General features: G+C 68.3%; 37 protein-coding genes and 1 pseudogene. 13 read left to right on the top strand and 25 right to left on the bottom strand.

Annotation, left to right across the window (positions count from 1 at the left end):
- From VGD93_RS02685 to VGD93_RS02675, 3 genes and pseudogenes are all read left to right on the top strand, one after another.
- Window positions 1-378: pseudogene (locus VGD93_RS02685) on the top strand (acetyl-CoA C-acetyltransferase); the annotation flags it as partial.
- Window positions 371-2,311, top strand: a complete 1,941-nt coding sequence (locus VGD93_RS02680; RefSeq protein WP_395008922.1) for an acetoacetate--CoA ligase — start codon at window positions 371-373, stop codon at window positions 2,309-2,311. The pseudogene VGD93_RS02685 and the gene VGD93_RS02680, both read left to right, overlap by 8 nt.
- Before the next feature lie 85 nt (window positions 2,312-2,396).
- Window positions 2,397-2,933 carry a hypothetical protein gene (locus tag VGD93_RS02675; RefSeq protein WP_395008920.1) on the top strand — a complete coding sequence of 179 codons (537 nt, stop codon included), beginning with the start codon at window positions 2,397-2,399 and terminating at the stop codon, window positions 2,931-2,933.
- 2 nt (window positions 2,934-2,935) lie between these two features.
- On the opposite strand, the gene VGD93_RS02670 is transcribed toward VGD93_RS02675, so the two are convergent.
- From VGD93_RS02670 to VGD93_RS02660, 3 genes are all read right to left on the bottom strand, one after another.
- On the bottom strand, window positions 2,936-4,366 hold the full coding sequence (locus VGD93_RS02670) for an RtcB family protein (protein WP_395008918.1): 1,431 nt from the start codon (window positions 4,364-4,366) through the stop codon (window positions 2,936-2,938).
- 10 nt (window positions 4,367-4,376) lie between these two features.
- Window positions 4,377-4,799, bottom strand: coding sequence for an archease (locus tag VGD93_RS02665; RefSeq protein ID WP_395008916.1), 423 nt, complete (start codon window positions 4,797-4,799; stop codon window positions 4,377-4,379).
- A 64-nt stretch (window positions 4,800-4,863) separates the two neighbouring features.
- Complete coding sequence (locus VGD93_RS02660; protein ID WP_395008914.1) at window positions 4,864-5,451, bottom strand: Hsp20/alpha crystallin family protein; 588 nt, start codon at window positions 5,449-5,451, stop codon at window positions 4,864-4,866.
- Between the two features lie 318 nt (window positions 5,452-5,769).
- On the opposite strand from VGD93_RS02660, the gene VGD93_RS02655 reads away from it, so the two are divergent.
- The 4 genes from VGD93_RS02655 (at window position 5,770) to VGD93_RS02640 (ending at window position 9,413) form a co-directional block, all read left to right on the top strand.
- Window positions 5,770-7,413: an electron transfer flavoprotein-ubiquinone oxidoreductase gene (locus VGD93_RS02655; RefSeq protein WP_395008912.1), complete on the top strand. Its 1,644-nt coding sequence runs from the start codon at window positions 5,770-5,772 to the stop codon at window positions 7,411-7,413.
- A gap of 45 nt (window positions 7,414-7,458) precedes the next feature.
- On the top strand, window positions 7,459-7,986 hold the full coding sequence (locus VGD93_RS02650; RefSeq protein ID WP_395008910.1) for a gamma carbonic anhydrase family protein: 528 nt from the start codon (window positions 7,459-7,461) through the stop codon (window positions 7,984-7,986).
- Between the two features lie 201 nt (window positions 7,987-8,187).
- Window positions 8,188-8,640, top strand: coding sequence for a pseudoazurin (locus VGD93_RS02645; protein ID WP_395008908.1), 453 nt, complete (start codon window positions 8,188-8,190; stop codon window positions 8,638-8,640).
- A 65-nt stretch (window positions 8,641-8,705) separates the two neighbouring features.
- Entirely contained in the window at window positions 8,706-9,413 is a 708-nt protein-coding gene (locus VGD93_RS02640) for an NnrU family protein (protein ID WP_395008906.1), read from the top strand.
- 16 nt (window positions 9,414-9,429) lie between these two features.
- Here the strand turns inward: VGD93_RS02640 and VGD93_RS02635 are convergent, their stop codons facing one another.
- The gene (locus VGD93_RS02635; protein WP_395008904.1) at window positions 9,430-10,008 is read right to left on the bottom strand and encodes a UbiX family flavin prenyltransferase; all 579 of its coding nucleotides are present in this window, start codon (window positions 10,006-10,008) and stop codon (window positions 9,430-9,432) included.
- Window positions 10,005-11,501 carry a UbiD family decarboxylase gene (locus VGD93_RS02630; protein WP_395008903.1) on the bottom strand — a complete coding sequence of 499 codons (1,497 nt, stop codon included), beginning with the start codon at window positions 11,499-11,501 and terminating at the stop codon, window positions 10,005-10,007. The genes VGD93_RS02635 and VGD93_RS02630 overlap by 4 nt, the downstream gene beginning before the upstream one ends.
- Window positions 11,502-11,582: 81 nt before the next feature.
- On the opposite strand from VGD93_RS02630, the gene ubiT reads away from it, so the two are divergent.
- From ubiT to ubiV, 3 genes are read left to right on the top strand one after another with little or no spacing between them, the layout of a single operon-like run.
- Window positions 11,583-12,116, top strand: a complete 534-nt coding sequence (ubiT, locus tag VGD93_RS02625; RefSeq protein ID WP_395008901.1) for a ubiquinone anaerobic biosynthesis accessory factor UbiT — start codon at window positions 11,583-11,585, stop codon at window positions 12,114-12,116.
- Window positions 12,107-13,078 carry a ubiquinone anaerobic biosynthesis protein UbiU gene (ubiU, locus tag VGD93_RS02620; RefSeq protein WP_395008899.1) on the top strand — a complete coding sequence of 324 codons (972 nt, stop codon included), beginning with the start codon at window positions 12,107-12,109 and terminating at the stop codon, window positions 13,076-13,078. Before ubiT ends, ubiU begins: the two co-directional genes overlap by 10 nt.
- A gap of 3 nt (window positions 13,079-13,081) precedes the next feature.
- On the top strand, window positions 13,082-13,984 hold the full coding sequence (gene ubiV, locus VGD93_RS02615) for a ubiquinone anaerobic biosynthesis protein UbiV (RefSeq protein ID WP_395008897.1): 903 nt from the start codon (window positions 13,082-13,084) through the stop codon (window positions 13,982-13,984).
- A 33-nt stretch (window positions 13,985-14,017) separates the two neighbouring features.
- On the opposite strand, the gene VGD93_RS02610 is transcribed toward ubiV, so the two are convergent.
- Genes VGD93_RS02610 through VGD93_RS02585 form a run of 6 tightly spaced genes read right to left on the bottom strand, consistent with a single transcriptional unit; the run spans window position 14,018 to window position 24,346 of the window.
- Complete coding sequence (locus VGD93_RS02610; RefSeq protein ID WP_395008895.1) at window positions 14,018-14,896, bottom strand: peptidylprolyl isomerase; 879 nt, start codon at window positions 14,894-14,896, stop codon at window positions 14,018-14,020.
- 9 nt (window positions 14,897-14,905) lie between these two features.
- On the bottom strand, window positions 14,906-15,601 hold the full coding sequence (gene narI, locus VGD93_RS02605; RefSeq protein ID WP_395008893.1) for a respiratory nitrate reductase subunit gamma: 696 nt from the start codon (window positions 15,599-15,601) through the stop codon (window positions 14,906-14,908).
- Between the two features lies 1 nt (window position 15,602).
- Window positions 15,603-16,316, bottom strand: coding sequence for a nitrate reductase molybdenum cofactor assembly chaperone (narJ, locus tag VGD93_RS02600; protein ID WP_395008891.1), 714 nt, complete (start codon window positions 16,314-16,316; stop codon window positions 15,603-15,605).
- A gap of 4 nt (window positions 16,317-16,320) precedes the next feature.
- Window positions 16,321-17,856, bottom strand: a complete 1,536-nt coding sequence (gene narH, locus VGD93_RS02595) for a nitrate reductase subunit beta (RefSeq protein WP_395008889.1) — start codon at window positions 17,854-17,856, stop codon at window positions 16,321-16,323.
- The gene (locus VGD93_RS02590; RefSeq protein WP_395008887.1) at window positions 17,853-21,593 is read right to left on the bottom strand and encodes a nitrate reductase subunit alpha; all 3,741 of its coding nucleotides are present in this window, start codon (window positions 21,591-21,593) and stop codon (window positions 17,853-17,855) included. The genes narH and VGD93_RS02590 overlap by 4 nt, the downstream gene beginning before the upstream one ends.
- Window positions 21,593-24,346 (bottom strand): nitrate/nitrite transporter, encoded by a 2,754-nt coding sequence (locus VGD93_RS02585; RefSeq protein ID WP_395008885.1) that lies wholly within the window; start codon window positions 24,344-24,346, stop codon window positions 21,593-21,595. Before VGD93_RS02585 ends, VGD93_RS02590 begins: the two co-directional genes overlap by 1 nt.
- A gap of 235 nt (window positions 24,347-24,581) precedes the next feature.
- On the opposite strand from VGD93_RS02585, the gene VGD93_RS02580 reads away from it, so the two are divergent.
- Entirely contained in the window at window positions 24,582-25,280 is a 699-nt protein-coding gene (locus VGD93_RS02580) for a cyclic nucleotide-binding domain-containing protein (RefSeq protein WP_395008883.1), read from the top strand.
- 39 nt (window positions 25,281-25,319) lie between these two features.
- On the opposite strand, the gene VGD93_RS02575 is transcribed toward VGD93_RS02580, so the two are convergent.
- The 12 genes from VGD93_RS02575 to VGD93_RS02520 form a co-directional block, all read right to left on the bottom strand.
- Complete coding sequence (locus VGD93_RS02575) at window positions 25,320-26,591, bottom strand: O-acetylhomoserine aminocarboxypropyltransferase/cysteine synthase family protein (protein WP_395008881.1); 1,272 nt, start codon at window positions 26,589-26,591, stop codon at window positions 25,320-25,322.
- A gap of 227 nt (window positions 26,592-26,818) precedes the next feature.
- Entirely contained in the window at window positions 26,819-27,826 is a 1,008-nt protein-coding gene (locus tag VGD93_RS02570; protein ID WP_395008879.1) for an Ldh family oxidoreductase, read from the bottom strand.
- The gene (locus VGD93_RS02565) at window positions 27,823-28,857 is read right to left on the bottom strand and encodes a trans-3-hydroxy-L-proline dehydratase (protein WP_395008877.1); all 1,035 of its coding nucleotides are present in this window, start codon (window positions 28,855-28,857) and stop codon (window positions 27,823-27,825) included. Before VGD93_RS02565 ends, VGD93_RS02570 begins: the two co-directional genes overlap by 4 nt.
- 145 nt (window positions 28,858-29,002) lie before the next feature.
- Entirely contained in the window at window positions 29,003-30,106 is a 1,104-nt protein-coding gene (locus VGD93_RS02560) for a cis-3-hydroxy-L-proline dehydratase (protein WP_395008875.1), read from the bottom strand.
- Between the two features lie 12 nt (window positions 30,107-30,118).
- Window positions 30,119-31,120: a 4-hydroxyproline epimerase gene (locus VGD93_RS02555; RefSeq protein WP_395008926.1), complete on the bottom strand. Its 1,002-nt coding sequence runs from the start codon at window positions 31,118-31,120 to the stop codon at window positions 30,119-30,121.
- A gap of 24 nt (window positions 31,121-31,144) precedes the next feature.
- Entirely contained in the window at window positions 31,145-32,395 is a 1,251-nt protein-coding gene (locus VGD93_RS02550; protein WP_395008874.1) for an NAD(P)/FAD-dependent oxidoreductase, read from the bottom strand.
- 11 nt (window positions 32,396-32,406) lie between these two features.
- Complete coding sequence (locus VGD93_RS02545) at window positions 32,407-33,306, bottom strand: dihydrodipicolinate synthase family protein (RefSeq protein WP_395008872.1); 900 nt, start codon at window positions 33,304-33,306, stop codon at window positions 32,407-32,409.
- A gap of 27 nt (window positions 33,307-33,333) precedes the next feature.
- Window positions 33,334-34,038, bottom strand: a complete 705-nt coding sequence (locus tag VGD93_RS02540) for an ABC transporter ATP-binding protein (RefSeq protein WP_395008924.1) — start codon at window positions 34,036-34,038, stop codon at window positions 33,334-33,336.
- Window positions 34,039-34,045: 7 nt separating this feature from the next.
- Window positions 34,046-34,831, bottom strand: coding sequence for an ABC transporter ATP-binding protein (locus VGD93_RS02535; protein ID WP_395008871.1), 786 nt, complete (start codon window positions 34,829-34,831; stop codon window positions 34,046-34,048).
- Complete coding sequence (locus VGD93_RS02530; protein ID WP_395008869.1) at window positions 34,828-35,805, bottom strand: branched-chain amino acid ABC transporter permease; 978 nt, start codon at window positions 35,803-35,805, stop codon at window positions 34,828-34,830. The genes VGD93_RS02535 and VGD93_RS02530 overlap by 4 nt, the downstream gene beginning before the upstream one ends.
- Window positions 35,806-36,720, bottom strand: coding sequence for a branched-chain amino acid ABC transporter permease (locus tag VGD93_RS02525; RefSeq protein ID WP_395008867.1), 915 nt, complete (start codon window positions 36,718-36,720; stop codon window positions 35,806-35,808).
- A gap of 77 nt (window positions 36,721-36,797) precedes the next feature.
- On the bottom strand, window positions 36,798-37,913 hold the full coding sequence (locus tag VGD93_RS02520) for a branched-chain amino acid ABC transporter substrate-binding protein (protein WP_395008865.1): 1,116 nt from the start codon (window positions 37,911-37,913) through the stop codon (window positions 36,798-36,800).
- A gap of 417 nt (window positions 37,914-38,330) precedes the next feature.
- On the opposite strand from VGD93_RS02520, the gene VGD93_RS02515 reads away from it, so the two are divergent.
- Complete coding sequence (locus tag VGD93_RS02515) at window positions 38,331-39,047, top strand: GntR family transcriptional regulator (protein ID WP_395008863.1); 717 nt, start codon at window positions 38,331-38,333, stop codon at window positions 39,045-39,047.
- A 7-nt stretch (window positions 39,048-39,054) separates the two neighbouring features.
- Here VGD93_RS02515 and VGD93_RS02510 read toward each other — a convergent pair whose 3' ends face one another.
- Together VGD93_RS02510 and VGD93_RS02505 are read right to left on the bottom strand one after the other, a co-directional pair.
- On the bottom strand, window positions 39,055-39,660 hold the full coding sequence (locus tag VGD93_RS02510) for a class I SAM-dependent methyltransferase (RefSeq protein ID WP_395008861.1): 606 nt from the start codon (window positions 39,658-39,660) through the stop codon (window positions 39,055-39,057).
- Between the two features lie 17 nt (window positions 39,661-39,677).
- Window positions 39,678-39,983, bottom strand: coding sequence for an ArsR/SmtB family transcription factor (locus VGD93_RS02505; RefSeq protein WP_395008859.1), 306 nt, complete (start codon window positions 39,981-39,983; stop codon window positions 39,678-39,680).
- Window positions 39,984-40,097: 114 nt separating this feature from the next.
- Between VGD93_RS02505 and VGD93_RS02500 the strand changes: the two genes are divergently transcribed.
- Window positions 40,098-40,732 (top strand): SulP family inorganic anion transporter (locus VGD93_RS02500; protein WP_395008857.1); only part of this gene is annotated, 635 nt, incomplete at its 3' end.

Genomic DNA, 40,732 nt, shown 5'->3' with positions numbered 1-40,732 from the left:
GGCATGGCGCCGCTGGGGCGCATCGTGGCCTGGGCGCATGCCGGGGTCGACCCGCAGGTGATGGGGCTCGGCCCGATCCCGGCCAGCCGCAAGGCGCTGGAGCGCGCCGGCTGGGCGCTCGGCGACGTCGACCTGTGGGAGATCAACGAGGCGTTCGCGGCGCAGAGCCTGGCGGTGGTCTCCGAACTGGGCATCGATCCCGCCCGGGTCAACGTCAACGGCGGCGCCATCGCGCTCGGCCACCCGATCGGTGCTTCGGGCGCCCGCGTGCTGGTGACGCTGCTGCACGAAATGCGCAGGCGGGGCGCGCGGCGCGGTCTCGCGACGCTGTGCATCGGGGGCGGCATGGGCATTGCCATGGCGGTGGAAAATGCCTGAGGACACGGCCATCGGCGAGATCCTGTGGCGTCCCGAGCCGTCGCGGGTGGCGGCAACGAACATGGCCCGCTTCGCGCGCGCGGCCGGATTCGATACCGCCGACCACGCCGGCCTGCACGCCTGGTCGGTCCGGGAACCGGAGGCGTTCCACCAGCTTCTGTGGGACTTCCTCGAGATCATCGGCGACAAGGGAGCGGTTGCGGTCCGGCTCGCCGCCGAGCTGCGCGACGTCCGCTTCTTCCCGGAAGCGGCGCTCAACTACGCCGAAAACCTCCTCGTTGCACCCGACGAGCGGCCGGCGATCATTGCCCATCGCGACGACGGCACGCGACGGGCAGTGACGCGGCGCGAACTGTACGATCTCGTCTCGCGCCTCGTGCAGGCGCTGCGCGCCGAAGGCGTGGGGCCGGGCGACCGCATTGCCGGCATCGTCACCAACGACATCGAATCCATCGCCTTCTACCTGGCCTCGGCGGCGATCGGCGCCGTCTGGGGGTCGTGTTCGCCTGACTTCGGCCCGGCGGGGGCCAGCGACCGGCTGAGCCAGATCGAGCCCAGGCTGCTGGTGGCCGTGCCCGGCTACGGCTATGCCGGCAAGGACATCGACATCACCGCCAGCATCAATGCGGTGGCGCAGGCGCCCTCCGTCAGGCGGATCGTCTTGAGCGGGGCGCCGCGCGGGGACTATGCGAAGCCGGCCGCGACGCTGGAGGACTGGCTCGCCCCGTACGCGCCGCAGCCGATCGCCTTCCACCGGCAGGGGTTCGACGCGCCGATGGTCATCCTGTTCTCCTCGGGCACCACCGGCAAGCCCAAGTGCATCGTGCACAGTGCCGGGGGCTTGTTGCTGCAGCACAAGAAGGAGGAGGTGCTGCATTGCGACCTCAAGGAAAACGACCGGCTGTTCTACTACACCACCTGCGGCTGGATGATGTGGAACTGGCTGATCACGGGGCTCGCGGCCAGGGCGACGCTGGTCACCTATGACGGCAATCCGGCCTATCCCGCGCCGGCGCGCCTCCCCGACCTAATCGATGCCGAAAGCATCACCATCTTCGGTACTTCCGCCAAGTACATCGACTCCTGCCACAAGGCCGGGCTGGCTCCGGCGAAAACGCATTCACTCACCAGCCTCAAGACGGTGCTGTCCACCGGCTCGCCATTGCTGCCGCCGAGCTTCGACTACGTCTATGCCGACTGGAAGGCCGACGTTCACCTCGCCTCGATCTCGGGCGGCACCGACATCTGCGGCTGCTTCCTTGGCGGCAACCCGACGCTGCCGGTGCGGCGCGGCGAGTTGCAGGGCCCCATGCTCGGCATGGACATGGCCGCCTTCGGCGCCGACGGCACGCCCCTCATCGGCAAGCCGGGCGAACTGGTGTGCCGCAACGCGCATGTGTCGATGCCCGTCGGCTTCTGGGGCGACGCCGACGGCAGCCGCTACCGCGCGGCCTATTTCGAGCGCTTCCCCAATGTCTGGGCGCACGGCGATTTTGCCGAGGAGCGGCCATCGGGCGGCTTCGTCATCCACGGCCGCTCGGACACGACGCTCAACCCGGGCGGCGTGCGCATCGGCACGGCCGAGATCTACCGGCAGGTCGAGACCATTCCCGAAGTGCTGGAGGCCGTGGCCGTCGGCCAGGACTGGCAGGGCGACCAGCGCGTCATCCTGTTCGTGCGACTGCGCGACGGGGCGGCGCTGACCGACGACCTGCAGGCGACCATCCGGGCCCGCATCCGGGCGGGAGCGACGCCGCGGCACGTGCCGGCGCGGATCATTGCGGTCCCGGAAATCCCGCGCACCCGTTCGGGCAAGATCTCCGAAGTCGCGGTGCGCGATACCATCCACGGCCGCCCGCTCGGCAATGACACGGCGCTCGCCAACCCCGAATGCCTCGCCGCCTACCGCGACCTCGGGCAGCTGGCGCAGTAGGGTATCGCCGAGTCCTGTGCCCCTGTTCAGGGCGCAGGATTTCCCGTAGGCTCAGTGCCTTCCGGACCGCCGGAGTGCGCCAGCCATGACCCTGTTCGGACATCTGCTGCGCCTTGCCGCGCCTTCAGCCCTGCTGTTGCTGCTGGCGGCGTTACCCGCTGCCCTTCCGGTCCGGGCGGGGGAAGCGGAAATCGCGTTCCTGCAGGGCTATGTCGGCAACTGGCGGGGCAGCGGCACGGTCACCGGCGGCGCCGAGCCCGAGGCCTTCACCTGCCGGATGCAGCTCACCCAAGGCAACCAGGGCAAGGTCAACTATGCCGGGCGCTGCTCGCTTGTCGGCCTCAATTTGTCGGTCGCCGGCACCATTGCCTATTTCGATGCAAAGGCCCGCTACGAAGCGGCGATGACCTCCAATGCCGGGTTCAGCGGCCTTGCCATCGGCCGGGCCGGGGGCGGTGGCGTGGTCTTCGACCTGCGTGAACGCAATGTCGACGAGGAGGGTAGGGACATGACCATCACCAGCCAGGTGTCGCTGCGCGGCGAGACGGTGACGGTCGCCTTCGACGTCGTTTTCAACGAGACGGGTGAACGCCTGCGGGCGACGGTGCCGTTCCAACGCTAGCGTCATCCCTTGATACAGACGAGCGGCCGCAGGCGGGCGACGCGTCGGGCGAGGCCGGCGCGCTCGGCCGCCAGCACCACGGCGGCGACGTCCTTGTAGGCGCCGGGTGCTTCCTCGGCGACGCCTCGGCTCGAGGGGCTGCGGATCAGGATGCCGCGGGCGGCCAGGTCGTCGACGATCTGGCGCCCGCTCCACTGCCTGAGGGCGGCGTGGCGCGACATGGCGCGGCCGGCGCCGTGGCAGGCCGAGGAAAAGGCCTTCGCCTCGCTCGTCGCCTCACCGGCCAACACGTACGAGCCCGTGCCCATGGAGCCGCCGATGAGCACGGGCTGGCCGGTCGGCCGCAGCGCCTCGGGCAGGTCCGCGTGGCCGGGGCCGAGGGCGCGCGTCGCGCCCTTGCGGTGTACGAACAGGTCGCGCTCGCGGCCGTCGACCCGGTGGCGCTCGAGCTTGCAGGTGTTGTGCGAGACATCGAACAGCAGCTCAAGGTCGGCGTCGGGGAAGAAGTGTCCGAACACCCGACGGCTGTAGTGGCCGAGGATCTCGCGGTTGGCGAGCGCGCAGTTGATGCCGGCGCGCATGGCCCCGAGGTACCGCTGCCCGAGTTCGGAAGCGAGCGGCGCGCAGGCCAGTTCGCGGTCGGGCAGCGCCAGGCCGTGGGCCGGCGCCGCGGCCGCCATGTCCTTGAGGAATTCGCTGCCGATCTGGTGGCCGAGCCCGCGCGAGCCGCAGTGGATGGTGACGACGACGTCGTCCGTTTCGAGGCCGTACGCGGTCGCGGCGGCACCATCGAAGATCTCGGCGACCGCCTGCACCTCGAGGTAGTGATTGCCGGAGCCGAGCGTGCCCATCTCGCGCCGCTGCCGCTCCTTGGCGCGCGCCGAGACGAGGTCGGGACGAGCGCCGGCCATGCGGCCGCGCTCCTCGATGCGCTCGAGGTCGCGCGCCTCGCCCCAACCGCGGGCGATGGCCCACTCGGCACCGCCCGCGAGCATGGCGTCCATCTCGCGCTCGTCGAGCACGATGGCGCCGTGGCTGCCGACGCCGGCCGGAATCTGCTGCGCGAGGGAATCGGCGAGCCGGTGCTGCACCGGCACGATATCGGCGACCTTGAGCCCGGTCAGCAGGGTGCGCACGCCGCACGAGATGTCGAAGCCGACGCCGCCGGCGGAGACCACCCCGCCGGCCTCCGGGTCGAAGGCGGCGACGCCGCCGATGGGGAATCCGTAGCCCCAATGGGCATCGGGCATCGCATAGGACGCCCTGACGATGCCGGGCAGCGTGGCGACGTTGGCGGCCTGCTGGCCGACCTTGTCGTCCATCGCCCGGATGAGGTCTGCGTCGGCGTAGATGACGGCGGGGACGCGCATGGCGCCCGTCGGCTCGAGCTGCCAGGTGACGTCGTCGAGGCGGGTGAAGCGGGCGAGGTCCATGACAGCCTCCTCACACGTCGATGACGCAGCGGGCCGACCAGCCGCTACCGGGGCGCTCGCCGACCTCGAGTTCGGTCAGCGTCGCGCCCTTGGGCTCGCAGGCCGGCGCATGCCGGGCGACGTCGACCGGCTCGCCCCACATGCGGCCCGTGAGGGCGAGGCCGTCGATCGTGACGCTGAACCGGCAGAACAGCATCTTGCGCACGCTCATTTCGTAGATGACGGCGTCGAGCCAGTCGACGAACAGCAGCCCCAGGTCGTTGCGCCGGCAGGCCACGTCGACCGGCGTCGCGGCGGCCACCGGCGCGTCGGTGACGATGGCGGTGAGCGCCAGCGCCGCCTGCTCGAAGGCTTCGGCGGCCGTGCGGCCGCGCCCCCAGACGCCGATATCGGCGTCGTGCTGGAAATGCGTCCAGCCGAGCTGCGTAGTCATGGTCGTCCTCCGGCCCTGCCGGCGACGACGCGCCCCGCCGCCGTGCGGCAGGTCGCGCCCGGCGTCAGCCGCCCTTGACCTTGATCTTCTTTTCCGGCTGCTGCGCAGCGGCGGTCTTGGGCAGGGTCACGGTGAGCACGCCGTTGCGGAAGGACGCGTCGATCCTGCCCTCGTCGACGCCGGCCGGCATGGCAAAGGCGCGCTGGAACGAGCCGAAGCGGCGTTCCTGCACGTAGTAGTCCTTCGCCTTTTCTTCCTTCTGCTCCTGTTTCTCGCCCTTGATGACGATGCTGCCGTTGCGCACGAAGACGTCGATGTCGCTTTCGCTGGGACCGGGCAACTCCGCGGTGATCTCGTAGGCCTTGTCCTTCTCGGCGATATCGACGGCCGGCGCTCCCCAGGCGAACTGGCGCCGGAAGGCCGGCTCGAGCCCCCGGGCCGCAGAGCGCGCCGGGCGCAGCCAGCCGCTGCGGCCGAAATCCTCGAACAGGCGGTCCACTTCGCGGCGGAGGTCGTCAAACACGTGCCAGCCGCCCTGGGCCGGCGCCGGGGCGGCGGTGGCGGGCGCCGCCTGCTTCTTGCCGGCGGCAGGAGCAGCGGGCGCCGGGGCGGCATCCTTGCCGGAGGTGGTCTTGACAGTCGATTTGGCCATGATGGGTCTCCAACGATGTCGAAAGAGTGTCTCTTCGTAGGCGCAACGGCGGGCCGGCCATTTGACGTCGGTCAAGCCCGCTGGCGCCGCGCCCCGCCGCCGCTTTCTCCGAGGTTCCCGGGATCGCTGCTCCGCCGCGTCCGCGAATGTCTGCCCCGTGAAGAAGCGCCCGGCACACGCAGCCGGCGGGGCCACATCCGCCAATGGTACCGTTGACGGCGGCGCCGGCATGGGCCATGCACGCACTCCGAAGCGGGCTCTGTTGGGGGAGGCCGCGGCCGCGCAGGCCATCCGGCCTTGGCTGACAGGGACAGTTGCATGACCGAACGCGAGCACATGGATTTCGACGTCGTCGTGGTGGGAGCGGGTCCGGCCGGCCTCGCGGCGGCGATCCGTCTCAAGCAGATCGACCCCGGCCTCTCCATCGTGGTGGTGGAGAAGGCGGCCGAAGTCGGGGGGCACATCCTGTCGGGGGCGGTCATCGACCCGATCGCTCTCGATCAACTGGCGCCGGAATGGCGCAGCGAATGCTCCGAGGCCAGGGTCCCGGTCAGCGAGGACAAGTTTCTCTTCCTGACCAGGAACACGGCCGTGCCGCTGCCCGCGGCGTTGCTGCCGAAGCTGATGAGCAATCACGGCAATTTCGTCGTGTCGCTGGCCAATGTCGTGCGCTGGCTGGGGCAGAAGGCCGAGGCGCTCGGGGTCGAGATCTATCCCGGCTTCGCCGCGGCGGAACTGGTCGTTGACGACGCCGGCGTGGTGCGCGGCATTGCCACCGGCGACATGGGGGTGGGCCGCGACGGCACGCCGGGCCCGGACTATCAGCCGGGCATGGAACTGCGCGGCCGCTACACCCTGCTGGCCGAGGGCACGCGCGGTTCGCTGAGCAAGCAGGCGATCGCCCGCTTCGGGCTGGCCGAGGGCCGCGAGCCGCAGAAATACGGCATCGGCTTCAAGGAGATCTGGCAGGTCGAGCCGTCGAAGCACAAGCCCGGCCTGGTGCAACACAGTTTCGGCTGGCCGCTGTCGAATGCCGTGGGTGGCGGCTCGTTCCTCTACCACCAGGCGGACAACCAGGTGGTCGTGGGCTTCGTCGTCCACCTCAACTACAAGAATCCCTATCTGTCGCCGTTCGAGGAGTTCCAGCGCTTCAAGACGCATCCGGCGATCACCGGGACTTTCGAGGGAGCCAAGCGCATCGCCTATGGCAGCCGCGCCATTTCCGAGGGCGGCTGGCAGTCGGTGCCCAGGCTGTGCTTCCCGGGCGGGGTGCTGGTGGGAGATGCCGCCGGGTTCATGAACGTGCCGCGCATCAAGGGCAGCCACAACGCCATGCTGTCGGGGCTGCTCGCCGCCGACCACCTGGCCGCGGCGCTCACCGAGGAGCGCGCCGGCGACGAAGTCACGAATTACGACGCCGCGTGGCGCGAGAGCGCCATCGGCAAGGACCTCTATCCGGTGCGCAACGTCAAGCCGCTGTGGTCGGCGCTCGGCACGCTCGGCGGCATCATGCTGGGCGGCATGGACATGTGGCTGCAGCAGTTGTTCAGATGGTCGCCCTTCGGCACGCTCAAGCACGGCAAGCCCGACCATGAGGCCCTGGAGCCGGCGGCCGGGCACCGGCCCATCGCCTACCCCAAGCCGGATGGCAAGCTGACTTTCGACCGGCTGTCGTCGGTGTTCCTGTCCGGCACCAACCACAAGGAGGACCAGCCGGTCCATCTCAAGGTTGCCGATCCGCTGCTGCAGCTGAGGAGCGAGCACGACGTCTATGCCGGCCCGTCCACGCGCTATTGCCCGGCCGGGGTGTACGAATGGATCGAGGGGCCGGATGGTCCCCGTTTCCAGATCAACGCGCAGAACTGCGTGCACTGCAAGACCTGCGACATCAAGGACCCCAACCAGAACATCACCTGGACCACGCCCGAGGGCGGCGGCGGGCCCAACTACGCCAACATGTGAGGCCGCGACGCGGCCGGTGAATGCCTGACAGGGGAGTCGAACCGCATGAGCGCGCAGATCCTGACCATTCGCGGGATGACCCCGAGCATCGCCCCCGACTGCTTCATTGCGCCCGGGGCGACGGTGATCGGCGACGTCACCATCGGGGCGGGCAGTTCGGTGTGGTTCGGGTGCGTGCTGCGCGGCGACGTCAATTCGATCCGCGTCGGGCGCAACACCAACATCCAGGACGGCAGCATCGTGCATGTCAGCAGTTCCCCGCCCTTCGCCGTCGACATCGGCGACAACGTCCTGATCGGGCACATGGCCATGATCCATGGCTGCACCATCGGCGACGGCGCCTTCATCGGCATGCAGGCGATGGTGCTCGACGGCGCCGTGATCGAGGCCGGGGCGCTGCTCGCGGCGGGGAGCTTGGTGCCGCCGGGCAAGCGCGTCACCGCCGGGCAGATCTGGGCCGGACGCCCGGCCCAGCCGGTCCGCCCCCTCAACGACAAGGACCGGCGCATGATGGCGCGGGGGGCGACGCACTACGCCGAACTGGCGCGCGAATACGCGACCGCCGCCCTGTGACGGGCGCGGTTCGCCGTGGGGCGGGACAAGCGGGGTAAGACCAGGGGGCGGCCTGCAGCGGGCCCGGCAGCGCCCTGGTGGCGATCACGGAATCATCCATCGACCGGGAGTTTGCGCGGCAGCAAAGAACCTGCCGGCCGATCGTGGAAACCACTGACCCGGGACATTCCTCCCTCCCTTGTCCCAGAACTGGAGAACAAGATGCACATGATCGAGAAACTCGCGGCCGCCACTGCCCTGGTGCTTTTTGCCGCTGCACCGGCCGTCGCGGCCAACTTCGAAGTCCATATGCTCAACAAGGGCGCCGATGGCGAAACCATGGTGTTCGAGCCGGCCCTCACCAAGGTCGCGGTCGGCGACACGGTCACCTTCATCCCCACCGACAAGGGCCACAACGCCGAAACCATCAAGGACATGATCCCCGAGGGTGCCGAGGCGTTCAAGGGCGGCGTCGGCAAGGAGGTCGCGGTGACCTTTACCGTGCCGGGCGCCTATGGCATCAAGTGCGCGCCGCATTTGGCCATGGGCATGGTGGCGCTGGTCGTCGTCGGCGACGAGCCGGCCGCCAATCTGGAGGCGGTGAAGGCGCTCAAGCAGCCCAAGAAGGCGCATGAACGCTTCGAAGCCGCCTTCGCCGAGTACGAGGCGCAGTAGCGTCCGCCGGCCGGCCGGGCCGATCGGCCCGGCCCCGTGCGGCAACGCTTGCCGGAGGAGGGCGCATGCCGACCGATCCACTCGGAGGCTGGGGGGAACTGACGGCCGCGCTCCTCGTGTTCCTCCTCAGCCACGTGATCCCCTCGCGGCCCGCAGTGCGGGCGCGCCTGGTGGCACTCGCCGGGCAGCGCGTCTATCTCGTCACCTACAGCTTGCTGTCGCTGCTCGTCCTCGCCTGGCTGATCGTGGCGAGCGCCAACGCGCCATTCGTCGAATTGTGGCCGTTCGAGGAGTGGCAGCGGCTGGTCCCGCAGGTGGGCATGCTGGTGGCGTCGCTGCTTCTCGTCTTCGGCCTTTCGAGCCCCAATCCGGCTTCGCTCGGGCGGGGCAAGGGGGCCACTTTCGATCCGTCCCATCCCGGCATTGTCGGGGTGGTGCGCCACCCGGTGCTGTGGGCGGCGCTGATCTGGTCGGTGAGCCACCTGTTTCCCAACGGCGACGTGGCGCATGTCATCCTGTTCGGGCTGTTCGCCGCCTTTGCAGCGGCGGGCATGCTGGCGCTCGACCGCCGCGCCGCCCGGCGGCTGGGCGAGGCGCAGTGGCGGGCGCTGGCCGTCTCCACCTCCAACATTCCGTTCGCGAGGCTGCAGCGGGGCTGGTGGCGGCAGTTCGGCACGGCCGACGCGGTGCGGCTCGGCGGCGGCATCCTGCTCTACGCCGCGCTGCTGTTCGGGCATCCCTATTTCACCGGGGTGACCGCGCTGTCGCCCTGAGCGCGGCGGCGGCAATTCAGGGGGGCAGGCCGCCCCAGCTTTCGGGGCTGACGCCGAGATCGTTGCCGAGATGGTCGATGGCGCGCCGGGCGATGGCGTCGACCATGGCCTCGATGCTCTCCGGCCGCCGGTAGAAAGCCGGGACCGGCGGAGCGACGATGGCGCCCATCTCCGTCACCGCGACCATGGCCCGCAGATGCCCCAAATGCAGCGGCGTTTCGCGCGCCAGCAGCACCAGCCGCCGCCGCTCCTTGAGGTGCACGTCGGCGGCGCGCACCAGCAGGGTGTCCGACTGGCTGTAGGCAATGGCCGAGAGCGTCCGCATCGAGCACGGCGCGACGATCATGCCGACGGTGCGGAAGGAGCCGCTGGCGATGGTGGCGCCGATGGCGTCGATCGGGTGCACGACCGTGGCCAGCGCGCGGACATGCGCGAGCGCGCCGGGGCCGGCCTCGTGAGCGATGGTCCGCTCGGCAGCGCTCGAGATGACCAGGTGCGTCTCGACGCCGGCGACGCCGGCGAGCACCTCGAGGATGCGGATGCCGAGACCGGCCCCGGACGCTCCGGACATGCCGATGACGATGCGCTGGGTCATGGGGCCGCTCCGCCGAGGCCGATCTCAGCCCACATGGCGTCGACACGGGCTACCACCTCGGCCGACATGGCCAGCTTCCGGCCCCATTCGCGCCCCGTCTCGGCGCCGATCTTGGTGGTTGCGTCGAGCCCGAGCTTGCCGCCGAGGCCGGGGGCGGGCGAGGCGAAGTCGAGATAGTCGATGGGGGTGTTGTCGACGACCAGCAGGTCGCGCGCGGCATCGAAGCGCGTCGACACCGCCCACATGACGTCGCTCCAGTTGCGCACGTCGATGTCGGGATCAACGACGATGATGAGCTTGGTCATCGAGAATTGCGGCAGCACCGACCACAGCCCCATCATCACCCGCCGCGCCTGCCCGGGGTAGCGCTTGTCGATGGATACCACCATGGCGCGGTAGGAGCACGCCTCCGGCGGCAGATACAGATCGCGGATCTCGGGGAACTGGCGCCGGACGATGGGCACGAACAGGCCGGTCATGGTCTCGCCGAGGACCGACGGCTCGTCGGGCGGCCGGCCGGTGAAGGTCGAGACATAGACCGGGTCGGCGCGGCTGGTCAGGGCGTCGAGCTGGACGACCGGGAAAGGCTCGACCGAATTGTAGTAGCCGGTGTGATCGCCATACGGCCCCTCGTCCGCCTGCTCGGTGCAGGAGACGCGCCCCTCGAGCACGAATTCGGCGTCTGCCGGCACCGGCAGGTCGGAGGTGACGGCGCGGGCGACGCGCGTCTTGCGGCCGCGCAGCACGCCGGCAAAGGCGAGCTCGCTCATGCCGTCGGGCAGCGGCATGACGGCGGCGAGCATGGTGGCCGGGTCGGCGCCGATGGCGACGGCCACGGGCATGTCCGCGGCGCCGGAGCGCTGCCACTGCCGGAAGTGCCGGGCCCCGCCGCGGTTTTCCAGCCAGCGCACCAGCAGCCGGTCGCGGCCGAGCACCTGCATGCGGTAGACGCCGACATTGACGTCGGTGGGATCGTCCGGGGCGCGGGTGATCACCAGCGGCCAGGTGACCAGCGGCGCCGGCTCACCGGGCCAGCACCACTGGATCGGCAACTGCGCGAGATCGATCTCGGCGCCGCGGCGGACGATATGCTGCGCCGGGGGGCGGGCCTGTTTCTGGGTACCCATGGCGAGGGCGGCGCGCAGCGTCGGCCATTGCCGCATGGCGTCTTTCAGGCCGGAGGGCGCCTGGGGCTGGCGCAGGAAGGCCAGCATCTCGCCCAGTTCCCCAAGCCCGTCAGTCTCGAGGCCGAGGCCGAGGGCGATGCGCTCGCTCGTGCCGAACAGGTTGGCGACGACCGGGGTGGACAAGGCGCGCCCTGCTTCGTCGACCGGGTGCTCGAACAGCAGCGCCGGCCCGGCCGCGGCGATGACGCGGCGGTGGATCTCGGTCATCTCGTGCAGCAGCGACACCGGGCGGGCGATGCGATGCAGCAGGCCACGCGCCTCGAGGCGGGCCAGGAAGCTGCGCAGGTCGGCGTCCGGTGCGGTCATTGCCTTGAGACATCTGCCAGAAATGCGCGTCTGTCCTTGCGCTGGGTCAAACTGCGGCGCGTGGCGAAGCGCTAGACTGATATGGCAACCGTTGAGGCCGGCGCGCTCATGCTCCTTCCCAGTTCCATCCAGACCCTGCTCCGGCCGGTGCCGCTCGCGCTCGGGGAGCGCGTGGCGCAGCAGGCGCTCGCCAGCGTGTTGCGCCGACATCCCGACCTGTTCGAGCGGCTCGGCGAGCATGCCGGCAAGACTATCGTCTTTGCCGCTTCCGACCTGCCCTTCGAGTTCGCCGTCAATCCCAGGCACGGCACGGTGCGCGCGGCGCGGCCGGGCGGCATCGCCAGAAGCGACGCCCGCATTGCCGGGCCGCTGGTGCTGCTGCTGGCGCTGGCGGAAGGTCGGCTCGACGGCGACGCCGAGTTCTTCGGCCGCCAGATTTCGATCGACGGTGACATGGAGGCGGTGCTTGCCCTGCGCAACGCCGTCGAGAACTCGGCCATCGATTTCACCAAGGACCTGGCGCCGGCGCGCGGGCCGCTCAGGCGGCCGGTGGAAGCGGTGCTCGGCAAGGTCCGCTCGCTGCTGCTCGATAGCAAGGATCCGCAATGGAACTGATCTGCCCCGCCGGTACGCCGGCCGCTTTCCGCGATGCCATCGAAGTCGGCGCCGACGCGGTCTATTGCGGTTTCCGCGACGAGACCAACGCCCGCAACTTCCCCGGCCTCAACTTCAGCCGCGCCGAACTCGAAACGTCGATTGCCTTCGCCCGGCAGCGCAAGGTGAAGACGCTGGTCGCCATCAACACCTTCATGCGGGCCGGCGACGAGGCGCTGTGGGAGTCGGCCGTCGACGACGCCGCCGCATTGGGCGCCGACGCCGTCATCCTCGCCGATCTCGGGCTGATCGCCTATGCCGCCGAGAAGCACCCCGGCCTGCGCCTGCACCTGTCGGTACAGGCCGGCGCGGCCAATGCCGACCACGTCAACTTCCTGGTCGACGCCTTCGGCATCAAGCGCGCCGTGCTGCCGCGGGTGCTGACCATCGCCGAGGTCGCGGCGCTGACCAGGCAGGCACGATGCGAGACCGAGGTGTTCGTCTTCGGCGGGCTGTGCGTCATGGAGGAAGGGCGCTGCTCGCTCTCGTCCTATGCAACCGGCAAGTCGCCCAACATGCACGGCGTGTGCTCGCCCGCGAGCCATGTGCGCTACCGCAAGGACGGCCCCGAGATGGTGTCGGAACTGGGCGAGTTCACCATCAACCGCTTCCCCGAGACGGAGGCGGCCGGCTATCCCACCATCTGCAAGGGCCGCTTCGTCGCCGAGGGCGAGGACGGCTACATCTTCGAGGATCCGGTGAGCCTCGATGCCATGGCACATCTCGATGCGCTTCAGGAGGCGGGCGTCGCCGCGCTCAAGATCGAGGGCCGGCAGCGCGGGCGCTCCTACGTCGCCAAGGTGGTGTCCGAAATCCGCCGGCAACTCGACGCGGCCGGGCCCGTTGTCGCGGGAGACGCGCTGCGGCGCATGAGCGAGGGGCAACGCACGACCCAGGGCTCCTACGACAAGCGCTGGAGGTAGACGATGACGCAGGCGAGGCTGGGCCTGACGCTGGGGCCCGTGCTGTTCCTCTGGGACGAGGCGCGCTGGCGCGATTTCTATTTTCGCATGGCCGACGAAGGCGAGGTCGATACCGTCGTCCTGGGCGAGGTCGTGTGCTCCAAGCGCGACCATTTCCACCTCGCCTCCATGCCCGAAATCATCGACCGGCTTACCGCCGCCGGCAAGACGGTGCGGCTGGCGACGCTCGGGCTGGTGACGCTCGAGCGCGAGCGCAAGTCGGTGCGCAAGCTTGCCGAGCAGGAAGATTACGAGGTGGAGGTCGGCGAACTCTCCGCCGTCGCCGCGCTGGCCGGCAAGCCGCACGCCGTCGGCCCGCTGGTCAACGTCTACAACGCCGCCACCGCCAAGGTGCTGGCGGGCAAGGGGGCGACCTCCATCTGCTTGCCGCCGGAACTGCCGGTGTCGTCCATCCAGACCATCGTGCGCGGCACGCCGGGCATGGCGTTCGAAGTCTTCGCCTTCGGGCGCGTGCCGCTGGCCATCTCGGCTCGCTGCGCCCACGCGCGGATCAAGGGCCTCACCAAGGACAACTGCCAGTTCGTGTGCGGCAGCGACCCCGACGGCCTGCCGGTAGACACGCTCGACGACCAGCAGTTCCTCGCCCTCAACGGTGTGCAGACGATGTCGAGCACCTGCCTGTCGCTGCTCGGCGACGTGGCCTCGCTGCGGGCGGCGGGCGTGGATTCGCTCAGGCTCTCCCCGCAGGTGTGCGACATGGTCGAGGTGGCCCGGCTGTTCCGCGCCGCCGCCGACGGCGCGATCGGGCCGATCGAGGCGATGGCCCGGCTCGGCCGGGCCTATCCGGACATGCGGTTCTCGAACGGCTTCTTCCACGGCGTCGCCGGCCACGAATTCGTGGCGTGAGGCGCGGGGCGCGGCGGGCCGGCCCCGCCGCCCTCAGGCCGCCGGTTCGAGGTCGATGCCGGTGATTACCGCGTCGTTCATGAGGATGGAGATGAACTGCGCCACGGCGCGGCTCCAGCTCTGCGCCTCGAGATAGGCGGCGATGCGGTCGTGCACCATGTCGAAGGGCAATTGCCTGCCCTCGATGCGGCGCTCGAGTTCGATGACGTGGTAGCCGAACTGCGTCGGCACCGGCACCGGCCAGAGCTGGCCGGGCATCATCTGGTTGAGCACCGTCTCGAACTCGGGGACGGTCGAGCCCCGGGTCAGCTGCCCGAGATTGCCGCCCTGCTCGCGCGAGGGACAGGCCGAGAAGGTGTGCGCCATGTCGGCGAACTTCGACCGGTCCGCCGTCAGTTCGAAGATCAGCGCCGCGGCCTGCTCCCTGGCCTTGGCGCGCGCCGCCGTGTCCGCCACCGGGGCGGCGAGCAGGATGTGGCGCGCCTCGAAGATGCGGCCGGTGGTAAAGCGGGCGCGGTTCTTCTCGTAGTAGCGGCGGCAGGCCGGGGCGTCGGCCCTGGGGGTCGTGACCTCCTGCTCGAGCAGCTGGCGGATCATGGCGTCGTCGTCGGTCTCGCGGCGGCCGCGGTCATCGGACTGTGGCTGTGGCGCGATGCCGCTGGCGCGCGCCTCCGACAGCAGCAATTCGCGGATCACCAGCGCCCGGGCGGCGGCGCGGAAAGCCTCCGACGGCGAACCGGCCGGATGCTGCTGCGCCTCGGCGCTGATCGCAGCGTGCGAGATCTCGACGCCGTTGACCGAGAGGGGCGGCCGCTGCGGCCGTGGCGGCGGCGGCACCTTCACCTTGTCGGGGGGCAGGGCGGCGTTGGCGGCTTCGGCCTTGGCGCCGTATTCGATGGGTGAAGTCGACATGGCGTGTCCCTACTCGGCCGGCTTCTTGGTGCGCACGATCTGGTAGCCCGGCCGCCACAGATAGCGGACCGGCACGCTCAGCATGTGCACGAGGCGGGTGAACGGGAAGATGAGGAACAGCGTCAGGCCCAGGGTGATGTGCAGCTTGAACACCAGGTCGGCGTCGGCGACGTAGCTGGCGGCGGCGGGATCGAACGTGAAGATGCCCTGGGCCCAGCTCATGAGCGCGACCATCTCGCTGCCGTCGAGGTGCCGGAGGGAGACGGTGATGGAGTAGAGGCCGAGCGCCAGCTGCAGCCAGAGCAGCACGATGACGAGGTTGTCGGAGAAGCTCGACGACTGCCGGATGCGCGCGTCGAAGAAGCGCCGGTGGATGAGCAGCGTCGCCCCGATGATGGCGAGGATGCCGGCGCCGCCGCCCAGCAGGATGGCGATCCATTGCTTGGCGGTGTGCGAGACCCCGAGCGCGTCCCAGACGACCAGCGGGGTGAGCAGGCCGACGAGGTGGCCGCCGAAGATCGTCAGCACGCCGACGTGGAACAGCACCGAGCCCCACACGAGCTGGCGCCGGCGCAGCAGCTGGCTCGATCCCGAGCGCCAGCCATAGGGCTCGCGGTCGTAGCGGATGACGGAGCCCACGGCGAGGACGGCGAGGGCGATGTAGGGATAGATGCCGAACAGCAAGGTGTTGAAGAAATCGGCCATTCTAGAGGTCTCCACCGAGTTCGGGTTGGGGCGCCGGGCGCTTGTGCGCCCTGAGCTGGGTGCGCAGCCGGTCGGGGCCGCAGGCGTCGTTGCCGGCGCCGCCGCCGAAGGTCACCGCCTCTTCTTCCCAGATGGCATCGAGCGCCTTGAGGTCGGTCGGGTCGTCTTCGGGCAGCTCCAGCAGCTCGTCCAGCGTCTGCCTGTCCGCCTTCGTGCCGGCGATTGCCTCGAGCACGAGGAAGGCGTTGGCATAGATGCTGCCCTTCTTCTGCAGCCGGGTGCGCAGGGCGGACAGGATGTGCAGCGTCTGGCCCAGCAGGTTGTGCACCTCCTCGGCCGACTGCGTGGACAGGTACTCGAGGAACAGCGGCAGGTAGTCCGGCATCTCATGCGCGGCGATGTCGAAGCCTTGGCCTTCGTACATGACGGCGAGGTCGACCATGGCCTGGCCACGATCGCGGCTCTCGCCGTGGACGTGCTCGAACAAATGCAGCGACAATGTGCGGGTGCGGTCGAAGAGCAGCACGTAGCGCTCCTCGGCGTCATACAGGTCGCGGCCGCACAAGTCCTCGACCAGCGCCAGGAGCAGCGCCTTCTCCTTCCTGCCGGTCAGCGGGTCGGCGGCAATGGCCGCCTGCAGCTCATCCCGCGCCGCCTGCAGTTCGGCGCTCGGGTAGGAGAGCAGCAGCGAGACGATCTTCAGCGCATTGGCCATCGGCTCAGCCTTTCATCAGTTCGACGGGGGTCTGCACAGTGCGCGTCCGCTTCGAGCCGAACAGGTCGGCGGTGGAGGTGCCGCCCGAGCAGCCGTTGCCGAAGGTGAAGCCGCAGGAGCCGCGCTCGTCATAGGCGTCCTCGCCGACTTCGCGGTGGCTGGTCGGAATGACGAAGCGGTCCTCGTAGTTGGCGATGGCCATCAGCTGGTACATGTCCTCGATGGCCTGCGCGGTGAGGCCCACGCGCGTCGCCATGGCCTCGTCGATGACGCCGTCCACGGTCTTGGCGCGCATGTAGCCGCGCATTGCCAGCATGCGCTCGAGGGCGAGCACGACGGGCTCTTCCTTGCCGGCGGTGAGCAGGTTGGCGAGGTAGCGCACCGGGATGCGCAGCGAGCGCACGTCGGGCATGTTGTCGGCATCGACGCCGATCTTGCCGGCGGCGGCGGCCGCCTGCAGCGGCGACAGCGGCGGCACGTACCAGACCATGGGCAGGGTGCGGTATTCCGGATGCAGCGGGAACGCCACCTTCCAGTCCACCGCCATCTTGTAGACGGGCGAACGCCTTGCACCCTCGAGCCAGGCTTCGGGCACGCCGTCCTTGCGCGCCTGCTCGATCACCGCCGGGTCATTGGGATCGAGGAATACCGAGAGCTGGGCCTCGTACAGGTCCTGCTCGTTGGGCGTCGCCGCCGCCTCGGCGATGCGGTCGGCGTCGTACAGCAGCACGCCGAGATAGCGGATGCGTCCGACGCAGGTCTCCGAGCACACTGTCGGCTGGCCGGCCTCGATGCGCGGATAGCAGAAGGTGCATTTCTCGGATTTGCCGGAGGACCAGTTGTAGTAGATCTTCTTGTACGGGCAGCCCGACACGCACATGCGCCAGCCGCGGCACTTCTCCTGGTCGATGAGGACGATGCCGTCTTCCTCGCGCTTGTAGATGGCACCCGACGGGCAGGCCGCGACGCAGGTCGGGTTGAGGCAGTGCTCGCACAGGCGCGGCAGGTACATCATGAAGGTGTTTTCGAACTGGCCGTAGATCTCGGTCTCGACGCCTTCGAAATTGTAGTCCCTGGAGCGCTTGGAGAACTCGCCGCCCAGGATCTCCTCCCAGTTCGGGCCCCACTCGATCTTTTCCATGCGCTCGCCCGATACGCGCGAGCGCGGCCGGGCAGTGGGGAAGGCCTCGACCTCGCCCGCCGACTGCAGATGGTCGTAGTCGAAGTCGAACGGCTCGTAATAGTCGTCGATCTCGGGCAGGTCCGGGTTGGCGAAGATGTTGGCCAGCACGCGCCACTTGGCGCCGATCCGGGGCTCGATCCGACCGTTCGCCTTGCGGACCCAGCCGCCGTTCCACTTCTTCTGGTTTTCCCATTCCTTGGGGTAGCCGACACCGGGCTTGGTCTCGACATTGTTGAACCAGGCGTATTCGACGCCCTCACGGTTGGTCCAGACGTTCTTGCAGGTGACCGAACAGGTGTGGCAGCCGATGCACTTGTCGAGGTTCAGCACCATGCCGATTTGCGCGCGTATCTTCATTCTGCTGATTCCATCTTGTCGCTGTAGGGCCGCTCGAGCCAGTCGATCTTGTCGACCTTGCGGACGATGACGAACTCGTCGCGGTTGGAACCCACGGTGCCGTAGTAGTTGAAGCCGTAGGCCAGTTGCACGTAGCCGCCGATCATGTGCGTCGGCTTGACGACGGCGCGGGTCACCGAGTTGTGGATGCCGCCGCGCTTGCCGGTCACCTCCGAGCCGGGGGTGTTCACGATCTTTTCCTGCGCGTGGTACATGAAGAGGGTTCCCTCCTTCATGCGCTGCGAGACGACGGCGCGGGCAACCAGCGCGCCGTTGGTGTTGTAGGCCTCGACCCAGTCGTTATCGACGATACCGGCCTTGGCGGCGTCGACCTCCGACATCCACACCACCGGCCCGCCGCGGTTGAGCGTCAGCATCAGCAGATTGTCGGAATAGGTGGAGTGGATGCCCCATTTCTGGTGCGGGGTGATGAAGTTGAGCACCACCTGCTTGTGCCCGTTGGGCTTGGCATCGATCATCGGCTTGACGCTCTTGGTATCGATGGGCGGCCGGTACAGGCACAGCGCCTCGCCGAAGGCGCGCATCCACAGATGGTCCTGGTAGAGCTGCTGGCGGCCCGACAGCGTGCGCCACGGGATCAGTTCGTGCACGTTGGTGTAGCCGGCGTTGTAGCAGACCTTCTCGCTTTCGAGGCCGGACCAGGTGGGCGAGGAGATGATCTTGCGCGGCTGGGCGACGATGTCGCGGAAGCGGATCTTCTCGTCTTCCTTGGGGATGGCCAGGTGCGCGTGCTCGCGGCCGGTGACCTTGCCGAGCGCCTCCCAGGCCTTAACCGCGACCTCGCCGTTGGTCTCCGGCGCCAGCATCAGCACCACCTCGGTGGCGTCGATGTCGGTGTCGATGCGCGGCATGCCCCTGGTCGGTCCCTCCTCGGTGACGACGCCGTTGAGCTTGCCGAGCGCCTCGACCTCGTGTCCGGTCTCCCAGGCGATGCCCTTGCCGCCGTTGCCGGCCTTGGCCATCAGCGGACCGAGCGCGGTGAAGCGCTTGTAGAGGTTGGGATAGTCGCGCTCCACCACCACCACGTTGGGCATGGTCTTACCCGGGATGGCGGGGGTGTCGCCGCTCTTCCAGTCCTTGACGTCGAAGGGCTGGGCGAGTTCGCCGGCGGTGTCGTGCAGGATGGGCACCAGCACGGTGTCCTTCTCGACGCCGAGCGCCTCCGGCGCCACCGCCGAGAAGGCCTTGGCCAGCCCCTTGAAGATCTCCCAGTCGCTGCGCGACTCCCAGGCCGGGTCGGCGGCGCTGCCGAGCGGATGGATGAAGGGATGCATGTCGGAGGTGTTGAGGTCGTTCTTCTCGTACCAGGTGGCGGTGGGCAGGACGATGTCGGAATAGACGCAGGTGGTCGACATGCGGAAGTCGAGGGTGACCAACAGGTCGAGCTTGCCCTCCGGCGCCTCGTCGTGCCAGACGGCCTCCTTCGAACGCTGCCGCCCCTCCTCGCCGAGATCCTTGCCCTGCACACCGTGCGTGGTGCCGAGCAGGTGCTTGAGGAAATACTCGTGCCCCTTGCCGGACGAGCCCAGGATGTTGGAGCGCCACACGAACATGTTGCGCGGCCAGTTGGCCGGGTTGTCGGGGTCCTCGCAGCTGAGCTTCAGGTCGCCCGACTGCAGCGCCTGGGCGACGTAGTCCCTGGGCTCCTGGCCGGCCTTGGCCGCCGCCGCGGCGATACCGAGCGGGTTGGCCTGCCGTTGCGGGGCCGAGGGCAGCCAGCCCATGCGCTCGGCGCGGATGTTGTAGTCGAGCAGCGTCGCGTCCCAGTCGCCCTTGGGGGCGGTGGGCGACAGGATCTCGCTGACGTTGAGCGTCTCGTAGCGCCACTGGTCGGTGTGGGCGTAGAAGAACGACGTCGAGTTCATCTGCCGCGGCGGGCGGCCCCAGTCCAGTGCGAAGGCGAGCGGCAGCCAGCCGGTCTGCGGCCGCAATTTCTCCTGGCCGACATAATGGCTCCAGCCGCCGCCGGACTGGCCGACGCAGCCGCACATGACCAGGAGATTGATGATCCCCCGGTAGTTCATGTCCATGTGGTACCAGTGGTTGAGGCCGGCGCCGACGATGACCATGGAGCGGCCGTGCGTCTTCTCGGCGTTGCTGGCGAATTCGCGCGCCACGGCGATGATGTGGTCGCGATCGACGCCGGTGATCTTTTCCGCCCAGGCCGGGGTGTACGGGACGTTGTCGTCGTACATTTTGGCGACGTTGCCGCCGCCGAGGCCGCGGTCGAGCCCGTAATTGGCGGCCATGAGGTCGAAGACGGTGGCGACCAGCGCTTCGCCGCCGGCAAGCTGCATGCGCTTGGCAGGAACCGCCCGCGTCAGCCGGCTGTCGTGGTCGGTGCCCTCGAAATGGTCGTGCTCGCGGTTGCCGAAATAGGGGAAGTCGACATCGACGACGGCGTCGCGGTCGCCGTCACCGGCCAGCGTCAGGCTAAGCTCGATGTCCTTGCCCTTGCCGTCCTTCTGCTCGAGGCTCCACTTGCCCTTGCCGTCCCAGCGGTGGCCCGCGGCGCCCCGCGGCACGACGACGGCCCCGGTGATCCCGTCGATGCCCACCGTCTTCCACTCGGCGTTGCTCGTCTCGCCCAGCGCCGCAGGAAAATCGGAGGCGCGCAGCAGGCGCTCGGGCACGTAGCGCCCGTCCTGCTGCACGAGGCGCACCAGCATCGGCATGTCGGTGTAGCGCCGGCAGTAGTCCACGAAATAGGGGACCTGCCGGTCGAGGTGGAACTCGCGCAGGATGACGTGGCCCATGGCCATGGCCAGCGCCGCGTCGGTGCCCTGCTTGGGATGCAGCCACAGGTCGGCGAACTTGGCGGCCTCGGAATAGTCGGGGGAGACGACCACCGCCTTGGCCCCCTTGTAGCGCGCCTCGGTGAAGAAATGCGCGTCGGGGGTGCGCGTCTGCGGGACGTTGGAGCCCCACAGCATGAGGAAGCCGGCATTGTACCAGTCGGCAGATTCGGGGACGTCGGTCTGCTCGCCCCAGGTCATGGGCGAGGCCGGCGGCAGGTCGCAGTACCAGTCGTAGAACGACATGCAGGTGCCGCCCATCAGCGACAGGTAGCGCGAGCCGGCGGCATAGGAGATCATCGACATCGCCGGGATGGGCGAGAAGCCGATGACGCGGTCGGGGCCGTATTTGCGCACGGTGTAGACGTTGGCGGCGCCGATGATCTCGTTGACCTCGTCCCAGCGGGCGCGCACGAAGCCGCCGTGGCCGCGCATCTTGGTGTAGTCACGCCGCTTCTCGGGCGTTTCGACGATGGAGGTCCAGGCCGCCACGGGCGACATCGTCGCCCGCGCCTCACGCCACAGGCGCAGCAGACGCGAGCGGATCAGCGGGTATTTCACGCGGTTGGCCGAATACATGTACCACGAGTAGCTGGCGCCGCGGGCACAGCCGCGCGGCTCGTGGTTGGGCAGGTCGGGCCGGGTGCGCGGATAGTCGGTCTGCTGGGTTTCCCAGGTGACGATGCCGCCCTTGACGTAGATCTTCCAGCTGCACGAGCCGGTGCAGTTCACCCCGTGCGTCGAGCGCACGACCTTGTCGTGCTGCCAGCGGCCGCGATAGGCCTTTTCCCACTCGCGGTCCTCGCTGGTCGTTACTCCATGACCACCGGCAAACCGGTCTCGCCTCTGGAGAAAGTTCAGGCGATCGAGCAAAAGGCTCATCAGGCACTCCGTTGCGCGTGTTTCACCCGGGTGGCCGGGGCCGTCGGCTTCCCGCCGCCGGCTTCGATGTCATGCAGCAGCCCGCCGCGGCGCGTGTAGACGAACCAGGTGAGCCCCATGCAGATGACGTAGAAGAACAGGAATCCCCAGAGAGCGGCGGCCGGTCCGCCGGTCAGCTCGATCGAGGAGCCGTAGGCCTTGGGGATGAAGAACATGCCGTAGGCGGCGATGGCCGAGGTGAAGCCGATGATCGCCGCCGATTCCTTGTCCGCCTGCCGCGTGCGCTCGGTGGCGCCCAGTTCGGGCATCAGCCGGTCGATCTCCTTGCGCATGATCACCGGGATCATCTGGAAGGTCGAGGCATTGCCGATGCCGGTGGCGAGGAACAGCACCATGAACATGGCGAAGAAGCCCCAGAAGGCGCCGGGCATGTCCTTGTTGGCGACGAAATAGAGCACCCCGCCGACCGCCGCGATCATCAGCCCGAAGGTCCAGAAGGTGACGCGGCCGCCGCCCCAGCGGTCCGAAATCCAGCCGCTGCCGGCGCGGGCGAGGGCGCCGATCAGCGGCCCGAGGAAGACGTATTGCAGCGAGTCGACTTCGGGGAAGGCGATCTTGGCGAGCAGCGGGAAGCCGGCCGAATAGCCGATGAAGGAGCCGAACGTGCCGGTGTACAGGTAGCACATGATCCAGTTGTGGGTGCGCCCGAAGATCACCGCCTGGTCGCGGAACGAGGCGCGGGCGCTGGCCAGATCGTCCATGCCGAACCAGGCCGCGACCGCCGCGACGATGAGGAACGGCACCCAGATGAAGCCGGCATTCTGCATCCACAGCCGCGTGGTCTCGTCGACCGCCTGTGCCTCGCCGCCCAGCGCCCCGAAGACGCCGACCGTGATCACCAGCGGGATGACGAACTGCATGACGCTGACGCCGAGATTGCCGAGGCCGGCATTGAGGGCGAGGGCGTGCCCCTTCTCCTGCTTGGGGAAGAAGAAGCTGATGTTGGACATCGACGAGGCGAAATTGCCGCCGCCGAGGCCGCACAGGAGCGCCAGCACGAGGAAGATGAGGTACGGCGTGTTGGGGTCCTGCACGGCGTAGCCGATGCCCATGGCTGGGATGATCAGCGAGGCGGTGGTCAGCGTCGTCCACAGCCGTCCGCCGAAGATCGGCACCATGAACGAGTAGAAGATCCGCAGCGTCGCCCCGGACAGGCCGGGCAGCGCCGCGAGCCAGAACAGTTCGTCGGTGGTGAACTGGAAGCCGACGCTGGGCAGCTTGGCGATGACCACGCTCCACACCCCCCACACGGCGAAGGCGAGCAGCAGGTTGGGGATCGAGATCCACAGATTGCGGGCGGCGACGGCCTTGCCCTTCTTCTCCCAGAAGTCGGCGTCCTCGGGCCGCCAGTCCTCGATGACGCGGCTCGGGCGCGCCAGCTCGGGCCGGTGGATCGGCTGCATCTCGGGCAGTTCGGGCAGCTGCTCCAGCGTCTCCCGGGTCGCCCCCTTCTCCATGGCGCGGATGGCGAAATGCATCCACAGCAGGGAGACCGAAACGATGGCGAACAACAGCATGAAGCTCGATGTCCACAGGCCGGTGACGTCGAGCATGGCGCCGAAGGCGATGGGCAGCACGAAGCCGCCGAGCCCGCCGATCATGCCGACTAGGCCGCCCACCGCGCCGACATTGCCCGGGTAGTAGACCGGGATGTGCTTGAACACCGCGGCCTTGCCCAGCGACATGAAGAAGCCGAGCACGAACACGGTCATGACGAAGGGCACGAGCCCCATCTGCGTCGAGAAGGCGATCGGGCCGTGCACGCCGTGGATGACGTAATCGGTGTGCGGATAGGCGAGCATGAAGGTGCACACGGCGGAGACGCCAAAGGTCACGTACATGACGGCACGGGCGCCGTAGCGGTCGGACAGGTAGCCGCCATAGATGCGGAACAGGCTGGCGGGGATGGAGAAGGCGGCCGCCAGCAGGCCGGCGGTCTGGATGTCGAGGCCGTAGACGCCCATCAGGTAGCGCGGCAGCCACAGCGACAGCGCGACGAAGGCACCGAAGACGAAGAAGTAGTAGAGCGAGAAGCGCCACACCTGGATGTTCTTCAGCGGCTCCATCTGCAGCAGCGTACCCTTGGGCTTGATGCCCTTGGCGCGCCGTTCGACCAATTCGGGGTCGTCCCTGGTGGTGAACCAGAAGACCAGCGCCGTCACCACCAGCGCGGCCGCCCAGACCTGCGCCACCGCCGTCCAGCCGAAGGCGACGAGCACGAAGGGCGCCGCTAGCTTGGTCACCGCCGCGCCGACATTGCCGGCGCCGAAGATGCCGAGGGCGGTGCCCTGCTGGCTGGTCGGGTACCACTTGGACACATAGGCCACGCCGACGGCGAACGCCCCTCCCGACAGCCCGAGGCCCAGCGCCGCCAGCAACATCATCTCGTAGGTCGTGGCGTAGGACAGCAGCCACGTCGCCGCCGCCGCCAGCAGCATGGTGAGCACATAGACGATGCGGCCGCCGATCTGGTCGGTCCAGATGCCGAGGAAGACGCGCACGAGGGAGCCGGTGAGGATGGGAGTGCCGACCAGCAGGCCCAGCTGGGCGTCGCTAAGTCCCAGATCTTGCTGGATCCTTACGCCGATGATTGAGAAAATCGTCCAGACCGCGAAGCACACGGTGAAGGCGAACGTGCTCATCCCGAGCGCAACGTTCTGTTGCCCCCGCGTAACCGTTGTCAGATCGGCCATGTGATCAAAACCCTGCGTTTCCCTGCGACCATAGGCCCCGTCGATGGGGCGGTCCCCACGACGCAGAGCAATGCTAACCAAGGTTCGGGTTGATCGAGATCAACGGAACGTCGCAGGGGGCAAGAAATAAGTCGTGAGATGAGATTTGTGCGGTGGCCCAATGAGGAATTTCAGGCCACTATGGCAAGGACATCAATTGCCTGATTGACGTTTATCAATCAAGAGGACGACGGGTGTGCGGACCGACGACTTTCCCGATGTGCGCAGCCTGCCGCTGTTCAGCGGCATGAACAGCGCTACCTTCGACGGGCTGATGCGGGGCGCGTATCTGCAGACCTTCCCCGCCCACGTGCAGCTGATCAGCGAAGGCGACCCCGCCGATTTCCTGTTCGTGATGGTGGAGGGCCGCACCGAACTCTATGCCGGCTGGGCCGGGCGCGAGACGACCATGGACATGGTCGGCCCCGAGGGCACCTTCATCCTCGCGGCGGTGCTCAAGCAGGCACGGCACCTGATGTCGGCGCGCACGTTCGAGAAGTCGCGCATCCTGATGATCCCGGCCGGCGACGTCAGGCAGGCGTTCGAGCGGGACGAGATGTTTGCCCGGGCCCTGGTGATCGAACTGGCGCGTTGCTACCGCGTCATGGTCAAGAGCCAGAAGAACCTCAAGCTCAGGAGCGGGGTAGAGCGCCTCGCCGCCTGCCTGCTCAAGCTCGACCGCGCGCAGGGAGAGACCGGCACCGTGGCGCTGCCCGTCGACAAGCGGACGCTCGCGGCGCTGCTGGGCATGACGCCGGAGAACCTGTCGCGCGCCTTCGGCACGCTCAGGCCCTACGGCGTCGTGGTCCAGGGCGCAGCCGTTACCCTCTCCGACGTCCCGGGTCTCGCCACGCTGGCCAAGCCGACGCCGCTGATCGACGACGAGACGGAGTAGGGCCCGACCGCCCGCGGCGGCCGGGAGAACGGACCGCCGTCAGGCCTTGGCCAGGGCCTGGTCGATGTCGGCAATGATATCGTCGATATGCTCGATGCCGACCGAGAGGCGCACCAGATCCTCAGAGACGCCGGCCTTGGCCGCCTCCTCGGGGTTGAGCTGGCGGTGCGTCGTGGTCGCCGGATGGCAGGCAAGCGACTTGGCATCGCCGATATTGACCAGCCTCAGGATCATCTGCAGCGCGTCGATGAACCTGCCGCCGGCTTCGCGCCCGCCCTTGATGCCGAAGCTGATGATGCCGGACGCCTGCCCGCCGGTGATGCGCTTGGCGATCCCGTGGTACTTGCTGTCGGGGAGCGCCGCGTAGTTCACCCAATTGACCTTGGGGTGCTGCTGGAGATGCTGGGCCACCTTGAGGGCGTTCTCGCAGTGGCGCTCCATCCTGAGACCGAGCGTTTCGAGCCCCATCAGGAACAGGAAGGCGTTGTGGGGGGAGAGCGCCGCGCCGGTATTGCGCAGCGGCACGACGCGGCAGCGCCCGATATAGGCGGCCGGCCCAAGCGCCTCGGTGTAGACGACGCCGTGGTAGGAGGGGTCGGGCTCGTTGAGCAGCGGGAAGCGTGCCTTGTTGGCGACCCAGTCGAACTTGCCCGAGTCGACGATGATGCCGCCGATGGAGTTGCCGTGCCCGCCGATATACTTGGTGAGCGCGTGCACCACGATGTCGGCGCCGAAGTCGAAGGGCCGGCACAGATACGGCGTCGCCACGGTGTTGTCCACGATCAACGGCACGCCGTGCCGGTGGGCGATCTGGGCCAGCCGCTCGATGTCGACGACGTTGCCCGCCGGATTGCCGATCGATTCACAGAACACCGCCTTGGTGCGGTCGTCGATGGAGCGCTCGATGGCGTCGTAGTCGTCCGACTCCGCCATGCGCACCTCGAGACCCTGGCGCGGGAAGGTGTGCATGAACAGATTGTAGGTGCCGCCATAGAGCTGGCTGATCGACACGATGTTGTCGCCGACGCCGGCGATGGCCTGGATGGAATAGGTGATGGCCGACATCCCCGAGGCCACGGCCAGCCCGCCGATGCCGCCTTCCATCTCGGCGACGCGCTGCTCGAGGACCGCGGTCGTCGGGTTCATGATGCGCGTGTAGATGTTGCCGGGGACCTTGAGGTCGAACAGGTCGGCCCCATGCTGGGTGTTGTCGAAGGTGTAGGACGTGGTCTGATAGATCGGCACGGCCGCGGATCTGGTCGGGGCCTCGGGCGCGTAACCGTGGTGCAGCGCCAGCGTTTCGAGCTTCATGGGTGGTTCCTTCTTGGGGCTAGACGTTTCCCGGTGGGCGCGCAGCGGCATGACCGGTGCTCCGAGCGTGACGGCACGCCCGCGGCAGCGGGGCGCCGGCTGCACAATAGCGTCACGGCGGCGGATTCCAATCGGTCCCGCGGCAAAGACCGTCTCATTTGCGCGCCGATGCGAGCAAGACGTTTTGCCGGCCGCCCCGGGGGCAGCCGGCTCATCCCGTAGCGGACTTATTCGGCAGCGAGGCGCCGGATCTCGGCGAGCCGCTCGGGGTCGATGGGGATGCCGTGCGCCAAGTTCTCGCGGCGGTTGGCATAGCGGCGGTCACCGGGCAGCCGCTCCTGGCCGGCCGCGTGCATTGCCGCGATCAGCGTCTCCATGCGGGCCGTGAACGCATGCGAGGCGCCCCGGCCGGGATCGATGAGGATGTAGGTCTGCCCTCCATGCGGAGTGGCGGCGCCGGGATAGGCGCTCCAGTCGATCTCGAAGGAGAAGTCGCTGCCGGCGAGCGCAGCGCCCATGATCTCCATCATCATGGCGATCGCGGCCCCCTTGTAGCCGCCGAAGGGCAGCAGCGCGCCGCCGTCGAGCACGGCCCTGGGATCGGTCGTGGGATTGCCGTCGCGGTCGACGCCGGTCCCCGGCGGCAGCGGCCGGCCTTCGCGCGCCGCGATCTGCACGTCGCCATTGGCCATGGCGCTCGAGGCCTGGTCGAAGACCAGCGGATCCTTGCCGGCGCGCGGCGCGGCGAAGCCCATCGGATTGGTGCCGAACACCTTGTGGTGGCCGCCATGCGGGACGACGCTCGCCATCGAGTTGACCATGGCGAGGGCGATGAAGCCGTCGCGGGCAAAGGGCTCGATATCGGGCCACACGGCACCGAAGTGATGCGCCTTGCGCACGGTGAGCAGCGCGATGCCGTTCTGGCGCGCCTTGGCGACGAGGGCGTCGTGCGCAGCCGCCAGCACCGGCAGGGTGAAGCCGTTGCGGCCGTCGGCGCGCAGCATGCCGGGGGCCACGTCCTCGATGGTGAATTCGGCCTTGCCGTCGACCCAGCCGCTGTCGAGCGAGCCGAGATTGCCGGCAATGCGGAACAGGCCGTGGCTTTCGGCGCCGTCGCGCTCGGCGCCCGCCATGTTCTCGGCGAGCAGCAGGGCCACGTGGTCGGAGCAGCCGTGGCGGCGGAACATTGCGGCGAGCAGGTGCACCAGTTCGTCGTAGTCGATCCGTATCGTCATAGTCCTATCTTCGGCCAGGTGTCGGAGAGTCGGTAGCCTTCGGGCCAGGGGTCGGCCGGATCCAGCATCTCCTGGCGGATGCCGGTGATCCAGGCGCGGCCGGTGATCGAAGGGATGATGGCGGGCCGTTCGCCAAGCGTCGTGTCGGCCTCGATGCGGCCCAGGAATTCCGAGCCGATGATGGAGCGGGCGAGGTAGCTGTCGCCGACCTGCATCTCGCCTTTGGCGCGCATCACCGCCATGCGGGCGGAGGCGCCGGTGCCGGTGGGCGAGCGGTCGATCTTGCCGGGCTGGATGGCGACGGCGTTGGCGGCGGTCAGCAGGCCGTCGCGACGCTCCACCGGCAGCGCCAGCTGGCAGAAGGAGATGTGGGTCCAGTCGGGGTTGGTGGGATGGGTGAAGCCCAGTTGCGCGTTGGCGGCATTGGTGATGCGGATGCCGGTCTCGGCGAGTTCGCGCGCCTCGTCGGGGGTCACCGCAAAGCCCAGTGCACGCGCGTCGGCGATGACGAAGCTGTCCCCGCCATAGGCGGTGTCGACGGTGAGCGTGCCGAGGCCTTCGACCTCGAGGGGGACGCCGAGCCGGTCGGCGAAGGAGGGCACGTTGGTGACCGTGATGCGCTCGGCCTTGCCGTTGCGGCACTGGGCGACGACCTCGACCAGCCCGCCGGGGGCCTCAAGCACCAGCCGCGTCTCCGGCTCGCTCATCGGCACGATGCCGGTGTCGAGCAAGACGGTGGCGACGCAGATCGAGTTCGACCCCGACATGGGCGGGGTGTCCTCGGGCTCCATGATGATGAAGCCCATCTGCGCCCGCTTGTCCTTGGCCGGCACCAGCAGGTTGACGTGGCGGAAGACGCCGCCGCGCGGCTCGTTGAGCACGAACTTCCTGAGGCCCTGGTCGCGGGCAATGAAGCGGGATTGCTCCCACAGCGTCGTACCCGGCGGCGGCGCCACGCCGCCGACGATGACGTCCCCCACCTCGCCCTCGGCGTGGCAGGAGACGATGTGGATGGAGCGGGAGGTTCTCATGGCACCACTCCGACCCCCTCCCCAACCCTCCCCACAAGGGGGAGGGTGCACATCGGAGTATGCGGCACGATCGAGCCCCACACACCGCGCAGCACCTCCCCCCTTGTGGGGGAGGATGGGAGGGGGGTGCCTCGAAGGGCGGCCATCAATTGATCACCAGTACCGGCTCGCCCAGCACCCCGAAGCGCGGCGTGATGCCGAGGCCGGGGGCGTCGGAGGCGGTCATGCGGCCGGCGACACGCTCGGGGGCGCCCGCCGCGATCGAGACGGTGACGTAGGAGTTGAAGTCGGTGGCGGTGAAGCAGAACCTTTCCGGCGTCGAGCGCGCCAGATGGGCGATGGTGGCCGTGACGATGTCGCCGCCCCAGGTGTCCTCGATGGTCATGGGAATGCCGTGGGCCACGCACAGGTCGCGCATCAGCTTCGCCTTGGTGAGGCCGCCGACCTTGGAGATCTTCAGGTTGATGACGTCGAAGGCGTCGTCGCCGATGCCGCGCACCAGGTCGCCGACCGAGCCGATATTCTCGTCAAGGACGAAGGGCAGCGTGGTGCGCCGGCGGATGGAGATGCTCTCCTCGTAGCTCATGCAGGGCTGCTCGATATAGACATCGAGATCGGCCACCGCGTTCACCACACGCGCGGCGTCGGCCATGGTCCAGCCGGTATTGGCATCGGCAACGAGGATGTCGCCGGGCTTGAGGATGGCGCGGCAGGCCTCGATGCGGGCGATGTCGTCATTGGCGTCCCCGCCCACCTTGAGCTGGAACTTCGTGTAGCCCTCGGCGCGATAGCCGGCGATCTTGTCGGCCATCACCGCGGAATCCTCCTGGCTGATGGCGCGGTAGAGCGCGATCGACTCCTGTTCGGCCCCGCCCAGCAGCTTGTAGACGGGCAGGCCCGCCACCTTGCCCAGGATATCCCAGCAGGCGATGTCGACCGGCGCCTTGACATAGGGGTGGCCGCGCAACACCGCGTCCATGTGCCGGTTGAGCGGGCCGAGGTCGGTGGGATCGTGCCCGATCAGCCTGGGCCCGATCTCGGCCAGCCCGGCGCGCACGCCCTTGGCGTAGGAGGGCAGGTAGGCCGAGCCGAGCGGGCAGCATTCGGCATAGCCGGTGATGCCCTCGTCGGTTTCGACCGCGACAACGGTGGAATCGAACACTTCCATGAAATTGCCGCCCGACCAGTTGTAGCGCCCTTCGCGCAGCGGCAGGTCGACCTGGAAGACCTTGATGGCAGTGATCTTCATGGCGTCGTCCTCCTAGACCAGCGAGAAGCCGTGGGCGAAGGGGTCGCGGTCGTCGATGAAGATGGTGTTGATCCCCGTCTGCCGCGCCCAGCCGGCGATGGAGGGCACGATGCCGTCGCGGTCGCCGACCTTGACCGCCTTCTCCACCCGGCCGTTGAAGATCGAGCCGATGATGGATTCGTGGATGAAGGCGTCGCCGACCTGAAGCTTGCCGCGGGCCACCCACTGCGCCATGCGGGCCGAGGTGCCGGTGCCGCAGGGCGAACGGTCGATGGCCTTGTCGCCGTAGAACACGGCGTTGCGCGCGGTCGAGCCGGGCTTGAGCGGCTTGCCCGTCCACATGACGTGCGAGCAGCCGCGGATTTCCGGCTTCTCGGGATGGACGAACTCGTAGCGCTCGTTCATCGCCGTGCGCAGCGCCGGGCTCCAGCGCAGCAGGTCGCCGACCGAGACGTCGGCGAGGTCGGTGAAGTTCTCCTGCGGATCGACGATGCAGTAGAAATTGCCGCCATAGGCGACGTCGACCGTGAGCCGGCCGAGGCCGGGGCAATCGATCTCGAGGTCAGCCGAATGCAGGAAGCTCGGCACGTTGGTGATGCGCACGTCCTCGACATACTGGCCCTCCTGCCGGTACTCGGCGACGACGCGGCCGGCCGGGGCGTCGAGGTTGACCACGCCCGGCGCCCTGGGCGTGATCAGCCCGTTCTCGATGGCCATGGTGACGGTGCCGATGGTGCCGTGCCCGCACATGGGCAGGCAGCCCGAGGTCTCGATGAACAGGATGGCGGCGTCGCAGTCCTCGCGCGTCGGCGGATAGAGGATGGAGCCGCTCATGATGTCGTGGCCGCGCGGCTCGAACATCAGGCCCTTGCGGATCCAGTCGTGGTTGGCGAGGAAATCGGCGCGCTTCTCGATCATCGTCGCGCCCTTGAGGTCGGGACCGCCGCCGGCCACCAGCCGGACCGGATTGCCGCAGGTATGGCCGTCGATGCAAAGGAAAGTGTGCCGTGACATGTTCATCTACCGTTCATCTTTGAGTCAGAAACGCTGCGCCGCAAAGGGCGCGAGGTCGATCGGGGGCGTGGCGCCGGTCACCAGGTCCGCTACCAGCCGGCCGGTGGCTGCCGACTGGGTCAGCCCCAGATGGCCGTGGCCGAAGGCGTAGACCACGTCAGGCGAACGGCGCGAGGCACCGATCACCGGCAGGCTGTCGGGCAGGGACGGGCGGAAGCCCATCCACTGCTTGCCGCCCTCGACCCGGAGGTCGGGCAGAAACGCCTTTGCTTTCCGTAACATGGCGTCGGCGCGGGCGAAGTTCGGCGGCAGCGCGAGGCCGCCCAGTTCGACGGCGCCGCCGACCCGTATGCCGCTGGTCAGCGGCGTCACCACGAAGCCGTGCCCACCGAAGGTCAATTGGCGCTTGAGGTCGAAACTGCCGGGCGGCAGCGTGGTATTGTAGCCGCGCTCGGTCTCGAGGGGAACCTCGTCGCCCAGCGCCGCGGCCAGGCCCTTCGACCAGGCGCCGCCGGCGATCACCGCCTTGGCGGCGCTGATGCGCTCCCCGTCGGCAAGCTGCACGTCGACCCCGCCGGCAGCGGGCGTCACTGCCCGCACCTCGGCAATGTGCAACGCACCACCGCGCGCCTGCACCGCGCTGCCGATGGCCAGGGCGAAATCGTACGGGTCTGAAACGGTCTGCCACGCCGGGATGAAGGTGCCGGCGACGAAACGCGGCGACAGGCCGGGCTGCAGCGCCGCGAGCTCGGCCCCGCGCACGTGCTCGAAGCCGATGCCCTCCGCCTTGCGGGCGGACCAGCCGGGCTCGGAGGCGGCCAGCTCCGCCTCGCTCTCATAGAGTTCGAGCACGCCGTCGGCGCGGATCATGTCGGCAAGGCCCGCATCCTGCACGAGGCTCGCCATCTCGCTGGCGGCGAGGCGCATGAGCGCGCTCTGCGCCGCGATGCTGGCCTTGACCCTGTCAGGCCAGCCGGCGCGCCAGAAGCGGATCAGCCAGGGCGTGATCGGCAGCAGGTAGGCGGGCGGTATGGTCAGCGGCCCGAGCGGGTCGCTGAGCCAGCGCGGCAGTTTGCGCAGCACGCCCGACGTCGCCATCGGCAGCACGTCCGAGAAGGCGAGCCCGCCGGCATTGCCGCGGCTGGTTTCCTCCGCCATGCCGGTGCGGTCGACGAGCAGCACCGTGCGCCCCGCCTGCTGCAGCTTGAACGCCGCCGCGAGGCCGACAATGCCGGCTCCGACGATGACGACATCGATGGGCTTGGATTGCGTCATGGTGTCCCGGATCAGCCGAGCCTGGGGCGGGTGGCGAGCGCCTGCTCGACGATGGCCTCGACGTGCCGGCGCTCGTCGCCGACAAGGGTGAGGCGCGGCGAGCGCACCCATTCGGAGCCTTCGCCGGCCATCTGGTTCACCAGCTTGATGTACTGCACGAGCTTGACCGCCACATCGAGGTGCAGCAGCGGCATGAACCAGCGGTAGAGCGCCAGCGCCTCGTCCTTGCGGCCGGCCTCGGCCAGCTTGAACATCTGCGCCGCCTCCCGGGGGAAGCTGTTGGCAAGCCCCGAAACCCAGCCGCTGGCGCCGAACAGCACGTTTTCCAGCATCAGGTCGTCGACGCCGCACAGCAGCTTGAAGCGGTCGCCGTGCCGATTGATCATGTCGGTAATGCGGCGGCCGTCGTGGCTTGCTTCCTTGACCGCGACGATGTTGGCCTCGCCGGCGAGTTCGACGAAGTCCTCGGGCTTGAGGTCGACCTTGTAGGCCATGGGGTTGTTGTAGACCATGATCGGCAGGTCGACGGCCCGGGCCAGCGTGCGGAAGTGGTGGACGGCCTCGCGGGCGTCGGTCTGGTAGACCATGGTGGGCAGCACCATCAGCGCCTCGGCGCCGGCGCGCCTGGCGCGCCTGGCCGCGTCGATGGCGAGGTCGGTGGTGTATTCGGCGATGCCGGCCATGACCGGGGCGCGCCCGGCGGCGGCCTCGACCGCGGCCCGCACGACCGTCTCCTTCTCGTCGGCGGACAGGGAGGAATTCTCGCCCAGCGTGCCAAGCATGACGAAGCCGGCGCAGCCGGCGGCAAGGCAGGATTCGAGGTGGCGCTGGGTGGCGGGCAGGTCGAGCGCGCCGTCCCGCGTCATTTCGGTCATCAAGGCGGGGATCACGCCGTGCCAGCTAACGGTCATCGGAAAAGTCCTATCGTTGAAATGCGGTCAGGTGCCCAGGTAGGCCTGGACGATGGAGGCGTCGTCGCGCAGCTTGGCGGCCTCGCCGTGCAGGCGCAGCGTGCCGCTTTCGAGCACGTAGCCGTAATGCGCCAGCTTCAGGGCAAGGCGGGCGTTCTGCTCGACCAGCAGGATGGTGGTGCCGGCCTCGTTGAGGCGCTTGACGATCAGCATGATCTCGAGCACCAGCTTGGGCGCAAGGCCCATGGACGGTTCGTCGAGGAGCAGGATGCGGGGGCCGTGCATCAGCGCCCGGCCGATGGCAAGCATCTGCTGCTCGCCGCCCGACAGCAGCGAGCCGTCGGAATTGGCGCGCGTGCGCAGGATGGGAAACTGTTCGAATACCTGTTCGAGCCGGCTCTGCCGCTCGGCGGCGTTGCGCAGCGTGAAGGCGCCCAGTTCGAGGTTTTCGCGCACGCTCAGCCCGCGCAGCACATGGCGCCCCTCGGGGACGTGCACGACGCCCGCCTGCGCGATCCTGTGCGCCGGCATCTGCGTGATGTCCTCCCCGGCGAACAGCACGCGGCCCGCCTTGGCGCGCACCAGCCCCGAGATGGTCTTCAGCGTCGTCGTCTTGCCGGCGCCGTTGGCGCCGAGCAGGGTCACGATCTGGCCGCGCTTGACCTCGAGGTCGATGCCCTTGACCGCATCGATCTTGCCGTAGCCGCTGGCGAGGCCCTCGAGCTTCAGGATCACGTCGTCATCCGGCAAGTTCTGCCTCCCCTTCCTCGACACCGAGATAGGCCTCGATGACCCTGGGGTTGGTCTGGATCTCCTTGACCGTGCCTTCGGCGATCATGACGCCGTGGTCGAGCACGCTGATGCGCTCTGAGATGCGCATGACAAGCCCGGTATCGTGCTCAATGAGCAGCACGGCGACGCCCCGCTCGTCGCGGATGCGGCCGATGAGGGCGATCAGTTCCTGCTTCTCGCCCGCCGTCAGCCCGGCGGCGGGCTCGTCGAGCAGCAGCAGCTTGGGCTGCGTCGCCAGCGCCCGGGCGATCTCGACGCGGCGCTGCCAGCCATAGGGCAGGGTGCCCGCGTCGCGGTGCCAGCCGTCCTCGATGCCGACGAAGCGCAGGCACTCGATCGAAAAGTCGCGGATGGCCGCTTCCTCGCGGCGCTGTGCAGGCAGGCGCAGGATGGCATCCACGACGCCGGCTCTGGTGCGGCAGTGCATGCCCGACATGACGTTTTCGAGCACGCTCATCTCGCGGAACAGGCGCACGTTCTGGAAAGTGCGGGCGATGCCGAGCCGCGTCACCTGGTGCGGCTTCATGCGCATGGTCTCGACGCCGTCGACCTTGATCGAGCCGCTCTGCGGCTTGTAGAAGCCGGTGATGCAGTTGAACAGCGAGGTCTTGCCGGCGCCGTTGGGGCCGATGAGGCTGACCACGGCACCCGCGGGGACGTTGAAGTCCACGTCCTGCAGCACCTTCGAACCGGCGAAGCTGAGGCTGACGCCCTTGAGGTCGAGCAGGCTCATTTGCGCCCTCCCGCCGGCCAGATGCCGCTCGGCCGGAACAGCATGATGAGCAGCAGGCCGACGGCGAAGATGAGCAGGCGCAGGTCGCCGACGTCGCGCAGCAGTTCGGGCGCGAGGATGACGATGAAGGCGCCGAGCACCACGCCGGGGATCTTGCCCATGCCGCCCAGGATCACGGCCATGAGGATCAGCACCGACTGCTGGAACGAGAAGCTTTCCGGCGAGATGGCGCCGAGATTGGCGGCGAAGAAGGCGCCGGCGATGGCGCCATAGATGGCGCCGACAATGTAGGCGGCCAGTTTCACCTTCACGCGGTCGATGCCCATGGCCTCGGCCGCGTCCTCGTCGTGGCGCACGTAGAGCCAGGCCCGCCCGAGCCGGGAATTGGCGAGGCGCGCCGAGGCCAGGACCGCGAGGATCGCGAGCACGCAGAACACGAAATAGAAGTCGCGCGGGGTCTCGATGTGCCAGCCCAGGATCCACGGCGAGTCGATGCCGATGAGGCCGCTGGCGCCGCCCGTCTCGCGCAGGTTGCGCGCGCTGATGCGCACGATCTCGCCGAAGCCGAGCGTGACGATGGCGAGATAGTCGGAGCGCAGCCGCAGCGTCGGAGTACCGATGATGACGCCGGCGATGATGGCGAAGACGATGGCGAGCGGCAGCGCCAGCCAGAAATTGAGCCCGAAATGCAGCGTCGTGATGCCCACCGTGTAGGCGCCCACGGCGAAGAAAGCGGCAAAGCCGAGATCGAGCAGGCCGGCATAGCCGACGACGATGTTGAGCCCCAGCGCCAGCACCACATAGAGCAGGGCGTTGGTGAGGATCACCGTGGCATAGGGGCCGAACAGGAACGGTGCCGCCACCATGGCGATGAGCACCACGCTGATGGCGAGGGAGCGTTTGAACCGGGTGTCGAGCAGCAGGGCGAGCCCGCCCCAGGCACTCGCCGTTGCGCCTTGCGGAGGTGCGGCCATCTACATGCGCTCCTGTTCGGGCTTGCCGAGCAGGCCCGTGGGCTTGAAGACGAGGACGAGGATCAGCACCGAGAAGGAGAACACGTCCTTCCAGCCGCTGCCCACGCCGGGCAACTGGGTGCCGAAGCTTTCAAGCAGGCCGAGGATGAGACCGCCCAGCATGGCGCCCGGAATGGAGCCGATGCCGCCGATCACCGCCGCGGTGAAGGCCTTGAGGCCGATCAGGAAGCCCATGAAGTACCACAGCGAGCCGTAATAGGCGCCGGCCATGGTCCCGGCGGCGGCGGCGAGGGCCGAGCCGAGGAAGAAGGTGACGGCGATCACCGCGTTGACGTTGATGCCCATCAGCCGGCACATGTCCTTGTCGACCGAAATGGCGCGCATGGCGCGGCCGTACTGGGTGCGGGTCACGAACAGCTCGAGCGCCAGCATGAGCACGCCCGCGGTGCCGACCAGCACCATCTGGTTGTAGCTGATGAACAGGTTGCCAAGGTTGACGCCGCCGAAGCCGAAGCTCGCGCCGAACGGCTGGTACTGCCCCTTGGTCATGGCCAGCACGGCGTTCTGCAGCACCAGCGAGACGGCAAGCGCGGTGATGAGGATGGACAGGCGCGGCGCCGCCAGCATCGGGGCATAGGCGACGCGCTGGATGACGACGCCGAGAAAGCCCACCGCCAGCATGGCGAACAGCATCGAGATCGCGACGCCCAGCCAGCCGGCCCCGAGGAAGGGGGCGAGGACGGAGAGGATGAGGAAGCCGGCGAAGCCGCCTACCATGTAGAGGTCGCCATGGGCGAAGTTCAGCAGCTTCACCACGCCGAAGACCATGGTGTAGCCGAGCGCCACCAGCGCGTAGAACGAGCCGAGCACGATCCCGTTCACAAGTTGGTGCGTGAAGATGTCGAATAGGTTCACTGGCCGTCTCGCGCTTCAGCTCATGTCAAGCAGAGCGCGGACCGGCGCGGGCGCCGGTCCGCAATGGTTGTGGCGGATCAGAACTGCGCCAGCGTCCAGGCGCCGCCCTTGCCCTCGAGCACGACGAAGTTGGAGCGCGCCAGCGTGTTCTCGGCCGTGAACGAGATCGGGCCCGAGATGGTGTCGGTGAAGTTGGCGCCCTTCAGGGTCTCGATGACCTTGGCCGAGTCGGTGGTGCCGGCAGTCTGGATGGCCCAGGCCAGCAGCTTCATGGCGTCGTAGCTCAGCGTCGAGTACGGGCCGGGGGCGGTGCCGTACTTGGCCTGGTAGGCGTCGGCGAAGGCCTTGGCCTCGGGCAGGAACTCGGCGGTGGGGTTGGAGAAGGCGATCACGCCTTCGGCCGCCGGGCCGGCGATCTTGAACAGCTCGGGCGAGTTGGAGCCGTCGCCCACCGCGATCAGGCCCTGGTAGCCCGATTCACGCAGCTGCCGGATGAGCAGGCCGCCGTCGGCATAGTACGCCGTCCAGAACACCGCGTCGGGGTTGCCCGACTTGATGGAGGTGACGACCGCCGAATAGTCCTGCTCGCCCTTGTTGGTGGTCTCGAAGCTGGTGACGGTGTTGCCCGCCGCTTCCCAGGTCTTGCGCGTCAGATCGGCGAGGTCCTGCGAATAGGCGTCGCCCTGGTTGACGATAGCGATCGACTTCACGCCCTTGGCGTTGAAATACTCGATGGCCTTGGCGACCTGGTCGTTGCCGGTGGAGTTGATCATGAAGGCGTTGCCCGGGTTTTCCGGGATCAGCTTGGTAGAGTTGGCCGCGGGGATGATCATCGGCAGCTTGGCGTCGCCGTAGATCTTGAGGGTCGGCACGGTGGCGCCCGAGCAGTAGCCGCCGACGATGCCGACGACGCCCGAGGAGGCGAGCTTGCTCGCCGCGTTCACGGCCATCTGCGCGTCGCAGCCGTCGTCGCCGACGACGGAAGCCAGCTGCTTGCCGAGCACGCCGCCCGCTGCGTTGATCTCCGAGATGGCGAGGTTCACGGCATTGGCCATGTCCTGGCCGTAGGTGGCTTCCGAGCCGGTGGTCGGCACCATGATGCCGACAGTCAGCGTCTCCTGGCTGATGCCCGGGGCCGAGAAGGCCAGGGCCAGGGCAACGCCGGCCGCGGCGGATTTCAACAGATTACGCATGATCTTCCAGTCTCCCTATTGTTGTTGCTGTCTATCGCTCCCGTTGCCCGGCCGGAGTTCGGTCGGGCAGCAGAATTTTCACAGTCATGAATGTCTATCATGTGCATGTCAGGCCGCGCTTCACAACCACGCCCGCTCGCCAGCGTGGCGCCGGGGCGGCGATTCGAGACCGACGGCGGTCCTCCCGGCGTTGCACTGGCGAAGCCGGCGACCCGGTGCGGGTCCAGCCATCGCGTGCGGACCGGCGCTGGACGTTCTCCCCAACTCGTGCATGGCACCGTCGACGTGTTGTTGCTCGCGCATTGGATCCAATCTACAATCGCTGCCGCACTCCTGTCCAGTGCATCTGCTGCGAACTCGGGGAGGGCTACATGCGCAGCATTGACGCAGGGCGGGCGGCACCAGCGGAGGTTGGATATGCGTAGGCGGCAGGCGGCGGGCGAAGTGCCCGGGACGAACCATCGGATCAAGCGGCAGGGGCTGCACGAAACGCTGGCCGACTCGCTGCGCGAGCGCATCCTCAACGGCGAGTTCAAGGAGGGAGAGCAGCTCGTGCAGGAGGCGATCGCCGCCGAGTACGAGGTCAGCCGCATGCCGGTGCGCGAGGCCTTCCGGCAGCTCGAGGCGGCGGGGCTCATCGCCAATCGGCTGCACAAGGGGGCGGTAGTCACCGAGCTGCCGCTCGAGCAGATCGGCGAGCTGTTCGATCTGCGCGCACTGCTCGAGGGCGAGATCATGGCGCGATCGGCACCGCGAGCCACGGCGGAGTCGATCGCGGCGGCCGCGGCCATCCTGGCGCAGCTCGAAGTCGCCTATCGCGGTGACGACATGGGCAGTTGGGGGCGCCTCAACTGGGATTTTCACCGCAGCCTGTATGTCACCGCCGAACGGCCGCAGACGCTGGCGACCATCCAGTACATCAACGTGCAGACCGACCGCTACATAAGGCTGCAACTGTTCCTCACCGATGCACTGGAGCAGGCCGAGATCGAGCACCGCGAGTTGTTCCGGCTCTACGCCGCCCGTGACGCGGCGGCGGCGGTACCGTATCTGCGCGCCCATATCCTGGCGGCCAAGGAAAAGCTGCTGGTCGCCATCTCGCGTATGCGCTCGGGCGAACGGGCGGCGTCCTAGCTGCGGCCTATCCGGGCTTGCGGGCGACGAGATCGATGAGCGCCGACATGCCGGCGTGGGCGCTACCTTCCCGGATCTCGGCGTCACGTTCGACCAGCTGCAGGATGTGCATGCGGGAGAAGGCGTCTTCGAGCAGCTGCCTCGTATAGAGATACTCCGGATTGCCCGGCCCGCCGGTGCCGTAGGCGATCTGCTCTGGCCGGTAGCCTTCGAGGATGAGGGTGCCGCCCGGGGCCAGGGCGCGCTGCATGCCGGCGAAGATGGCGTCGCGCAGCGGCGGGCCGGCGAAGTTGATGAAGATGGCGACGACGAGGTCGAAGCTGGCTTCGGGCCAATCGAAGGCGGCGAGGTCGGCCTCCAGCGTTTCGATCGCGACCCCTCGCCGGGCGGCAAGACGCCGGGCCTTGGCGAGACCGAGCGGCGACGCATCGACCGAGACCACCTGCAAGCCCTGCTCGGCGAGCCACACGCCGTTGCGGCCCTCCCCGTCGGCCACGGCCAGCGCCCGGCGGTGGCGGCGGACGAGGTCGGCCTGCGACGCGAGGAACGCATTGGGCCTTTCGCCGAAGACGTATTCAGAGGTGCGGTAACGCTCGTCCCAGAAGCCGGCCATTGGTCGCCTCCAGTTCTCTAGGGTGCGCAGTAAATGCCGTAGAGCGTCGCCAGGACCTGGCGCACGGCGTCGGAGGCGAGGCTGTAATGCACTTGCTGGCCGTCGCGGCGCGCCTGCACCAGGCCCCAGGCCCTGAGCTTGGCAAGATGCTGGGACAGCGCTGATTGCGCCAGCCCCACGCGCGCCTCCAGTTGCGAAACGTGCATTTCCTGATCGAGCAGGTTGCACAGGATCAGGAGGCGCTTGGGATTGGCCATGGCGTCGAGGAGCTGCGCTGCTTCCCCGGCCTTGTCCTGCAGCCTTGCGATATCCATGTTGTTCATATTAGAAGATGCTTATATAAGACAGCGCGCATAATCAAGTACCATCCGGGACGCGACCGCGGCAAGGCGCGCGCCCCGGGGATGGGACGGCGGCGCTCGGGAAAGGCTGAACGGATGCAACTGAGGACCTTCCTGCCGATTCTGGATTGGGGCAGCCGCTACAACCGGCAGACGCTGGCCAGCGACCTGGTGGCCGCGGTCATCGTCACCATCATGCTGATCCCGCAATCGCTGGCCTACGCGCTGCTGGCCGGATTGCCGCCGGAAGTCGGCCTGTATGCCTCGGTACTGCCGCTCGTCGCCTACGCCATCTTCGGCACGTCGACGTCCCTCGCCGTCGGCCCGGTGGCGGTGGTGTCGCTCATGACGGCGGCTGCAATCGGGCGAGTGGCCGCCGAGGGCACGGCAGACTATGCCGGGGCCGCACTCGTGCTCGCCCTGCTGTCCGGGGCGATGCTGGCACTGATGGGCCTGTTCCGCCTCGGATTCATCGCCAATTTCCTCTCCCACCCGGTGATTTCCGGCTTCATCACCGCTTCGGGGATCATCATCGCGACCAGCCAGGTTGGCGGCATTCTCGGCATCGCCACGCACGGACACGCGCTGCCGGAACTCGTGCTGTCGATCGGAGCCGGCCTGTCCGACATCAACCCCTGGACGCTCGCTGTCGGGGCCGCGTCGCTGGCGATGCTGGTCTGGATCCGCACGGATCTCAAGAACTGGCTCAAGCGCTTCGGCGTGCCGGGTGG

Source organism: Devosia sp., assembly GCF_036406155.1.
In the GTDB taxonomy this organism is placed as follows: domain Bacteria; phylum Pseudomonadota; class Alphaproteobacteria; order Rhizobiales; family Devosiaceae; genus Devosia_A.
This window is presented reverse-complemented; position numbering and strand designations above follow the sequence as displayed.

Coding starts and splice junctions, on each gene's coding strand:
- VGD93_RS02680 (WP_395008922.1), top strand. CDS start 371: ATGCCTGAGGACACGGCCATCGGCGAGATCCTGTGGCGTCCCGAGCCG.
- VGD93_RS02675 (WP_395008920.1), top strand. CDS start 2,397: ATGACCCTGTTCGGACATCTGCTGCGCCTTGCCGCGCCTTCAGCCCTG.
- VGD93_RS02670 (WP_395008918.1), bottom strand. CDS start 4,366: ATGGACCTCGCCCGCTTCACCCGCCTCGACGACGTCACCTGGCAGCTC.
- VGD93_RS02665 (WP_395008916.1), bottom strand. CDS start 4,799: ATGACTACGCAGCTCGGCTGGACGCATTTCCAGCACGACGCCGATATC.
- VGD93_RS02660 (WP_395008914.1), bottom strand. CDS start 5,451: ATGGCCAAATCGACTGTCAAGACCACCTCCGGCAAGGATGCCGCCCCG.
- VGD93_RS02655 (WP_395008912.1), top strand. CDS start 5,770: ATGACCGAACGCGAGCACATGGATTTCGACGTCGTCGTGGTGGGAGCG.
- VGD93_RS02650 (WP_395008910.1), top strand. CDS start 7,459: ATGAGCGCGCAGATCCTGACCATTCGCGGGATGACCCCGAGCATCGCC.
- VGD93_RS02645 (WP_395008908.1), top strand. CDS start 8,188: ATGCACATGATCGAGAAACTCGCGGCCGCCACTGCCCTGGTGCTTTTT.
- VGD93_RS02640 (WP_395008906.1), top strand. CDS start 8,706: ATGCCGACCGATCCACTCGGAGGCTGGGGGGAACTGACGGCCGCGCTC.
- VGD93_RS02635 (WP_395008904.1), bottom strand. CDS start 10,008: ATGACCCAGCGCATCGTCATCGGCATGTCCGGAGCGTCCGGGGCCGGT.
- VGD93_RS02630 (WP_395008903.1), bottom strand. CDS start 11,501: ATGACCGCACCGGACGCCGACCTGCGCAGCTTCCTGGCCCGCCTCGAG.
- ubiT (WP_395008901.1), top strand. CDS start 11,583: ATGGCAACCGTTGAGGCCGGCGCGCTCATGCTCCTTCCCAGTTCCATC.
- ubiU (WP_395008899.1), top strand. CDS start 12,107: ATGGAACTGATCTGCCCCGCCGGTACGCCGGCCGCTTTCCGCGATGCC.
- ubiV (WP_395008897.1), top strand. CDS start 13,082: ATGACGCAGGCGAGGCTGGGCCTGACGCTGGGGCCCGTGCTGTTCCTC.
- VGD93_RS02610 (WP_395008895.1), bottom strand. CDS start 14,896: ATGTCGACTTCACCCATCGAATACGGCGCCAAGGCCGAAGCCGCCAAC.
- narI (WP_395008893.1), bottom strand. CDS start 15,601: ATGGCCGATTTCTTCAACACCTTGCTGTTCGGCATCTATCCCTACATC.
- narJ (WP_395008891.1), bottom strand. CDS start 16,316: ATGGCCAATGCGCTGAAGATCGTCTCGCTGCTGCTCTCCTACCCGAGC.
- narH (WP_395008889.1), bottom strand. CDS start 17,856: ATGAAGATACGCGCGCAAATCGGCATGGTGCTGAACCTCGACAAGTGC.
- VGD93_RS02590 (WP_395008887.1), bottom strand. CDS start 21,593: ATGAGCCTTTTGCTCGATCGCCTGAACTTTCTCCAGAGGCGAGACCGG.
- VGD93_RS02585 (WP_395008885.1), bottom strand. CDS start 24,346: ATGGCCGATCTGACAACGGTTACGCGGGGGCAACAGAACGTTGCGCTC.
- VGD93_RS02575 (WP_395008881.1), bottom strand. CDS start 26,591: ATGAAGCTCGAAACGCTGGCGCTGCACCACGGTTACGCGCCCGAGGCC.
- VGD93_RS02570 (WP_395008879.1), bottom strand. CDS start 27,826: ATGACGATACGGATCGACTACGACGAACTGGTGCACCTGCTCGCCGCA.
- VGD93_RS02565 (WP_395008877.1), bottom strand. CDS start 28,857: ATGAGAACCTCCCGCTCCATCCACATCGTCTCCTGCCACGCCGAGGGC.
- VGD93_RS02560 (WP_395008875.1), bottom strand. CDS start 30,106: ATGAAGATCACTGCCATCAAGGTCTTCCAGGTCGACCTGCCGCTGCGC.
- VGD93_RS02555 (WP_395008926.1), bottom strand. CDS start 31,120: ATGTCACGGCACACTTTCCTTTGCATCGACGGCCATACCTGCGGCAAT.
- VGD93_RS02550 (WP_395008874.1), bottom strand. CDS start 32,395: ATGACGCAATCCAAGCCCATCGATGTCGTCATCGTCGGAGCCGGCATT.
- VGD93_RS02545 (WP_395008872.1), bottom strand. CDS start 33,306: ATGACCGTTAGCTGGCACGGCGTGATCCCCGCCTTGATGACCGAAATG.
- VGD93_RS02535 (WP_395008871.1), bottom strand. CDS start 34,831: ATGAGCCTGCTCGACCTCAAGGGCGTCAGCCTCAGCTTCGCCGGTTCG.
- VGD93_RS02530 (WP_395008869.1), bottom strand. CDS start 35,805: ATGGCCGCACCTCCGCAAGGCGCAACGGCGAGTGCCTGGGGCGGGCTC.
- VGD93_RS02520 (WP_395008865.1), bottom strand. CDS start 37,913: ATGCGTAATCTGTTGAAATCCGCCGCGGCCGGCGTTGCCCTGGCCCTG.
- VGD93_RS02515 (WP_395008863.1), top strand. CDS start 38,331: ATGCGTAGGCGGCAGGCGGCGGGCGAAGTGCCCGGGACGAACCATCGG.
- VGD93_RS02510 (WP_395008861.1), bottom strand. CDS start 39,660: ATGGCCGGCTTCTGGGACGAGCGTTACCGCACCTCTGAATACGTCTTC.
- VGD93_RS02505 (WP_395008859.1), bottom strand. CDS start 39,983: ATGAACAACATGGATATCGCAAGGCTGCAGGACAAGGCCGGGGAAGCA.